Origin of the sequence: Ensifer sp. Root954, from assembly GCF_001429005.1 — a bacterium.
Lineage (GTDB): Bacteria > Pseudomonadota > Alphaproteobacteria > Rhizobiales > Rhizobiaceae > Ensifer > Ensifer adhaerens.
Map to the genome: position 1 here is coordinate 414,060 of NZ_LMJM01000023.1, position 53,677 is coordinate 467,736.

Consider the following 53,677-nt stretch of genomic DNA (forward strand, 5'->3'; position numbering starts at 1 on the left):
TCATCGACTACTTCATCGGATCGACGGCAAGCCGGGTCGTCAGCCATTGCCCCTGCGCCGTTCTCGTCGACCGGTAAGCCACGAACAACAAGAGCGCATGCGGCGCGAGACCTTCGCGCCGCCACCGCCAAGGAGTCTTCAGATGGACAAACATGGGCTTGACGACTTTCACGACCGCCTGACACGCCGCAAGGCGGAGCTGCAGGGGCGTCTGGTCAGGATCGAGCACGATCTCGATGAGCCGATGAACGCTGATGTCCCGGACCGGGTGACCGAGCGGGAAGGGGACGAGGTTCTCGAAGGCCTTGGCCTTGCGGGCCAGGAGGAGATCCGCGCGATCGATGCCGCGCTCGATCGGATCGCCGCCGGCACCTTCGGAACCTGCGTGCGCTGCGGCCTGCCGATTTCGGCGGCGCGCCTGCAGGCTGTGCCTCATGCGCCACTCTGTCAGGAGTGCGCGGCCGAGGTCGCCAGCGGCGGGCGTTGACGTCAGGCGGTCGGACCGCTCGCCAAATCCACTTTCAGTCGGGGAAGGAACCGCCCGGGGATCACGCTCGACGCGACGACCCCGTCATCGACCGCGCCCATGCGGCGGTAAAAGTCGGCAGCGCCGGGATCCGCATCGATCGTCATGACCGTTGCGCCGCGCTTGCGGGCGGCTGCGACGCACCAGTCGAAAAGCTGCCGGCCAATGCCTGCCGCCCGTGCTTCCGGCTCGATGAACAGCTTGTCCAGTTCAACCACCTGTCCGCTCCCGCGGACCTGCGCCAGGCCGAGGATGCGCTCGCCTTCCATGGCGACCTGAAGCTCCGAATCCATCCAGTCGTCGGCTGTGAGCGTCAAAGCCGCCCGGCATGCCTCAAGGAAGGCGGCGTCATAACCCCAAACGGCCTTTGATCGCACGCAGAGGTCGCTGAGCGCGGCCGCCTGATCCGGCTGAGGGCTACGCAAGACTGACATGATGATCCTCCCGATCGCATCCTTCGGCCGTTCATGTGGTCATCGCCGTGGCCTTCGGCAAGTCTCCCGTCAAACTTCTCAGACCGGTCATGCGATTGTTGTAATGCGTTGCAAAAGTTGATGCTTTTGCCACGTCCCTGCTTCTTTGCCGCGGCGCGGCCTTGTGGCAGGATGGTGGAAACGTTGCGGTGCGATGGGGCATGCGCGCCGCCGGAGAAGAAAAGGCTCGGGGAGAGGGAAGACGTGGAATTCGCAGGCGTCAAATGGAACTATGACCGTTCGGAACTGATTGCCGACGGCATCGTTCACGGCATCGGCCTGGCGGCTGCCTTGGTTGGCGTGACCGCGCTGATCTTCTACGCAACGCTGTGGAGCACGACCGGCCAGCTTGCCGCCGCCGCCGTCTATGGCGCGGGGCTGCTCGCGACCCTCTCGATCTCCTTTCTTTACAATCTTTACCCGGTTTCGCGCACCAAGTGGTTCCTGCGCCGCTTCGACCACTCCTCGATCTTCGTGCTGATCGCCGCGACCTATACGCCCTTCCTGCAGCGCGGCCTCGATGATCCCTTCCTGTTCGTGATGCTGATCGGCATCTGGGCGATCGCCGGCCTTGGCGTTGCCATCAAGTGCTTCTTCCCCGGCCGCTTCGACCGGCTGGCGATCCTGCTCTATCTCGCCATGGGCTGGAGCGGCGTGCTCGCGGTTGGCCCGCTGCTGTCGGCGCTGACGGCAACGACGCTCGTGCTGATCCTGATCGGCGGTATCATCTATTCTGCCGGCGTGATCTTCCATGTGTGGGAAAAGCTGCGCTTCCAGAACGCCATCTGGCATGGCTTCGTCGTAACCGGAGCGGCGGTACACTATTCGGCCGTGCTGACCTGTTTCAGCGCCGCGTCCTGAGCGGGGATCAGTTTGGCGCTTCGCCGGCGGCCGCGGCGACCGGTGGATGCTGGCAACCTTCTGAAGGTCTCAACGCCTCCGCCATGCGCGAAATCACGCCATCGAAGCTGGTGAGCCGGGTCTTGCGGTACTGCAGGCGGAAATAGGCGGCACTGCCGTCACAGAGCGCGATCGCGCGGGTGTAGAACACTTCGTTACCGCGCGCGCCCGAAAAACTCGCCCAGGCGGCCGTCACACGCGAATAGGAAATCCGCCAGTCACCCTCCCGCTCGTAGCCCATGCGGTCGTTGACGTCGGTCTCGAAGTCACCGTCCATGAGTGTGCTGCCGAAGACCGAAAGGGTCGCGCCGTTGTCGTTGGCGTGAAAACTCGCGCCATCGCCATTGTCGCCCTGGCTCTGCAGTTCGAACCCGGGGGGAATGTCGAGCACGTAGCCAAAGCGTGCGTTGGCGTAGGGAACCCAGTCTTCGGCCGCCGCCGCTGTGAGGGCGGAGGGAAGCAGCAAGGCGAGGGCAGTCAGGATGCGTAGCATGCGGACCTCCTCTCGCTTGCTCGATCTATTGCTTCTAGCGCCGTTTGCGCCATGGTGCCGTTCCCGGCGGAACAGCACCCATGCCACTCCTTCCGCGCCCCGGTGTCAATCCTCGGTAAACGTCATGGCATGGCCGTTCAGGCAATAGCGGAGCCCCGTCGGCGGCGGGCCGTCGGGAAAGACGTGGCCGAGATGCGCATCGCAATCGGCGCAGCGGATTTCCGTGCGCACCATGAAATGGGAGCGGTCCTCGATCTCGCGGATCGCCTGATCGTCGACCGCGGCGAAGTAGCTCGGCCAGCCGCAACCGGAATCGAACTTGGTGTCGGAGCGAAACAGCGCCCGGCCGCAACAGACGCATTCGTAGGTGCCCGTCTGTTTGTTGTTGAGGAACGGACCAGTGAACGGACGCTCGGTGCCGTGCTGTCGCGTGACGCGATACTGCTCCGGCGAGAGCTGTGCCCGCCACTCCGCATCGGTTTTCACCACCTTCGGCGTCTTTACGGTCGTCATGAAAGTCTCCTGTCGTTGCGGCGACTATATAGGAATGCAGGACCGCGCGCGCAAACATCACCAGGCCGCGTCCGCGTGAAGGGCCTCAAGCGATTTCGCGGCGGATCACCGCCGGCCCGGCCCCGAGCCTGCGTTTGCTGTCATTGTAGAAGGCAATGAACTCGGCCGCCGGTAGCGCCTTGGAGAACAGCCAGCCCTGGCCGTATTGCACGCCGCGCCCAATGAGATAGTCGGCCTGTTCCTGCCGCTCGATCCCCTCGGCGACGATGTAGAGATCGAGCGAATTGGCGATGTCGATGATATGCGGCGTGATCGAGCTGGTGGCCGAATCGGTGCCGACCGTATCGATGAACGACTTGTCGATCTTCAGCGCATCGAGCGGTAGCTCCTGCAGGTATTGCAGGCTCGAATAGCCGGTGCCGAAGTCGTCGATGGCCACGGAGTGGCCACGCCGGCGCGCCTCCTCTATCGTCGCCCGGGCGGATTTGACGTCCATGAAGCCGCGTTCGGTTGCCTCCAGCCAGATCTGTTCTGTGAGCACGCCGGTGTTTCGAAGCGCCGCCTCCATTACCGGCAGGATGCGTCCGGATTTCAGGTCGTCGGCGGCGAGGTTGATCGCGATGTGCAGCGAGCGGTCGGCGACGAGCACGCTCTTCAATTCGGCGATCGTCGCATAGAGGACCTGATCGGTGATTTCCTCGATCAGTCCGTTTTCTTCCGCAAGAGGGATGAAGAGATCTGGCCGGACCATCTGCCCATCGGGGCGCCGCCATCGCACCAACGCCTCCGCGCCGACGCAGATGCCGCTCTTGAGCTCGATCAGCGGCTGGTAGTGCACAATGAACTCGCGCCGCTGCACGGCAATCGAAAGCTCGCCAAGCGGCGACAGACGACGCCGGGATAGCCAGACGACAAGCCCGACCATCAGCGCCGCGACCAGCGCCCCGACTGGCAGGAGCAGCAGGCGTTCCCGATCCATGTCGCTGAGAATGGCGATGCTGGGCGCAGTGGCAACGGCGATCCAGTTTGCGTCCCGTGATGTTGCAAAAAGGTCGTCGGCGTTGCTGCCGGTCTTCGGAAGATCGGCGAGCTGTTCCGTCAGCGACGGGTCAGGATCGTTGAGGGTGCTGACCAGCACGCCGTTTTTGGTGGCGACTGCAAGCCGGGTGCCGGGCTCGGCGATCACGTCGACGAACCGGACCGGGTTGGTCAGCACCGTGTAGGAGCGATACCGGAACGCCGTCATGGGCGCGCCGGTGCTGATCGTCGGATACATCCGCGGGATGACTTCGACGCCGTTGCTCGCAAAGAAATCGGCAGGCGGCGAGCGGGTGAGCCGACGCGGCGGGTAACCCCACGAGGTGCATCTGAGCAACCCGTTCTCGAAGTAGCCGATATCCTCGATGGCGGTCGTGTTGACGACGAGGGAGCGCAAGGCTGCGATATGCGTGGCCATACATGGCGGCATGTCGAACCGGTCGGCCGTCTTCAGCGCCCGGGACGCTTCTCCGAGCGCGGCGTCTGCGCGCATGATGGCATAGTCGGCCAGGCGGGCGAGCCGGGCCTGTTCGCCGCGCACGGCGATTGACCAAGAAAGATAGTGGGCCGCAAGCATCGGCAGGATCGCGCCGAGGGCGGCCAGGATACTGGCGATGACGACTATGCGAGATCGTTCCAAGCGGGTCCCGCCCTATTCGAGATAGTGATGTTCTGTTCCGTGCCTGTCGTTATCGATACTGAAGCGGACAACCGCTTCTGAGCCGTTGCAAGGTCTGCCGGCGGAGGCTTCTGGTTGGTTCGCTCTGAATTGAGAAAGTCTGCAAATACAACTATCACGTCTTGCAGTTCCGTTTCCAGAATGTTCGATCTATCCCCCGCCGCCCGATGAATATTTTGCTAACAGCATTTTAATTGTTGTTGGCGGACACCGCGTAAATCGCGCGAATCTGGTAATGCAAGGCTTCCGCTTCGGTTCGTCCGGCCGAACTGACGGATATATAACGCCGATTTTATCCGGATAAGGCTTGAGACCCCAACACCCTTCTTTTATGTCGGGAGTCCGATCGATCATACGATGAAATAAAAGGAGCAGGCCAGGACGATGGATGTTGCGGCCCTGACATTTCTGGCCCTCGCACTGCCTTTCGTCGCGGCATTGCTCGCGCCGCTTCTGACACGTCTTCTCGGGCACAACGCCGCCTGGGTGCTTGCGCTGTTTCCCTTGGCGATCGTGCTGCACTTTATCCGTTTCTGGCCGGAAGTCGCCAAAGGCGAGGTGGTTACGGGCGGCTATGCCTGGATACCCTCGTTCAACGTCAGCTTTTCCTGGCTGATCGACGGCCTGTCGCTCACATTCGTCCTGCTGATCGCCGGCATCGGCGCGCTGATCGTGCTCTATTCCGGCGGCTATCTGAAGGGCCACCCGCAGCAGGGGCGGTTCTTTTCCTTCATCCTGATGTTCATGGGCTCGATGCTCGGGGTCGTCGTCTCCGACAGCTTCCTGATGCTCTTTGTGTTCTGGGAACTGACCTCGATCACCTCGTTCCTGCTGATCGGCTTCGATCATTCGCGCGAGGCGGCAAGGCGCGCAGCCCTGCAGGCGCTGGTCGTAACCGGAGGCGGGGGCCTGTTCCTGCTTGCCGGACTGCTGATCATCTGGAATGTCAGCGGCGTCACCCAGCTCTCGCTGCTGTCTGCCTTCGGGCCGGAGATGCGCGAAAGCCCGTTCTATCTGGCGGCGCTGCTCCTGGTACTTGGCGGCGCCTTTACCAAGTCGGCCCAGTTCCCCTTCCATTTCTGGCTGCCGAACGCGATGGAAGCCCCGACGCCCGTCTCGGCCTATCTGCATTCGGCGACCATGGTGAAGGCCGGTGTCTATCTCCTGATGCGGCTGAACCCGGTGCTCGGCGGCACACCCGAATGGCAGATCCTTTTGCCGCTCTTCGGCGGCGCCACACTCGTCATCGGCGCGGCGCTCGCCTGCCGCCAGACTGACCTGAAGTTGATGCTCGCCTACACGACGATGGCGTCCCTCGGCCTGCTGGTCATGCTGACAGGGCTTGGCGCACCCCACGCGATCGAAGCGGCCGTGCTCTATCTTGTCGCCCATTCGCTTTTCAAAGGCGCCCTGTTCATGGTCGCCGGCATCATCGACCACGAGACCGGCACGCGCGACGTGACGCGGCTCGGGGGGCTTCGCTCCGCCATGCCGCTCACCTTCGTCATAGCGCTTGCCGCGGCATTCTCGATGGGCGGGCTGTTTCCCTTCTTCGGCTTCATCGCCAAGGAGGAGATCTACTACGCACTCTCAGGCTTCGATCGCCGTTCCCTGGTCTTTGCCGCGATTGCGATCCTCGGCAATGCACTGATGTTCGCGGTGGCCTTTGCCGTCGCGCTCAAGCCGTTCGTCGGTGCAAAGGTCGAGACGCCGAAGGCGCCCCATGAGGCTCCGATCTTGCTCTGGCTCGGGCCGGCGCTGCTTGCCGCCAAGGGGCTTTCCGCGGCGCTGCTTTCCGGACTGACGCATGAACTGGTATCGACGCCGATGGCGTCGGCGATCGCGGGCGAACCCCGTGCGGTCACGATTTCGGTCGTTCCTCACGTCGGCTTGCCCTTGATCATGTCGATCGTGACCGCAGTCATCGGCATCGGCTTTTATCTGAAGCTAGACCGTGTGCGTGCCTTCATGGTGACGATCCTTGCCGATATCGGCTGGGGTCCGGATCGTGGCTTCGACCAGTTCATCCGCGGGCTCGTTCGTTTCTCCGTCACACTGACCCGCCGGCTGCAATCCGGGCGCCTCGAAGTCTACATGACCGCGACCTTCATCCTCATTGCCTTCGTGCTTTTGGTCGTGCCGATCGCCTATGGCGAGTTCCCGCGCGCGCCGTTCTTTGCCGCCGACGTGCCGCTGCATGAATTGGCGATCATGGCGATCGCGGTCATCGGCCTCATCGCGGTGGTGCTTGCTGCCGACCGGTTGACCGCCATCGTTTCGCTCGGCATCCAGGGCTTTGCCGTCGCGGTCATCTTCCTGCTCTATGGCGCGCCGGATCTGGCCTTCACCCAGTTCATGATCGAGACGCTTTCGGTCGTCGTCCTTGCTCTTGTGATGACGCGGCTCCGGTTGTCGCCATCGGACCATCGTCCGCTTGCGCAAAAAATCCCGGATGTCGCGATCGCCCTTGCCTGCGGTCTCGGCTTCGGGCTGATGCTGTTGAAGGTGACGGGTGTACCCTTCGATGCGACGCTCACCGACTTCTTCAATCTCTACTCGAAGTCGATCGCCCACGGCGCCAATGTGGTGAACGTCATCATCGTCGATTTCCGCGGCACGGACACGCTGGGCGAGATCGCAGTGGTGATGGTCACGGGTCTTGCGATCCTGTCCTTGGTTCGCTTGAGGGCGGGTTCGCTGCGGCGCGTCGCCGATAACGATCCGGATGCGGAGGAACGCGCATGAAGTCGGTGATTTTCCGCGCCGTCGCGCCGTTCCTGACGAGCCTCATGGTGCTGTTTTCGATCTTCGTCCTGTTGCGCGGCCACAACGAGCCGGGCGGCGGTTTCATCGGCGGCTTGATCGCGGTGTCGGCGCTGGCGATCTACGGCATCGCCTGCGGTGTCGAGACGGTGCGCCGTGCGATCTATTTCCACCCGATGGCGATTGCCGGGGCAGGCCTCCTGGCCGCGACGGTCGCCGGCCTGATCTCGATCGCCGCCCGCGTTCCCTTCATGACCGGCCTGTGGGTCTATCCCTCGGTGCTCGGCCTGGAAGTACCGCTCTCGACGGTGATGCTGTTTGATTGCGGCGTTTATCTCGTGGTCGTCGGCGCGATCAGTTCGATTGCGCTTTCGCTCGAAGAGCGGGGAGGCGAATGATGGAAGCCTGGTTCGCTCTGCTCGTCGGCATCTTCTTCACGGTCGCCGTCTATCTGCTCCTGTCGAAGTATGTCATCCGGGTGCTGCTTGGCGTTGCCATCCTCGGAAATGCCGTCAACCTCCTGATCTTTACCGGTGGCAGGCTCACGCGTGGCATCCCGCCGGTCGTTCCCAGCCAAAAGGATGCGCTCGTCGGCCCCGCCGCCAACGCCCTGCCGCAGGCGCTGATCCTGACGGCGATCGTCATCTCCTTCTCCTTTTTCGCGTTCCTGCTGGTTCTTGCGTGGCGGGCATACGAGCAGCTGCAAACCGACAATACCGACGAGATGCGCGTTGCCGAGCCGAAGGACGAGCCGGCCGCGCCGCTTGGATACTGACCGACCCATGGCCGCTACAACCTCTCCCCCCGCAGATCTCTCCGCCGCGCTCGTGCTCGAGCCCGTCGCGTCTGCCGACTGGCTGGTCATCTTGCCAGTTGCCTGGTGCCTCGCAATCGGCGCGCTGCTCGTGATGCTGCGCCGGAAAATTGATTGGCATCCCTACATCGCGGTCGCCGGCCTGGCCGGGCTCGTCATCATCGACGCGCTCCTTCTTCGCCATGTCCTTGCAAGCGGACCGGTAACGATGGTCATGGGGCGCTGGCTGCCGCCTTTCGGCATCGCCTTCACCGTCGACCTGACCGGCGCGCTCTTTGCTTTGACGGCCTCCGTCGTGGCGCTTGCCGGCGGCATCTATTCGCTCGCCGACATCAACGACAGCGGCCGGCGCTACGGCTTCTATCCGTTCCTGATGCTGCTGATGGCCGGCGTCTCCGGCGCCTTTCTGACCGGCGATATCTTCAATCTCTATGTCTGGTTCGAGGTGTTGCTGATCTCGTCCTTCGGCCTGATCGTGCTCGGCTCCGAACGCGAACAGATCGACGGAGCGGTGAAATACGGCTTCCTCAACCTGGTCGCGACGACCCTGTTCCTGATCACGACCGGCTATCTCTATGCGAGCTTCGGCACGCTCAACATGGCCGACATTGCCCGCAAGGCCGAGGGGCTCGCGGGTACGGCGCCGCTGATGACGCTGACGGCGCTGTTCGTGCTTGCCTTCGGCATGAAGGCTGCTGCCTTTCCGGTGAACTTCTGGCTGCCGGCGTCCTATCATACGCCGCGCGTGGTCGTGTCGGCGCTCTTTGCCGGTCTGCTTACCAAGGTCGGGATCTACGCCTTGATCCGCGTTACCGTCATGCTGCTGCCGGTCGAGCGCGAAGAACTGAGCTTCGTCATCGCCATTGCCGGCGCGCTGACGATGCTCGTCGGCGTTCTGGGCGCGTTGGCGCAGACGGATTTCCGCCGCATGCTCGGCTATCTCGTCGTCTCCGGCATCGGCTCGATCCTTGCGGGTGTCGCCGTCGGCGGCCCGGGCGGCATCGGCGGCGCGATCTTCTACGCGCTGCATTCGATGCTCGTCATGACCGCGCTTTATCTCGCGTCCGGTGTCGCGGCGAGGCTCGGCGGCAGCTTCTCGCTTGTCTCTCTGGCGGGCCTCTATCGCCGCCATGCCGGTTTCGCGGCGCTGACGCTCATGCTTGCCTTCGCCGTCTCCGGCCTGCCGCCGTTCTCCGGCTTCTGGCCCAAGGTGATGCTGGTCAAGGCGGCGCTCGATATCGGCGCCTGGTGGCTGGCGGCCGTCCTGCTTCTGACCGGCTTCCTGACGACCATCGTCACCGGCCGCTTCTTCCTGCTCGCCTATTGGCGTGATGCGGCCTCTGGTGAGGGCGGCGCTGCGTCTGCGACGATCGCGCCGGCGGCACTTCTGCCGCTTGCAGCCTTGACTGTGCTGGCGCTCGCGATCGGTCTTTATCCGGAGCCGTTGCTTGCCATGGTTCAGAGTGCAGCGGCGGGCCTTTCCGAGCCGTCGGCCTACCTGGACTCGGTCTTCCCGGGAGGTGCCCCGTGACCAAGTTCCTGACCATCAATCTCGTGTTCACGGCGATCTGGGGCGCCATCAGCGCCAGCTTCTCGCCGGCCAACCTGATCCTCGGTTTTGCCGTCGGAGCACTGTCGCTCTTTCTCATCCGGCGCGAGCTTCAGCCGGTTGCCTACCCTGTGCGCCCGATCAAGCTTTTCCTGCTGACGGCGCTGTTCTTCAAGGAACTGGCAATCTCGGCGACCAAGGTCGCCTTGCTGGTCATTCAGCCGAAGATGGTGTTGAAGCCCGGCATCTTCGCCTATCCGCTGACGGTCAAGAGCGACTTCGAAATCGCGCTGCTGGCCAATCTCATCACGCTGACGCCGGGAACGCTGTCGGTCGACGTCTCCGACGACCGCCGCACGCTCTATGTTCATGCGCTCGACTGCGCCGATCCGGGCGGTCTCAGGCGCGATATCGCCAATGGCTTCGAGCGCCGGATCAAGGAGGCCTTCGAATGACCCTGTCGGCGCAGATCCTCGCCCTTGCCACCGGCTTTGCCTTTGTCGTCCTGTCCGCAGCGCTTCTGATAACGGTCTGGCGCATCATCCGCGGCCCGACATTGCCGGATCGGGTGCTCGGCCTCGATATGCTGGTGGCGATCGCCATCGGCCTCATCGCCGTCGTCGCCATCCGCACCGGCTTCAACCTTTACATCGACATTGCCATCGCGCTCGGCCTTGTCGGTTTCCTGGCAACGGTCGCCTTCGCCCGCTTCGTCCTCGCGCGCGGCCTCTCGCCAGAGAGGGCGGCTGTCGAAGGGGGCGCGGTGCAGGTCAAACGCGCGTCGGCGACGAGAGGCAAATCGACGCAGCGCATGCGCAAGGGGGGACGCCGATGAACCCGGTCCTCGATATTGCCGTCACCCTGCTGGTCGCCGTTCTGTTGGTCGTCGGCGCGATCTTTTCGCTGCTGGCGGCGATCGGCATCATCCGTTTCCCCGATCTCTATACGCGCATGCATGCGGCCTCCAAGGCCGGCACGATCGGATCGGGCCTGTTGCTTCTGGCCGCAGGCGTGCATTCTCTCGATCCGGCCATCTTGATTCGCGCGCTCGCAGGCTTCTTTTTCTTCGTTCTGACTGCGCCGATCTCGGCTCATCTCCTGGCAAAAGCCGCACATCAGGTAGGTTACAGGCTGACAAAGCTGTCTGTCATAGATCAGCTTCCGCAAAAGGAAGAGCCGCGTCGCGACTGATCGACGACAGTTCTGAAACTGTATTTCAGAACATTACGATCGAGTGTGGCCATTTTAGCAATTTGGAGATAAACTTGCTAAGTGTCGCTAAATTTATGTTTGGATTTTTCGCGCATCGATGTTAATCGAGTAAATGTAAAGTGTCGTCGTGGAAAATACTTTGATCTGAAATTCCAGCTTGAGTTGTGAATGCTGATTGTTGCTTTGAGAGTTCGGTCGTCACCGGTGACTCGGCAGCAGGTTTTATAATCAAATTCCAGCTCTTGATATCGCGGCCGGTGTTTCTCCTTGCCGCGTTGATGGTCCATCCCAAGGCAGCCAAGGCTTCCTGACGGCTCTTGCAAGCGTTCCTCCCCCGAAACGCCGTTTCGGGTTGTGCTTAAGTCCGATAGGAGAAAGAAATGACTGAAACAGCGCTTGGCGCGAGCCATGAACTTCTGGTTGAGCTGACGGCGGAAATCGTTGCCGCTTACGTCAGCAATCATGTGGTTCCGGTCGCCGAGCTTTCCACGCTGATCGCAGATGTGCATTCGGCGCTGAACAACACGGCGGCTCCCGCGCCGGTCGTCATCCCCGTCGAAAAGCCGAAGCCGGCCGTATCGGTCCGCAAGTCCGTTCAGGACGACCAGATCACCTGCCTCGAATGCGGCGGCACCTTCAAGTCGCTGAAGCGCCACCTGATGACCCACCACAATCTGTCGCCGGAAGAATACCGCGAGAAGTGGGACCTGCCGACCGATTACCCGATGGTTGCGCCCGCCTATGCGGAAGCACGTTCGCGCCTCGCCAAGGAAATGGGTCTCGGCCAGCGCCGCAAGCGTCGCGGCAAGTAAGACTGGTCGTCCCGCGGGCCCAATTGCTCCGCGCATGGCGGATATAGGCATGTTCACAAAGGCCGGGCCAGAGTGTCCGGCCTTTGTGTTTCGATGGCAATGGAGAAGGTCGTGCGTCCGGCCCCGCGCTGTTCAAGCCGCCAGGCGAAGCTCCGCCTCGTTCTTGATGCGGCGGATCATCGAGCGCAGACCGTTGGCGCGCTGGGTCGACAGATGCTCGATGAGGCCGATCTTGCCGAAGGTGTCGATCGCATCGATCCGGGCGATGTCGGAGGCATGTTTGCCGGAGTAGATGGCAAGCACGATGGCGACGAGCCCGCGCACGATATGGGCGTCGGACTCGCCCTCGAAATTAAGGACGGGATCCTCGGGATTGCCGGCCGCATTGGTGACGAGCCAGACTTGGCTGGCACAACCCTGAACCTTGTTTTCCTGCGTGCGCTTGGCCTCGGGCATTTCCGGCAGCGCTTTGCCGAGCTCGATCACATAGCGATAGCGATCCTCCCATTCTTCAAGAAAGGCGAAATCGTCGATGATCTGGTCGAGCGTCGTCATGGTCCGGTCCATTCGTCGGGAGATTATAGGCTCGCCGGTCCTTGCCGCGAACACTTTCATTCCTGTTCTTGCCCGCCGCTTTCACGCGCTCGGGCTTTCAGCCTTCATATAGGCGATGGCAGAGCCATTGAGAACCGGCAAATATACGACGGATGCGGAGCACCTATCTCTTGGTCAGACCGAGATGCTTGTCGGGATACTGATTGAAAAGGTCACGTTGCCGCCAGCGCCCTCGATATTGCCGGTGGCGGCCGAAAGCGACTGGCCGGCGGTCCGGGCCTCATCCGCATCGCGGCCGGATCCCTTGGCGCGTAATTCCTGCTCCGCCTTGCGCAGCAGTTGCTTCACTTGTTCGGCAACGGATTTGAGTTCGGCTGCCACCTTCGCCACGGGATCGGAGCCGCCGTCATCCCCGCCGAATTCGCGATAGGCACGCTCGGCAAAGCTTGTCCGTTCCGAAGGGGGCTCAGCCTCACCGCCGGCCACGGGGGCATCGGTTTGCGCGCTGGACGCATCTGCCTGCACGGTGCCGGCATCGGCAAGCACGGCTGCGGCCGAGGCGGATGCAACGCCGCTTGCAGCTCCCCCGCCGCCGGCGCCGGCCAGCTGCTGGGCGGCCGTGCCGAGCTGTTGTGCAAGCTGCTTGGCGAGCCTTGCAAGCGTTTCCGGGTCCGATGCGAAGAACCGGATCATGCGGAGCTGCTCCTTGACTTCGTCGAGCTTCTTTTTAGCGGCAGCGGCGCGGTTCGCAGCACTTTCGTCATCGCGGCCAAGAAGCAGGGCGGTCGAGGCAGGGCTCTTGCTTTCGCCAACTGCGCCGGGGGCGGCGCCGGACGCCGCCGGGCGTGTCACGCTGGAGTTCGAGAAAAGCCCATAAATCTGCATTGTCTGCCTCCAGCCGTCGGTGCGGCGGACCTAAGCAGGCAGGGCTTGCGTGTGGCTGTGCGGCGAGAAAATCAGCGGTTGCGGGTGCAAAAAAGAAAACGCCGCGAGGGGATGGGATCCTCGCGGCGGCCGCAACGGGACGGCAAGTCAGGCAGTAAGTCAGGAATGTGCAGGATGCGGCGCGGTCACTGGATAACGGCAGCCTTGGGGTCGAGGCGCTTTTCCGGAACCGGGGTGCGCTTGAAGACGGGTTCGGCGTCGAGGGTGCTGACCTCGGTCGCCGGAGCTGCCACGTCGGCAGCCGGCGTGACCGTACCGGTCGTCACCTTGGCATCCGGCGTCGTGGCATCGGTTTCGGCAAACTGTGTGTCGAGGAATTCGTACGCGATGCGGGCGCCTTCGCGGGCTCGGTGGCCGAGGGCAACGAAGGTTTCGGCACCCTTCTCGCAGACATCCGGCTTCTGGATGCAGATGGCGCTGATGTATTGGAACGCCTCATTGGCAGCAGAGAAGGTGTCGCCGAGTTCCACTTTCGGGGCGTGTTCGAGTTTCTGCGCGCTCGAAGGGTCGAGGAACGGCAGCAACACCAGTACCAGCGAAAACCAGAATGTCGCCTTGATGAGAAACCACATGTTCTGCCCATCCTTCGTTCGGCTGCCGCGGCCCGCCAGTCTTGTAGCCGGCTTTTGCACCTTCGACATCCCGCAGCGCCGTGGTATCCCCTGATACCCGTTCACGCCACCTTCTAATCCTTGGAGCCTGCCGGCGTTCTCTTGGTGCCCGGCCCCTTGTTGAGATCGACATTACGGCGGGAATCACAAGACGGCTTTTCGAAATCGAGCGGCATTTGCTTCAAATTTTAATGAAATGCCGGTGTCCGGCGATTTGCAGGGCATTTGTGTCGCATTTTAGCGTTCGCCGTTAAGGTTCGTGGCAGAGCCGGGCGCGGCAACCCCGAACGCAGCGGCAATCGCACGCCAAAAGCCGCGCCACAATCGTTAACACAGTGCAGAAAATGCACAGAAATCCGTTGCTTACGCCCCATTAACCACAAGAAATGAAGGTCGCCCGATTTGGCTCAAAACGGGATTTTTCGACCGTTTCGCACGGTTCCGGCACGGCCGCGTTTATTCTTTCATTAAGCCGGGGATGCGAGATTCCGACATGTCACGAGGCGGCTTGAGTCTCGATCCAAAGGGTCGTGAAAACAGAGAGCGTCGGCCTCGCAAGAACAACAAATGTAGCAGGGTAAAGCGTGAGCGTATTGCGTAACATGGCTGGCAGATGGACGTCCCGTGTGGACGAGGTCGCGGCCCTGTGGCTTCCCCGTCGTGAGGCGTCTTCGCCGGCCGATCTCCGCCATGCGAAGCGTTTGCGCACGCTGGCAGCGGTTTCCCTGACGGCCCTGCCGGTGGTGCCGCTTGCCCTGTCGCTCGCCATGCCCGTGTCTTCGGCTCTTCCTTTGGGCACCGCTCTTTGGGCCTCGGCCTCGCTGCTTGCGGCTGCCGGCGCGATTGTTCGCGGCCGCGCGCCGGAAGAGGTGGCACCGCCATTGGAGCCGGTCGTTCCGGATCTGTCTGCCGCCTATGACCTCTTTGCGGGCCTTGTGACTGTGCATGATCTGCGCGGCAACGTGCTTTCCGTCCACGGCCGCGACGCGGCCGAGCATCTGACCCTGATGCGCGATCCAGCGGGCCGCGGTTTCATCGAGCAGATCCACATATCCGATCGCATCACCTTCCTGAGCGCGATCGACATTCTTCGCCAGGGCGGCGACCGGGCGACGGTCGACATCCGCATCGAGCGGCGCACGCTGCCGATCGAAGGCGAACAGTTTGTCTATATGTCCTGTGAGCTGGCGCCGCTGCGCGACGACAATGGCCGGCTGGTCGCCATCCTCGCTCAGTCGCGTGATGTCTCGCAAGAAGCGGGCCTGCGTGCCGAAGCTGCGGCCAGAACAGCCGAGGCGGTATCGGCAAACGATGCCAAGACGCGCTTCCTTGCCGCCGTCAGCCACGAACTGCGCACGCCGCTCAATGCCATTCTCGGCTTTTCCGACGTGCTTGCCGGCGAGTATTTCGGCAAGCTCGAGAACGATCGCCAGCGCGAATATGTGGGCCTGATCCATAAGTCCGGCGAGCACCTGCTTTCCGTCGTCAACACCATGCTCGACATGAGCAAGATCGAAGCCGGTCGCTACGAGCTGATGCCCGAGCCCTTCGGTGTGGCCGAAGCCGTTTCCGCCTGCGAGGCGATGTTGTCGCACCAGGCCACGGAAAAGGGCGTGAAGCTTGCAAGCCGCATCACCCGCGGCATCGGCGAGATCAACGCAGACCAGCGCGCCTTCCAGCAGATCCTCATCAATCTGGTCGGCAATGCCATCAAGTTCACCGATCAGGGCGGCGTCGTCACGATCGATGCGGAGGCCGACGGCGCGATGCTGAAGCTTTCCGTCAGCGATACCGGCATCGGGATTGCGGCCGACAAGCTGGCGCTGCTTGGTCAACCTTTTGTCCAGATCCAGAACGATTATACTCGCCGCTACGAAGGCACCGGCCTTGGCCTCTCGCTGGTCAAGGGTCTGGTTGCGTTGCACGGCGGAGAGCTTTCCATCCGTAGCCGCGAAGGCGAGGGTACCGTCATCGTCGTCACGCTGCCGCGTGATGGCTCCGGTATCGCCTGCGCGGAGCAGGAAGAAGCGCGTACGCCGGTGACGGTGGAATTTCCACCGCGCCTGAAGGATTGTGATGTCGCCCCGGCCGCCGAAGGGGGGCGGTTCGAGGGGAAAAGCTTGAACGAGGAACGGGGATATGGCACCGCGCAAGCGAAAACAGCCTGACCGGAAAAAGGCTGCGCGGCAAACGCCCGGCCTGGCCGTGCGCGGGCTGGTCCTTGCCGGACGGGGTGCTGGGCTTGCCGGTCGTCTGATGGCGCGCCATCCGTTGGTGTCCGGTGGCTCGGCCGCCTTCCTCGTCGTGTTCTCCTTCGTTGCGGCCAATGCCATGTGGTATCAGCACGGCACGCACCCGTCGCCGCTGTTGCGCACCCGCGTCCCGCTAGTCAGCGCCGAAACGGCGCAGCGAATCGCCATCGCCAAGGGCGAGGAGATCGAGCCGCGAAAGGTGACCACCTTCGTTATCGAGCGCGAGGGTGAGGCAAAGGCTGAAAACGTCGAGGATGTGATCGCGTCTGCCTCTGCGGACGCGGCGTCGGAAAAGCCGTCGCCCGAACGGGTCGCGAGCGTGCCGGATCCGGCGCAGTCGAAGCTTGTCTCCGAGATCCAGAAGGAATTGGGCCGGATCGGCCTTTATGACGGCGCGCCGGACGGACGGAGCGGTCCGCGCACGGCAGCCGCGATCCTGAGGTTCGAGGAGCGGGCGGGTCGCACGGGAACCGGCGCGGCGAGCGTCGAGCTGCTGCAGGCCTTGAAGTCTGCACCGGCTGAAAAGGCCGCCGCGGTTCCGGCTGGGCGGCCGCTTTTCGAAACGAAGGGCGGGGGCGTGGAAATCGATCCGGTCGCTGCGGCCATCCGCTCGGCCGAGAAGGAAAGCACCTTCGTTCCGCGCGCGGAAATTCCGGTATCGAGCGAACTGGTGCTGAACATCCAGAAGGGTCTCAGCAACCTCGCCTATGCGGACGTGGCGGTCGACGGTGTTGCCGGAGAACAGACGCGGGCAGCCATTCGCCACTTCGAAAAGCACTACCGCCTGCCACAGACCGGCGAACCCAATCCCCAGGTGCTGAAGAAGCTCAAGGAAATCGGCGCGCTCTGACGCATTTAATGCACGCCCCGCGCCTGTCGTCGCTCAGCTGCGGTTTGCCTCCTTCGCTCCGCGCGTGTATCAGCCTCCCATGCGCCTGAAGTCCCACATCTTCGTCTCGTCCCTGCTGCGTCGTGCGTTTTCGCTTGGCGGCTATGCCGCGGTGCTGCGCAAGGGAGCAGAGGACGCCGGCGCGATCTTCATTCGCCAGCGGACGCGTTTGGGCACCGAGACGCTCTTTGCCCCGGCGCCGCAGAATTTCTTCGCCGACGAGATTGATCTCGGCCGCAAGTTCGAAGTGCGGCTCAGCGACAGCGACGCCGAGCAGGTCGACGCGGCGCTTGCAAGCGAGATCCGCTTCGATCCGGATTGCTGGATCGTGGAGATCGAGCTGGACGACCGCGGCGATCTGTTCGAGGTCGTTGCCGAAGATGGAAAAGGCCAGCCCTGACGCCGTCTTGCCGAATGCGCCGACCTGCTTGACTCTCCACTTGGTGGAGGCCGTAGGACGCGTTTATGGGCGATCAAATCTTTTCGATAGGCGAAGTTTCGAAGCTGAGCGGCGTACCGGTCCGGCGGCTTCGGTTTTACTCGGACAAGGGGTTGCTGCCACCGTCCACACGGACGGAGAGCGGTTACCGTATGTATTCCGGGGCCGACCTGGCGCGGCTGGACCTTGTTCTTGCCCTGCGTGAAGCGGGCGTGAGCCTCGCGGACATCAGCAAGATCCTGGCCAACCGAACCTCGTTTACCGACGTTCTGGCTTTGCGGCTTCGAACGCTCGAAACGGAAATCCGGTCAAAGCGCCGGATCGCCACGGCCTTGAGAATGGCTTTGAGGATCCATGAACCCTCCCCAACGGATCTCAGGAGATTGTGGACCGTGACCAGGATTTCAAAGACGGAATTTCGTGCCGCGCTCGAGCGTTTCTATGATGACGTCGCCGGCGGCGCGCCGATGGATGCGGCGTGGAAGACGAAAATAATGGATGCCGGTACGCCGGACCTGCCGGACGACCCGACAGCCGAACAGGTCGACGCCTGGGCGGAACTGATGGAGATGCTGTCGGACAAGGCCTATGCCGCCGAGATGCGCGCCCACATGTCGGACCTGTGGACGCAGGAGTTCGATCCCGCCGCCTACGCTCAAGCCGCCGATGCCACCTTTGCGCGGGTGAGAGCGGCGATCGACCATGGCCTGGGGCCCCAGTCGGCCCTCGGCAGAGAGATCGCTGCCGATTGGCTGGCGCAGTCGGCAAGGGCGATGAAGCGGGCTCCGGATCAGGTTTTCCTGGATTGGCAGCTCGAACAGTACCGCAAGCACCACGCCCGTTCGGCGCGTTACCAGGAATTGATGGCGGTGTTGCAGGGGCAGGCGCCGCAGGCTCCGACCGGTCGTGAGTGGAGCTGGATCATCGACGCGATGAAGCAGCTTTTCTAGGGCGGGGAGGTCGGCTCGATCGCCGAAGTTGCGAGACATGCCCGCATGAACGGCAGCATGTGTCAGCCGCGGCGGCGGCCAAATAGTCGCTGCGGCTGGCCGTTGACGGACGTTGCTGCAACTTTGCGCGGGCCGACGTGGCGCGTGTCGTTTGCAGTATTTTCGGCAAAATAGGCTTCGTGCCTTGCCGCGGGCGCCGCGTCTTCGGCTTCCGCCTCGAGCCAGGCATCGAGCTGCGCGCGACAGGCGGTGCGGTCCATGGCGCCAATCAAGGCGGCGGCATGGCTGGTTTCGCCAAAGGGCTCGCGAAGATGTGGATAGAGGGCCTGAAGCACGAAGCCGGCATCGGCCACATCGACGTCGAGTGCGACCAGGCTCGTTGCCAGCAGTTGTCCGGAAATATCGAGCAGGATACGCTCGACCTGCGCATCCCTGGTGCCGAGCGCCTGACCGAGGACACGCGAGAACAGGATGATTTCGCCGCTCCTCGCAAAACGCACGAGCAGAGCGGCATGTACGTCTGTCATCGTGGCGGACGACGGCGTCTGTGGAATATTTTGCGGACGGGCGCCAGCGAGCGCCTTGATCTCGCGGCGAAGCGCCTCTTCGCGCGCTGTACGCAATGAAGCGGCTTCCTCTTCCTGGCTCGCTTGCTCTGCTGCTGCCGCTTTCACGGCGCTGCTGCGCGCTGCCAGTCCCGGCGGGTTGTGATGTTCGACGAGCGCATCGACGACGAGCGGAGAGAGGTTCGGGCGGCGGCCAATGGCGGCGGCATGTTCCGGCCCGCGCTCACGGATGATCGTTATCAGCGTCCGGTCCGCGATCGCCTTCGAACGGGTCAGGAAAATTGCCGCGATGGCGATCGGCATACCGCCGATCAGCGCTGCGACTGTCTCTGGAATCTGCTGGCATTGCGAAAGGGCGGCTGCAGCCTGCCGGCGGGCTTCGTTGCTGGAACCAAGGAAGAGCGGCTCGAACAGCTCGGCAAATTGCTTCATGTCGGACTTGCGGGGAAAACGCAGGCTTTCGAAACCGGTGACGGTCGCCATCAGGACGACGTCCTTCAAGCGGCCAGTCTGTGGCCTTTCCAACTCACGAAAGCGATCCGTCACGATAATTCCCTGCACGCAAAACATGATCGCCATTGCCGGCGATCCGGAACGGCACACGTCGCAAAAATTAGAAGAAAAGCGTTAGCGTACTGTTAACTATGGATGTTGGAGCTTTATTCAGGCTTGCGGCACACCGAGGGCGGGCGGAGCGCCTACGGATCGCCGCGCCGGCACCGCAAATCTCGGGGACATCCGCGGCCGTAGCCATAAAAAATCCACATGCTGTCATGAGTTATCGCGGCGACGGTGAAGGGCCCGGACGCCCGCCGACGTTTGGGGCCGTGTGAAGAGGGGCCTCTCCATGGGAGATATGGAACTGTGAAGAAATTTATTCTGCGCGCAGCGGCGGTCTGCGCGCTCCTTGTGGCTCCGGCGATTGCGCAGGCTGCCGAGGGTTTTGCTACCGCCAACGTCAACATGCGCTCCGGTCCGAGCACGCGCTACCCGGCGGTGTCGATGATCCCGGTGGGCGAATCAGTCGAAATCCATGGCTGCCTTGCGGATCTGCCGTGGTGCGACGTGTCGTTCTACGGCGGCCGTGGCTGGGTTGCCGGCCGTTATGTCCAGGCCGACTATCGACGCAACCGCGTCTATGTCGAACCACGTTATTATCGCCCGCTCGGCATTCCGACGGTTGTCTTCCAGTTCGACAACTATTGGGACCGCAACTACCGCGGCCGCGATTTCTATCGTGAACGCGATCGCTGGCGCCGCGGACCGGATTGGGTCGATGACCGGCGTGATCGCCGCGATTGGGAGCGGCAGCGCGAGCGCGAGCGCCGTGACTGGGAGCGTGAGCGGCGCAGTAATCAGCGCGACTGGGAGCGCCGGCAGCGCGACGAGGACAAGTGGCGCGACGACGAATGGCGCCGTCAGCGGACAGAACGCGAGGATCGGCGTGATTGGGAACGCCGCGACGACGGCGTGCGCGTGCGGCAGGACGACGGCACCGTCTATGAGCGCGCCCGTCCGGCTCCGATGGTTCGCTGCCAGATCGACGATCCCTACTGCGAGAACTGATCCGCACACGGCGCGTCGGCGCGCCTTGTCTGATGGGAAAAAACGGGCGGCCCTGGTCGCCCGTTTTGCGTTTCACGAACCTGCTTGCAACGGTTTTTGGCGGAACCAAACGCCAGCCGGCGCGTTGAGCCCGCGCAGACAAGGGAGCGTTGTAATGGTCGAAAAGAAACTGCAAGCGGTGGAAAAAGTTGCCGTGAGTGAAGCCGAATCGGACGCCCGCGCCGAGGTTGACGCACAGATCGCCGAGCTGCGCGCGGAAATCGCCCGCCTGACGGAAGCGGTCACGGCGATCGGAACGAGCACGAAAGCGGTTGTGCAGGGCGAGGCGGATCTTCTGGCTGAGCGCGTGCGCGAGCGTGTGCGCGAAGAGCCTCTGTCGACCCTGGTTGCCGTTGCGGGCGTGTCCTTCCTGTTCGGTTTGATGTCCCGGCGCTAGCGGGTGAGGCGGGTCTTCGCACGGATTGCCGTTGTTACCTTGGATACATCGCCGGCACCATTCGACAGACATACTGAACGCAGGTTGGGGTTGCAGATCGTTTATTAGTAATCTGTTAACCAACCTGTGGCTCAATCGAAGTGGACCCGGTATCATCGGGTCGCGTCGTGAACCAGAACAGCAACATCCGGGCGACCGGAAGAAGGAGCAAACGAGAAAGGCGCGCCTGTCCAGGAAAGATCTGGGAAAATGCGCTGGCCCGAGAAGGGCAGGGTGAAATCTGTACGGTAGTTCATCCGTCTCAAGATTTGTGGAGACGAGCATGGCAGACGTTATCAGAATTCAGGACCGCAAGGTTCGTATACCGCCGCACCGGCCTCCGGCCATTTCGGGTGGAGCGAAAGTGCTGCTGTTCACCGGCATCCGCTACGAGCGCCTCGATCGCGACCCGCAGCCGACAGCGCCGGACGGACGCCGCATCAAGAAGCAGTGAGCCGCGGCACTCCTGCGTATTAGGCGACACAAACGGTCGCGTTCAAGACACTGTCCTTGCCCGGTTCTGCGGGCTCATCCCCCATGCACTGCTGCGCCCGACGCGGCATCGAATCATCGCCGCGCATCTCGGCGTGGATTTTCTTAGCTTGCCCCTGTTGCTCGACGACCACAGCGGATGCTCTAGCGACGGAACGGTTCGCAGGTCGATTCCGCAAGGAAGTTCCGGACCTGCTCTTCGAAGCTGTCGACCGGCGCCATCGCTCTCAGCACGGCAAAGCCATCCTGTTCCTTCATCTCGACCATGATCGATTGTGCAAGCGCCTGTGGCGGAGATTTTCGCAACTCGACCAACTGGATTGGCGTTGCGACGACAAGGTCCAGCTTGCCGTTGACCGCCGTGTGGTCGTTCATGCTGAAGACCTCGTTCGAATTGCCGTCGAAGACGGCGAGCGACCAGAAAGGCACGTTGCCGCTGGCGAGGAAACGCGCCGGCCCATCCGAGATCGAGAAGCTGCAGACCGCGGTTCTCAGATAAGGATCGTCATTGGCAAGGCCGGTCGGCCCTGGTGTGCTGGTCAGCGCAAAGAAACTGTCCATCTCCAAAAGCCCGAGGATGCGGGTATAGGCATCGCGGCCGGTGAACTGCGGCAGCGCCAGCACGATGATGATGTGCAGCAGGGCGGCGCCGACCAGGCCGAGAACTGTGGCAAAGAGCACGCTACGCATCGCCGCAACCCGTCTTGGTGATAACCGGCATGGCGAGATCGATCAGGCCGGACGAGCCGGCCGTCGGCGTATCGAGCAGCGTCAGCACCAGCCGGAACGTGCCCGAGTGGCGCACGGCAAGCCAGTTGTCGGGCCTCGCATTCGGCGACACATGGATGACAAAGTTGCTGTTTTCGCCGCGCAGAACGCTCCAGGAATTGAGCGCCGAGGGGAGGTCGGAACCGGGCCTCAGTGGCAGGCCTTCGGCATTTGCGGCGTAAAGCGTCCAGAAGCGGGCCTGCGGCGTCAGCCCCGCAACATCATAGGAGCAGGCCGCCTGAAGCTTCTCGCCCTTGCTATCGACCTGGGCACTGAACATCAGCCCTTCGGCGCCGCCATAGAGCAATTCGCCGGCGCGCGCCCGATGTGCCTTGGCATAGGGGTCGGCATTGGCCGTCTGCGCCTCGGGAAAGGCGACCCAGGGGCCGATCGCGATCGAGCCGAAGCCGACGGTCGCTTTCAACGCCCATACCGCCGAGGCGATGCCGCCGCCGAAGGCGATGGCAAGGGTAAGCGCGACGAGGAAGGGGATTCGAAACAAGGGCGACTCTACCGGATATGGTCCTGCAGCGTAGCACCGCCGCGTTGACACCCTATGTCGCCGAAATCCGCGCCCGGCGCAACGGCGACCGCATCGCCGGTCCCGAACCCGACACCGCAACCGCGAAGCGGAAGAAGAGTGGACATGCCCGAAACGTCAGTTGCTGGCGGCATCGGGCTTCGCCTGTGCGGACCGTGGTTCTTCATCCGCGCCGAGAGAGGCAAGCTTGCCGCCGGCCTTCTCGGGCGCCTTCAGTGCGGGGGCCTTTTCGAAGGTCTCGCCGATGCTGCGCAGCAGCCGGGTGACATCGGTCGAAAGCGAGCGCGGCCGCACCAGCGGCGGCAACGCGTTTTCATCCGGCTTCGCGGTTGCCACCTGCGGCGGCTGCTTTGCCGGCGCCGTCGGCGCGGTGATCCCCGGGATCGTCCGGTGTTCGATGCCCTGTTCGGCGTAGTCCATCAGCCGCTTGAAGGTCATCGCCGGCAACGAGCCGCCGGTCATGTTGTTGGTCGAGGTGTAGTCGTCGTTGCCGAACCAGACCGCGGTCGTATAGTCGCCGGTGAAGCCCACGAACCAGGCGTCGCGATAGGCCTGTGTTGTGCCGGTTTTGCCGCCGACGACGATGCCGTTGTCGAGCGCGGCCTTGCGCGCCGTACCGATGACCGGGATCTGCGTCAGCATGGAGTTCATCGACGTATTGGCGGTTTCGGAGAGGATGCGCCGGGCCGGCGGCTCGTCACGTCCGAAATCGTAGAGAATGTCGCCGTCATAGTTGAGGACCTGGCTGATCCCGTGCCGGCGTGACTGCATGCCACCGGCTGGGAAGACCGCGTAAGCCGTCGCCTGGTCGAGCACGGTTACTTCCGAGGTGCCGAGCGGCATGGTCTTGTCCGTGCGGATCGGCGTCTCGATGCCCATGTCCTTGGCCGTCTGGGCGATCAGGTCAGTGCCGAGCTTGTCCTTGGCGAGGCGCACGGGAATGGTGTTGATCGACTTGGCGATGGCCGTCAGGATGGTGATGCGGCCGGCATAGCTGCGGCCATAATTCTGTGGCGACCATCCGCGCCAGGTGATCGGCGCGTCGACGACAACCGTTTCCGGCGTCATGCCCTTTTCCATCGCTGCCGCGTAGGTATAGACCTTGAAGGAAGAGCCCGGCTGACGCAGGGCCCGTGTCGCACGGTTGAACTGGCTCTCGCCATAATCGCGGCCGCCGACCATGGCCCGCACGGCGCCGCCGTTTTCGACCATCACCAGCGCACCCTGTTTCACGCGGAAGCTCTCGCCATATTGGCGCAGGCTCGATTCCACCGAGTCTTCAGCGGCATTCTGCAGGCCCATGTCGATCGTGGTGCGCACGATCAGCGAATGCTGTGCGAAGGGGCGGGCGATGCGCTGGACTTCGTCGAAAGCCCAGTCGAGGAAGAAGTCGGGCGCCTTCACCTGGGCGCGGTCGATGACCGTCGCCGGGTTGAGGCGTGCGGCGATCACCTGGCCTTCGGTCATCAGGCCGCCCTGGACGAGGTTGGTCAGAACCTCGTTGGCGCGTCCGCGTGCGGCCGGCAGGTTGACGTGCGGGGCGTAGCGGGCTGGCGCCTTGAAGAGGCCGGCAAGCATCGCCGACTCGGCAAGGCTCACGTCGGTGATCGACTTGCCGAAATAGAACTGCGCCGCGGCTGCCGCACCGAAGGTGCCGCCGCCCATATAGGCGCGGTCGAGATAGAGCCGGAGGATTTCCTTCTTCGACAGGTTGCATTCGAGCCAGACGGCGAGGAAAGCTTCCTTGATCTTGCGTTCGATCGTCCGCTCGTTCGACAGAAAGAGGTTCTTGGCGAGCTGCTGCGTCAGTGTCGAACCGCCCTGGACGACTCCACCGGCGCGCGCATTTTCGGTCATGGCGCGGGCAAGGCCGAGGAAGTCGATGCCCCAGTGGTCAAAGAAGCGCCGGTCTTCGGTCGCCAGCACCGCCTTGATCAGATGATCGGGCAGCTCGTCGATCGGTACGGAATCTTCGTGGATGATGCCACGATGGCCGATCTCGTTGCCGTAACGATCGAGGAAGGTGACGGCGAAATCGCTCTGGGCACGCCAGTTGCCCTTGGTTTCCTCGAAGGCAGGAAGGGCGAGCGCCAGCATCAGCACCGAACCGACAGTGCCCCAGTTCATGCCTTCGCCGAGCACCTCGAAGACGGCTTTTTTCCAGCCCGTGACGCGGAAGCGGCGGAAGAAGATGGTGGTGTCTTCCCACCATTGCCCCAGCTTGAAACCGGCATTCCAGACTGAGGAATCGATCCAGGAGTCGATCCTGAGAAAGATGTGCCGTTTCTTCGGCCGATTATCGTCTTTCCTCGGTTCCCGCACGGTCTCAACCACCTGAAGGCTCTACGGCATCATGCCGGCGCCATGTAATATTTGCACGGCGTCAAATTCCAATCTACTTGCATATCGCGCCGCCGGCCTTAAAAAACCGGCAATTTTCTGCGAAATTTCTGTATCGCGAGCGATTTGACGAAAGTGTGATGACGATGGGCGAAATGCCTTTCTGGAAGGCGAAAAGCCTTGAAGACATGACCGATACCGAGTGGGAAAGCCTCTGTGACGGCTGCGGCCTCTGTTGTCTCAACAAGCTCGAGGATTGGGACACCGGCGAGATCGCCTGGACCTCGATCCGCTGCACGCTTCTCGATGGCGAGAGCTGTCGCTGCAAGGACTATCCCAACCGCCAGGCGACGGTGCCCGACTGCATCCAGTTGACGCCGAAGGCCGTGCGCGAGATCACCTGGCTGCCGCCGACCTGCGGCTACCGGCTGGTGGCTGAAGGGCGCGATCTCTACTGGTGGCATCCGTTGATTTCGGCCGATCCGGAAACGGTTCACGCCGCGGGCATTTCCGTCCGTGGCCGCACCGTTGCGGAAGACGGCATCGACGTCGACGACTATGAGGATTATCTCGTCACCTGGCCGCTGGAAGTGGGGCAGGAAAACGTGGAGTGACAAGGGGTTAGTCGAGGGGGCGGAATCGCTTTGGCAGTGCGGCGCCCGCGAGGTCGTTCGGCCGCAACGCGGCTCTAATGACTGCCGCCGTTCTTCTTGACGAGGCTCTTCGGCGCAACGTTGCGCCACGCCGTCTCCATCGACTGCCGCACGAGATCCTCGTCGGCCTGGACGAAATAGAGCGAGGTCCAGCCACGGTCGCCCCAGCCGCCAGGCACCGCGGCGCAGACGCCGGGTTCCATCTCCAGAAGCATGCGCTGCTGATCCGGTGTGAACTTGAAAACTGCGCGCCCGGCTTCCGGCAGGCTCATGAAAATACGCTTCCCAACGCGGAAATCTCGCGTTCCGAAATGCGCATTCTCCTCCGTTCCAGGCAGGCTCAGCGCGAGTCTTTCGATCTCTTCCGTCAGCATGAAGAAAGATTAACATGCTTTTGCCGAATGGCAAAAAGGCTGAAAATCACTACAAAAATTGCAAGGGGTGTCCTTGAAGCGCGGGCTCGAGAAGGGCGCTGGCGGAGCCTGATCGGGCTGCCTTTATGGCCTTTGCGGTCAGTGGTCGATCACCCGCGGCATAGGGCCGGAAACGCCGCGACCGGCGGTGGTAGGCTCACCGCCGGTTCGCTACGGAATGTCGAAAAACGCCTTAAACAGGCGCTGTCCGACGACAATCTATGGATATGGAGGTGAAGGGCCGGTGACGCCTAGGCGCGCCACTCAGGCGGGCCTCATTCGGCCGGTGCGACCGGCTTCGGCGTTGCCTCGCTCGCGGCGCGCATCTCACGCCATTCGCTCTCGAAACGGTCGAGCAACGATTGCGGTACTTTGGACTGCTGAGATGCGGGCTGGTTGTTTGCGAGCGTCTGCATGCGATCCTCCCGGGTTCTGTGACGGTTTCATGATGTAAGGTGTGGCGGACAATTTCACATCGCAAAGGCTTTGTAAATCAGTGGCTTAAATCATTTAAACGATTGAAAAATCTTTAAATCGATTAATTTTTCGTTTATACACAGCACGCATCGCGCCCGGACGTCAACAGGTTTAAGTTGCAGGTATTTTTGAAGTAATTTGCGCGCATAGATTGCGGCAAAGGGCCGGCCGTTTCGCGGCTCTCTATTAAGAGAGAAACGGTGCTGCGGCGTGATCGGTGCCGTCATGACGGATTGCGTCGACTGGTTCGAAGGACACGATGGCTGAGCCTTGTTCGGTAGCGGCGCCGACGGACCTGAATCAGTTTCTGAGATGTTTGATTCACGCTGCGAGCGACAGCCGCCAAAGGATTCAAAAGAATCGAGAAAATGCGTGCGCAGCCATGCCGCGCTTGATCGGGAACGGGCTCTTTCGCGTTAGCGCATGCCGGCGAAGAGATGCTAGCGAAACATGCTTAACGAAAGCTGACCGTTGGCTGGCGTCGTCGGGCGGCCTTGGGTTCCGGGCCGTGTTCCTCGCGTGATTGCGTCGCTAAAACTGTCGCAGGAAGCGGCTATGGCTTGGCAAGGGAATGAGCAATGCGGGTTTCCACCAGGGAAGAATCGCCGCAATCTAAGGTCGGATTTCGGGGAAGGTGATGCGTTTCCCGGTAGTGCCTGCCGGTCCGAATGGCCGACATTCATTTGCCATTCAGCCTCGTTCGGTTATTGCTTCTGCCATGATGCTTCCCAAGTCGAAAGTGCGTTCATGTCTTCACCAGTGATCATAGCCGCGCTTGCTGCAGGCCTCGCCGGCTTCAGCCCGCCTGCGATCAGCGTGCCGTCGGATATTGTCGTTCGTGTGTCCGGCGATTGCAGCGCGGCTGCAGCGCAGGTCGTTGCCGACACTGGTGGCGAGTTGCTGTCGGCACAGCCGACGTCCGATGGCCAGTGCGTGATCACCGTGCTTGTTCCTGGCAATGGCGGTAGGCCGAAGAAGGTCACCGTCAAGGTGCCGATGTAGGCTATCCCTGCAGCGCCGCGTGCCGTATCAGGCGTACGAAGGTCGCTGTAGCACTTTGAATGGCTGCGTGTTCTTATCCTTAAATCAGCCAGATTTGGCGACGCATGCAGCAGGATGGCCGCGAGAGGAAGTAAAGACGGATGCGCATTCTGATTGTCGAGGACGACGCCAACCTGAACCGGCAGCTCGCCGAGGTGCTGAAGGAGGCCGGCTACGTCGTTGACCAGGCCTATGATGGCGAGGAGGGGCACTATCTCGGCGACGCCGAGCCCTATGATGCCGTGATCCTCGACATCGGCCTGCCGGAAATGGACGGCATCACCGTGCTTGAGAAATGGCGCGGCGATGGCAAGACCATGCCGGTTCTGATCCTGACGGCGCGTGATCGCTGGAGCGACAAGGTGGCCGGCATCGATGCCGGCGCCGACGACTATGTTGCCAAGCCCTTCCACGTCGAAGAAGTTCTTGCCCGCATTCGCGCCCTGATCCGGCGCGCCGCCGGCCATGCGAGCTCGGAGATCGTCTGCGGCCCAGTGCGCCTCGACACCAAGGGTTCCAAGGCAACGGTCGATGGCGTCGCATTGAAGCTGACGTCGCACGAGTTCCGGCTGCTCTCCTATCTCATGCACCACATGGGCCAGGTCGTTTCGCGCACAGAATTGGTCGAGCATATGTACGATCAGGATTTCGATCGCGATTCCAATACGATCGAAGTGTTCATCGGCCGGCTGCGCAAGAAGATCGGCAACGATCTGATCGAAACGGTGCGCGGTCTCGGATACCGAATGCAAGCGCCGGGCAATGGCAATTAGATCGCTCACCGCACGCGTTCTGGTGGTTTCCACCGTCTGGGCGGTGGTGGCTCTCGTCGTGATCGGCGTGGTGATTTCCGAGCTTTATCGCCAGGGCTCCGAGCGCGGTTTCAAAGACCTGCTGCGCGCCCAGCTCTTCAACGTCGTCAACTCGATCTCCGTCAACGAGAGGACGGTGCTGTCGGGCAGTCCGCAGCTTGGCGACCTCCGGTTTTCGCAACCGCAGACCGGCTGGTACTGGATCGTCGATCCGATCGGTGAGTTCGATACGCCGCCCCTGATCTCGACTTCGCTCGGCAACGGCAAGCTACCGATCGCCAGCGTCGACGAGGTGCCGTTCGATACCGGCTATGTCCGCTTCTACACCACCAAGGATCCCTTCGGGAACGAAGTCGAGGTCTCCGAGACCGAGGTCGTTCTCGACATCCAGGGCCATACGGCGCGCTTTCGCGTGGCGGGCAACCGCGACGTGCTCGAGGCCGATATCAACCGCTTCACCCGCAACCTGACGATCGCGCTCTCCATCTTCGGTCTGGGCGGGCTCGGGGTCAACGCGCTCACCATTCTCTTCGGCCTGAGGCCGCTCGATGAGGTCCGGCGCTCGATGGAAAAGATCCGTGCCGGCGAAAGCGAACGGTTGGACGGCGCTTTCCCGCGTGAGATCCAGCCGCTCGCCAACGAGGTCAATGCCCTGATAGACAGCAACCGCCGCATCGTCGAGCGCGCCCGCATGCAGGTCGGCAATCTTGCCCATTCGCTGAAGACACCGATCGCGGTGCTGCTCAACGAGGCCCGGGTGCTCGAGGCATCGCATGGCGAGCTGGTGCGCACTCAGGTCGATGCAATGCAGACCCAGGTTCAATCCTATCTGAGCCGCGCCCGGATTGCGGCGCAGCGCGAGTCCGTGCTGGCGCGGACCGAAGCGCAGCCGGCGCTCGAACGCCTCGTGCGTGTCATGCGCAAGCTCAATCCGGAAAAGCAGGTCCATCTGTCGATCAACCCTCCGGGACTGGTTCTTGCCATGGAGCTGCAGGACGTCGAGGAGACCGTTGGCAACCTGCTCGAAAATGCCGCCCGCCACGCCCGTGGCGAGGTGTGGCTGAATGTCAGGCCTGCACCGAGCGAGGTTCATGCCAAGGAGCCCGGCCGGCAGTGGATCGTTCTCGACATCGACGACGACGGGCCGGGGCTCAATCCCGACCAGATCGCCGTGGCGATGAAGCGCGGCAAGCGGCTCGACGAAAGCAAGCCCGGGACCGGGCTCGGTCTTTCGATCGTCAGCGAGATCGTCCGGGAGTATCAGGGCACCATCACCCTGTCGCGACGGGACGAGGGAGGGTTGCGTGCGGAACTGGTTTTGCCGGCGGCCGTTTAGAGGGTGATGAGGAAATGCGTGGTTCCGGCGTCGCTCGCTTGCGAATCCATCGTGATTTAGGGGTCACACCCGTGCTTGAAAATGTCACACCCGCAGGGCTCGCCGTTGCCTCGGCACGCGGGGAATGCCAAAAGAAAATCAAGGACTAGTCGTCATCGTGCTCGAATGGAACGAGCTTAAGAATGCGGCTTCGGATAGGATGATTGAGTGTCGCGGATCATGAGGAACCAGGCAGAAATGACACGGGCTATTGTCGTCGGCGGCAGGATCGTTGTGATCGCCTCGGCCGTCGCGCTTGCCGGATGCGGCACGACGGGCAGCAAGGGCGCGGCCGCCGGCCTCGGCTCGACGGCAACGCGTGGTGCTACCTCGACCAATTACATCGCGGCACTCCAGGGTGGGGTGATCGCGCGTCTCACCGATCTCGACATCGGGACATCCGACCGTCAGCGCGCTCTGGAAGCGGAGTACCGCGCACTTGAAGCGGCCCCCGGTGGGCAGCCGGTGACCTGGGACGGGCGCGGCGTCAACGGTTCGGTCGTTGCGGCCGCTCCCTATCAGGTCGGGTCGCAGAACTGCCGCCAGTATAGCCACACGGTTACCGTCAAGGGACAGCCGAAGACGGCGCGGGGTGCTGCCTGCCGCAACCCGGACGGCAGCTGGACACCGCTGACCTAAGGCGTAGCCGGCCGGGCTCTCCCGGATGTGCTCAGGCGGATCGGGCCGCCGTTGCGGCGAAACGCCTCAAATCTCCGTCATAAGGGGTTTTCGAGTTGGAATGGCATGGGGGCCATAGTATTGAGCTTCCATGTTGTTCTGGATCCTCGTCGCCACTCTGACGGCGGCTGTCGCTGTCGTGCTCATCCTTCCGCTGCTGCGGGCGGGGGAAGCCCCGTCGTCTCCCCACAGCCATGATGTCGAGGTCTATCGCGACCAGCTCGAAGAGTTGAAGCGGGACCAGGATAGCGGCCTGATCGGCGGCGACGACGCCGAGCTTGCGCGCGCCGAAGTTGCGCGCCGGCTGCTGGCTGCTGGCGAGAGCGACAGTGAGGCGACTGCGGCTGCCGCGCCGCGCCGCGGTGTCAGCCGCCTGGCCCAGGCCTTCGTGCTTCTCTGTCTTCCGGCCGTCGGCCTCTGTCTTTACTTGCTGACGGGCAGCCCGGGCATGCCGGCGCAGCCGCTGGCCGCACGCCTGGCCGATCCCAATGGCGACATCAACATCCTGATTGCCAAGGCTGAGAATCATCTGGCGGTAAACCCGAATGATGGCGCCGGCTGGGACCTGCTTGCGCCGATCTACATGCGCAACGGCCGTGTCGAAGATGCGGTCGATGCCTATGACCGGGCGATCCGCCTGCTTGGCCCGACGCCGGCACGTCTCGGCGGCTATGCCGAGGCGATGGTCGTGCAGTCCGACGGCGTCGTGACGAGCAAGGCGCAGGACGCGCTGAAGCAGGCGCTGACGCTCGATCCCAATGACCCGCGCTCGGAATTCTATCTTGCCCTCGGCCTCAAGCAGGAAGGCAAGAGCGCGGAAGCGCTGACTGCCTTCAACCGACTGGTCGCGACATCACCCGCCGACGCGCCCTGGCTGCCGCTCGTCAAGCAGCACGTGGCAGAACTGGGGGGCGCCGGCGCCACCAGCGCTGCAGCGCCCGGCAATCCAAGTGCCGATGACGTGGCCGCCGCCGAAAGCATGAGCGCCGGCGATCGCCAGGAAATGATCCGGGGCATGGTCGGCAGCCTCGAAAGCCGGCTGAAGGAAAATCCCGATAATCTCGAAGGCTGGGCGCGTCTGATCCGCTCCCATGTTGTCCTTGATCAACGAGACAAGGCACTGGCCGCGCTAAGGGAAGGCCTGAAAACCTTCCCGGCCGATGGCGACGGCGGCAAGCAGCTGCTGGCGCTGGCGCGTGAGCTCGGGATTGCCACCGACGGAGTAACGCAATGACGCGCAAACAAAAAAGACTGGCGATCATCGGCGGCGGTGTCGGCTTCCTGGTGCTTGCAGCCTTCCTCGTAATGTTCGCCTTCAGTCAGGCGATCGCCTATTTCTATGTGCCGAGCGACCTCGAAAAGGCCAACGTACCGCCGGGAACCCGCATCCGCCTCGGCGGTGTCGTCGAAACCGGCTCCGTCAAGCGCGGCGACGGCAAGACGGTGACCTTCACCGTCACCGATACGCTGAGCGGCGTGCCGGTCACCTATACCGGCATCCTGCCTGACCTGTTCCGCGAAGGGCAGGGCGTGGTGACGGAGGGAACCTTCGTTGCCGGAAGCTCGGTCTTCGTGGCCGATTCCGTTCTTGCCAAGCATGACGAGACCTATATGCCCAAGGATGTCGCCGACCGTTTGAAGGCGCAGGGCGTCGAGCTCAGCGGGAAGGAAACCATCAAGTGATCATCGAGCTCGGACACTACGCTCTGGTTCTGGCGTTGGCGACGGCGGTCATTCAGGCCGCCTTACCGATCCTTGGCGCACGATTGAACGATCGCGGCCTGATGGAACTCGCATCCAGCGCCGCCGTCGCCTGCTTTCTGCTCGTCGCTTTCGCTTTTGCCGTCCTCACCTTCGCCTATGTGACCTCGGATTTCTCGGTCCGCAACGTCTGGGAAAACTCCCATTCGCTGAAGCCGCTGATCTACAAGATCTCGGGCGTCTGGGGGAACCATGAAGGCTCGATGCTGCTGTGGCTGTTGATCCTGACGTTTTTCTCGGCGCTGGTTGCCGCTTTCGGGCGCAACCTGCCGGAAACCCTGAAAGCCAACGTGCTCGCCGTGCAGGCCTGGATCGCGATGGCCTTCGCGCTCTTCATCCTGCTGACGTCCAATCCGTTCGCTCGGCTGATGCCCGCGCCGGGCGAGGGCAAGGACCTGAACCCGATCCTGCAGGACGTCGGCCTCGCCATTCATCCGCCGTTGCTCTATCTCGGCTATGTCGGTTTTTCGGTCTGCTTCTCCTTTGCCATCGCGGCCTTGATCGAGGGCCGCATCGACGCCGCCTGGGCTCGCTGGGTCCGTCCCTGGACGCTTGCCGCCTGGACCTTCCTCACCGCCGGGATCTCCATGGGTTCGTACTGGGCCTATTACGAGCTCGGCTGGGGTGGCTGGTGGTTCTGGGACCCGGTCGAAAACGCCTCCTTCATGCCGTGGCTCGCGGGGACGGCGCTTTTGCACTCGGCGCTCGTCATGGAAAAGCGCGAGGCGCTGAAGATCTGGACCGTGCTGCTTGCGATCATGACCTTCTCGCTGTCGCTGCTCGGCACCTTCCTCGTGCGTTCGGGTGTCCTGACTTCGGTCCACGCCTTCGCTACCGACCCGACGCGCGGCATCTTCATCCTCGCCATTCTCGTCTTCTTCATCGGCGGTGCGTTCACGCTCTTCGCCCTGCGCGCCTCGCACCTGAAAGCCGGCGGCATCTTCGCGCCGATCTCGCGTGAGGGTGCGCTGGTCTTCAACAATCTCATCCTGACGACGGCGACCGCGACGGTCCTGACCGGCACGCTCTATCCGCTGGTGCTCGAAGCGCTGACCGGCGACAAGATCTCCGTCGGGCCGCCCTTCTTCAACATGACCTTCGGCCTGTTGATGCTGCCGCTGCTCTTTGCGGTGCCTTTCGGCCCGCTGCTTGCCTGGAAGCGCGGCGACCTTGCTGGCGTTTCGCAGCGGCTCTTCGCCGCGGTTGCCATCGGCCTGCTCTTCGGCGTCACCTATTATTACTTCATGAATGGCGGCCCGGTTCTGGCGCTTTTCGGCATTGCCCTTGGCGTCTACGTGATTGTCGGTTCGTTGACGGACCTGGCGCTGCGCTCCGGCCTCGGCAAGGTCGCAGGCAACGTGGCCTGGCGGCGCTTCTCCGGCCTGCCGCGTTCGGCTTTCGGTACGGCGCTTGCGCATATCGGCCTCGGCGTCACCCTGATCGGCATCGTCGCGGTCACGGCCTTCGAGACCGAAACCGTGGTCGAGATGAAGCCCGGCATGACGGTGGATGCCGGTGGCTACACCCTGCGCTTCGACGGCATGCGCAATGGCAGCGGCCCGAACTATTCCGAGGAGTCCGGCCACTTCACCATCAGCCGCGGTGGCGTTGCGATTGACGACGTCTGGTCTTCGAAGCGTCTCTACCAGGCGCGCCGCATGCCGACGACCGAGGCGGGCATTCGCACCTTCGGCTTGAGCCAACTCTACGTCTCGCTCGGCGATCAGATCAGCGAAGGCGGCATCGTCGTGCGCATCTGGTGGAAGCCGATGATCCTGTGCATCTGGGGCGGTACCCTGTTCATGATGGCGGGTGGTTTCGTCTCCTTGAGCGACCGCCGCCTGCGCGTCGGCGCGCCGGCCAGGGCCAAGCGACCGAAGGCGGTGCCAGTGGGAGCTGCGGAATGAACCGTCTGCTCCTGGCACTCCTGCTGTTGCTCGCGCCTGTCAGCTCGGCCTTTGCCGTCAACCCGGATGAAGTGCTTGCCGATCCCGCGCTTGAAGCGCGGGCGCGGGCGATCTCGGCGGAACTGCGCTGCATGGTCTGCCAGAACCAGTCGATCGACGATTCCAACGCCGAGCTTGCCAAGGACCTGCGCGTGCTTGTACGCGAGCGGCTGGCGAACGGCGACAGCGACAAGGCCGTCATCGATTACGTCGTGTCCCGCTATGGCGAATTCGTACTGCTGAAGCCGCGCTTCGAGACGAAGACCCTGATCCTCTGGGGCATGCCGGCGACCCTGCTTCTCGTCGGGGCGATTACCCTCGTCATCGCCTCTCGCCGTCGCGGCGCCCAGCCAAAAGGGACGCCGCTTTCCGAGGACGAGAAGGAAAAGCTGAAGAAGCTGCTTCAGCCTTAATGCAGCGCTCGCCGAACGCGCATTCGTTGGACCGGCTTCAGCACTAATCTCTTGATATCGCTTGAGATCCCTGCCGGTGGCGGGCAATGCCGTTCGCGCCAACACGCAGTCCCCGGCAGGCCTTTGGCCGAGCCCGGGCCAGCTCTTCACAACATTACCAAAAATTCATTTTCCGGACAGAACTCAGTAAGGTCCCATCCGTTACATCTTTCGTCATAGGCTGTTCCTCCAGTCAGCCAAAACGAATTCCGCCTTCCCTGAGGCGGCTTCGCAACCAGGTTTCGGTGCCGTCTCCGATGGCATCTAGGAAGAGAAAAGGCAAAACGGATGTTTACGACCAAATCCCTGCGTCCCTCCCTCAAGACCGTTCTGAAGACCTCGACCATCGCCGGCCTTGCCGCCGTCATGCTGACCTCGGGTCTGCCGGCAAGCATCTCGCAATCCTTTGCCGATCCGGTGAAGGTGGAAGCGCCGTCGGTGCCGAGCTTTGCCAATGTCGTTGATGCCGTTTCGCCGGCCGTCGTTTCGGTGCGCGTCCAGTCGCGCGTCAACCCGGTGGCCGAAGATGGCGGCGACTTCAGCTTCGATTTCAACGGTCGCGGTTTCGACGATCTGCCCGACGATCACCCGCTGAAGCGCTTCTTCAAGGAATTCGGTCCGCGCGGCGATGACCGTGCCGACCGCGGCCCCAACCGCCGTGGTCCGCATGGCGAAGGCCGCCTGCGTCCGACCGCTCAGGGCTCCGGCTTCTTCATCTCCGAAGACGGCTACCTCGTCACCAACAACCACGTTGTTTCCGACGGTTCGGCCTTCACGGTCATCCTCAACGACGGCACCGAACTCGATGCCAAGCTGGTCGGCAAGGATAGCCGCACGGATCTCGCTGTGCTCAAGGTCGATGACAAGCGCAAGTTCACCTATGTCGGCTGGGCCGATGACAGCAAGGTCCGCGTCGGTGACTGGGTCGTTGCCGTCGGCAACCCGTTCGGTCTCGGCGGCACGGTGACCTCCGGCATCGTTTCGGCGCGTGGCCGCGATATCGGCTCCGGCCCCTATGACGATTACCTGCAGGTTGATGCGGCGGTGAACCGCGGCAACTCGGGCGGTCCGACCTTCAACCTCTCCGGTGAAGTCGTCGGCATCAATACCGCGATCTTCTCGCCGAGGGGCGGCGGCAACGTCGGTATCGCCTTTGCCATCCCGTCGACCGTTGCCAAGGATGTCGTCACCGACCTGATCAAGGACGGCTCGGTTTCCCGCGGCTGGCTCGGCGTGCAGATCCAGCCCGTTACCAAGGACATCGCCGAATCGCTCGGCCTTTCGGAAGCAAGCGGCGCGCTCGTCGTCGAACCGCAGACCGGCTCGCCGGGTGAAAAGGCAGGCATCAAGAAGGGTGACGTCGTAACCGCGCTGAACGGCGACACGGTCAAGGATCCGCGTGACCTTGCCCGCAAGGTTGCGGCAATCCGCCCGGGCACCACGGTCGATCTGGCCCTGTGGCGCGACGGCAAGGCGGAAACCGTCAAACTCGAAATCGGCACGCTGCCCAAGGACGACAAGGACGCTGCCAAGAGCCAGGACGACCAGTCCGAAGAAGCCCAGCCGTCGAGCGAGCAGGCACTGGCCGACCTTGGCGTCTCTGTCGTGCCGTCTGATGATGGCAAGGGCGTCACCATCGCCTCGGTCGACGAAGACTCTGATGCCAGCGATCGCGGCCTGAAGCAGGGCGAAAAGATCGTCTCGGTGAACAATCAGGAGGTGAAGTCCGCCGACGACATCCTGAAGGTCATCAACACTGCCAAGAAGGACGGCCGTAGCAAGGCGCTCTTCCAGATCGAGGCCGACAACGGCAGCCGCTTCGTGGCCCTTCCGATCGACAAGGGCTGATCGCGGCAGTCAAATGATTGACCGGAGCGCCGCGATTTCCAAGTGATGTCGCGGCGCTCGCCGTTTGGAGCGGGATTTGAAAAGGTGTGTGCGGTTCTCCGCCCATCCCGCTTTCCCTCACGAGAGCACTCGCCAACCCGGTTGTCGAAAGTCGAAACCGGTTGAGACAGACAGGGGTCCGGGACTATGGTCGCGCGTATGAAGATTCTCATCATTGAAGACGATCTCGAGGCGGCAGCCTATCTGGCGAAAGCCTTCCGTGAGGCGGGCATCGTGTCCGATCACGCCAGCGATGGCGAGAGCGGCCTGTTCATGGCCAGCGAGAACAATTACGACGTTCTCGTGGTGGACCGCATGCTGCCGCGTCGAGACGGTCTCTCTGTCATCACCGAGCTTCGTCGCAAGGACATCCACACGCCGGTGCTGATCCTGTCGGCGCTCGGCCAGGTGGATGACCGGGTCACGGGTTTACGCGCCGGCGGCGACGATTATCTGCCGAAACCCTACGCCTTCAATGAATTGCTCGCCCGTGTCGAGGTGCTTGGGCGCCGCAAGGGCACGCCCGATCAGGACATGGTTTACCGCGTTGGCGATCTGGAACTCGACCGCCTTTCGCATTCCGTGCGCCGGCAGGGAAAGGAAATTCCCCTGCAGCCGCGCGAATTCCGCCTGCTCGAATATCTCATGAAGAACGCCGGCCAGGTCGTCACCCGCACCATGCTGCTGGAAAACGTCTGGGACTACCACTTCGACCCGCAGACCAACGTCATCGACGTGCATGTCTCGCGGTTGCGCTCGAAGATCGAGAAGGATTTCGATGTGCCGCTGCTGCGCACGGTGCGCGGTGCCGGCTACATGATCAAGGATGACCGGGCGTCCGCATGAGCAAGCTTCGCGTTCTCTTCAGAACGACCGCAGTCCGGCTTTCCGCCCTCTACCTCATTCTTTTTTCTCTCTGTGCTGCCTTTCTCGTCTTCTACGTCACCGGCATGTCGGAGCGGCTGCTGCAGCAGCAGACCCGTGACGCGGTCACCGCCGAGGTGGCGCAGATCGAGCAGGTCTATAGCCGCGCCGGCATGAACGGCCTGTTGCGCTCGCTCGAGCGGCGGGCACGCCAGCCGGGAGCCAATCTCTACGTGATTGCGGGACCGAGCGGCGAAATCCTCGCCGGCAACGTTGCCAGCCTGGAGCCGGGCCTGCTCGACAGCGAAGGCTGGACCGAACGTCCCTTCGCCTATCAGCGCTATACGGACGAGAGCAAGAAGGACACCCACGTAGCGCTTGCCCATGTGCTGGTGCTCGACAATGGTCTGCGCATTCTTGTTGGCCGCGACCTGCAGGAGCCGCAGAAGTTCCGCGCCCTTGTGCGCCAGGCTCTGATGGTGGCGCTCGGCGTCATGGGGCTTGGCGCCCTCGTCATCTGGTTCGGCATCGGCCGCAACGCCTTGAAGCGCATCGACCGCATGTCGGAGGCGAGCACCAAGATCATGGCCGGCGATCTGTCGCAGCGTCTGCCGATGAGCGGCTCCGGCGACGAGTTCGACCGGCTGTCGGAATCACTGAACGCAATGCTCAGCCGCATCGAGAAGCTGAACGAAGGGCTGCGGCAGGTCTCCGACAACATCGCTCACGATCTGAAGACGCCACTGACGCGGCTGCGCAACAAGGCGGAAGCCGCACTTTCCCGCAAGGGCACGAGCCAGCGCGGTGCGCTCGAGGAGATCATCGGCGAATCCGATCAGTTGATCCGCACCTTCAACGCGCTTCTGATGATTTCGCGCGTCGAGGCCGGCTCGTCCGTCGCCGAGATGAGCGACATCGACCTTTCGCAGATCGTCGCCGATTGCGTCGAGCTCTACGAACCGGTGGCCGAAGATGGCGGTCTGAAACTTGAAGCCGAAATCGCCCAGGATCTCGTGATTTCAGGCAACCGCGAACTGGTCGGCCAGGCCCTCGGCAACCTCATCGACAACGCGGTCAAGTATGCCGATGGCGCCGGGAACCCTCTGATCAAAGTCTCGCTCGAAAAGCGCGAGGGGAATGTGTTGCTGTCGGTTGCCGATCATGGATCGGGCATCCCCGCAGCGATGCGCGACGAGGTGATCAAGCGTTTCGTTCGCCTGGATGAGAGCCGGTCCAAGCCTGGCACCGGCCTTGGCCTGTCGCTGGTCGAGGCCGTCATGGAGATGCATCACGGCGCGCTGCATCTCGCCGACACGGTTCCTTCCGCCGAAGATGGCGCCAAGGGGCTGACGGTTCAGATGGTTTTCCCGATGACTGCAACCTGATAGACCGGTTTTGGGAGAACGAAGTGGAGTGAAGCAGCGCGCAGTTGTTCCGCGCCGTCCGCTCCGGCCAGAGGGAGACGGCATGCAGGAACAGGTGCAGCAGTGCTGGGCGATCGAGACGACGCCGATCCGTCCGGCGACACAAGCCGATGCCAAGACAGCGCTTTCGGTCTTGAAGGATATGGCCAAGGGTCATGAAAAGGTCGCAAGCCTGCTTGCGTCCGAAACGCAGTTCAAGACCTTCATCGTCTCGGCCTTTGCCCTTTCGCCTTTTCTTCGCGACACCGGCGACAGTCGCCCCGCCATTCTCGAAGAGCTTCTCTCGACCGATCTCACGACTTTCCTGAGCGAGCGCGTGCGCGGAGCCCGCGATGCCTGGAAGCCGAATGAAGGCGGCGCGGCATTGGCGGATACCGAGATCATGGCGCGGCTCAGAAGGGCCAAGCGCGAACTTGCCTTCGCCGTCGCTCTCGCCGATCTCTCCCGCCATTTCGACGGGCGCGAGACCACCCGTTGGCTCAGCGAATTCGCCGGTGCGGCCGTGTCGGCGACGATCGATCACCTGCTCCTGAGCGCGCATGAGAGCGGCAAGTTGAAGGTCAACGATGCCGCAAACCCGAGCGCCGGTTCCGGCGTCGTCGTGCTCGGCATGGGCAAGCTCGGCGCCTTCGAGCTCAACTATTCCTCCGATATCGACCTCGTTGTCTTCTACGATCCGCAATCCGGCATAATCGTCGATCGCGACGATGCCTCGGAAACCTTCGGCCGGCTGTTGCGCCGCCTGATCCGCATCCTGCAGGAGCGCAGCGGCGACGGATACGTCTTCCGAACCGACCTGCGCCTGCGCCCGGATCCGGGCTCGACGCCGCTGGCGATCCCGGTCGAAGCGGCGATGCTCTACTACGAGGGCAGGGGGCAGAACTGGGAGCGCGCCGCCTTCATCAAGGCGCGGCCGGTCGCCGGCGACATCGAGGCTGGCGAGCACTTCCTCAAGGACCTGGTCCCCTTCGTCTTCCGCAAGTATCTCGACTATGCGGCGATCGCCGACATTCATTCGATCAAGCGCCAGATCCATGCCCACAAGGGGCACGGCGAGATCGCGGTCAAGGGCCACAACATCAAGCTCGGCCGCGGCGGCATCCGCGAGATCGAGTTCTTCGTCCAGACCCAGCAGCTGATTGCTGGTGGCCGCATGCCGGACCTGCGCCAGCGCGCGACGGAGCCTATGCTGCGGGCGCTCGTCAAGGCCGGTTGGATCGACGAAGAGACGGCTGACGAACTCGTCGAAGCCTATTGGTTCCTGCGCGATGTCGAGCACCGGATCCAGATGGTGCGCGACGAGCAGACGCACGTCCTGCCCGAGACCGAAGCGGAACTGAAGCGCATCGCCTATATGCTCGGCTTCGAGGATACAGCCGCCTTTTCCAGGGCCCTCTCGCGCGTGCTGAAGACCGTCGAGCGTCGCTACGCTCAGCTTTTCGAACAGGAAGCTAAGCTCTCGACCGAGACCGGCAACCTCGTCTTCACTGGCCAGCGCGACGACCCGGACACGCTGGAGACGCTGAAGAAACTCGGCTTCCAGCGGCCGTCGGACATCTCCCACACGATCCGCACCTGGCACTATGGCCGCTACCGCGCGACACAGTCGGTGGAGGCGCGCGAGCGGCTGACAGAGCTGACGCCGGAGCTGCTGCGGGTTTTTGGCGAAAGCCGCCGCGCCGACGAAGCGCTGCTGCGTTTCGACAATTTCATCTCCGGCCTGCCTGCCGGCATTCAGCTGTTTTCTCTGCTCGGCAACAATCCGGGCCTCCTGTCGCTGATCGTCAATGTCATGTCGTCGGCCCCAAGGCTTGCCGAAATCATTGCCGCGCGCCCGCATGTCTTCGACGGCATGCTCGATCCCGGCCTGCTCGCCGAACTGCCGACGCGGGAGTATCTGGCGCCACGCATCGCCAACTTCGTCGGCGGTGCTCGCCATTATGAGGAGGTGCTCGATCGCCTGAGGATCATAGCCGCCGAGCAGCGTTTCCTGATCGGCATTCGGCTCCTGACCGGCGCGATCTCGGGCGCACAAGCCGGCCGCGCCTTTACCGATCTTGCCGACCTCATCATCGCCGCGGCGGTAAAGGCGGTTGAGGATGAAGTTCGCTCCGTTCACGGCGATTTCCCTGGAGGCCGTATCGCCGTTGTCGGCATGGGCAAGCTCGGCAGCCACGAGCTGACCGCGGGATCCGACGTCGATCTGATCCTGCTCTACGATTACGACGAGACGGCAACCGAGTCCGACGGCGCCAAGCCGCTTGATCCGACGCGATACTTTACGCGGGTGACGCAGCGCCTGATCGCCGCACTTTCCGCGCCGACGGCGGAAGGCATTCTCTACGAGGTCGATATGCGGCTTCGTCCCTCCGGCAACAAGGGGCCGGTCGCAACCAGGATCAACGCCTTTGCTAAGTATCAGCGCGAAGAGGCCTGGACGTGGGAGCATCTGGCTCTGACCCGGGCGCGCTGCATCTGCGGCGATGACCGGCTGATGGCCGAGGCCAACGGGATCTTCGCCGAGATCCTCGAGCGCAAGCGCGATGTTTCCAAAGTCAGCGCCGACGTGATCTCCATGCGCGAGATGATCGATAGCGAGAAACCGCCGAGCGACATCTGGGACTTCAAGCTGATCCCGGGCGGTCTCGTCGATATCGAGTTCATCACCCAGTATCTGGCGCTCGTAGCGCCGGCCAAGGGCGTTCAGCCGCTGACATCAGGCACCAACACCGCCGACGCGTTGAAGCTGCTTGGTGATGCGCTGATGAACCCGAACGATCTCGATGTTGCGCTGGAAGCGCTGCATCTTTTCACTGAATTGTCCCAGATCGTGCGGCTCTGCATCGAGGGCGAGTTCGAGCCGAAGGAAGCGCCGGCGGGCCTGATCGATCTCGTCTGCCGGGCAGGGGATTATCCGGACCTGAAAACCTTGGAGGGGGACGTTCGCAGGCTCTCCAAGGCCGTGCGCCGTGTCTTCCAATCGGTCGTTTCAGGGTAGCGGGGAAAGCCGGAGGCGCGCGCACGTCCGCGCGCTGCTTGGGTCGCTGCTTTAGGTGCGGTCCGGAATCCTGACCGAGATGATGGTCCCGACATTCTCGGTCGAGTGTATTCTCATGCTGCCGCCGTGCAGGCGGGTGAGTGAGCGCGAGATCGCGAGCCCGAGGCCGGATCCGCCCTTGCTCTTGGCGTACTGGCTCTGCACCTGTTCGAAGGGCTGACCGATCTTCTGCAATGCGTCGCGCGGAATGCCGATGCCGGAATCGGCGATCGTGAGCGTCACCGCGCCCGTCACCTTGCGTGCCCGAAGCGAAATCCGCCCGCCCTCATTGGTGAACTTGACCGCGTTCGAAAGCAGGTTGAGCAGCACCTGCTTCATGGCGCGGCGATCGGCGACCATGGTGAGGCCCGACGAGATCTGCTGCACGACGTGAATGTTCTTCTGCTCCGCCGGTATGGTGGTGAAGCGCAGCGTCTCCTCGATCAATGGCGCAAGGTCGATCGTCTCGCGGCTGATGCGCATGTGCCCGGCCTCGATCTTCGACATGTCCAGGATGTCGTTGATGACGTTCAAGAGATGCTTGCCGCTCTCATGGATGTCGCGTGAATACTCGTTGTACTTCTCGGAGCCGAGGGGCCCGAACATCTGGTTCTGCAGGATTTCCGAGAAGCCGAGGATGGCGTTGAGCGGCGTGCGCAGCTCATGTGACATGTTTGCCAGGAACTCGGACTTGGCGCGGTTGGCCGCCTCCGCACGGTCCTTCTCCGCCTGATAGTTCGAATTGGCGACCGAGAGCTCGGTCTTCTGCCGCTCCAGCGTCATGCGCGAGGCCGAGAGGTCGCCGATCGTCGCCATCAGCCGCCGTTCGGATTCGCGCAGGCGCACCTGGTGCCGCTTCAGAAGCGTGATGTCGGTGCCGACGGAGACAAGGCCGCCGTCGCGTGTGCGCCGCTCGTTGATCTGCAGCCAGCGCTCGTCCGCAAGCTGGACTTCGCTCGTCTGCGATTGGTTGCTGTGATCCGGGTCGGCGATCCGCCGCTCGACCACCGGCCGTGCTGCCGCCGTATGCACGGCTATGCGTTCGGTGCCGGGCACCAGGACGTGATCCGGAAGCTTGTAGGCCTCCTGGAAGTGGGTGTTGCACATGACGAGGCGGTCGTGCTTGTCCCAGAGTACGAAGGCTTCGGAGGTACATTCGATGGCGTCGGCGAGCCGCTGGTCGGCCTCTGCATAGCGCTGCGCAAGACGATGCTGTTCGGTCACATCCATGGCGATGCCGATCAGATGCGCCCGGCCCGAGGCCGTGCGGATGATCTCGGCGCGGGCCCGTAGCCACACATAGTGACCGTCCGCATGCCGCATGCGGAACACCTGGTCGATCTGGCGCGCGTCGCCGCGCGCGATCGTGCGGGCCACGCTGTAGATGCCGTGATCATCCGGATGCATCAGTCTTGCGGCGTCGCCGAAGGAGAGCACGCTGCTTTCACCGGGCATGCCGAGCATCTCGTACATCGAGCGCGACCAGAACAGCCGACGGTTGGCAAGGTCGAAATCCCAGAGGCCGCAACGCCCGCGCGAGAGCGCCGTCTCGACCCGCAGGTTCGATTCCGCAAAGACCGAATCGGCATCGCGGGCGCGCTTGGCCTGGATGTAGTAGGCGTAAAGCACCATCAGCAGGATCGCCGAGATGCCGGCAAACAGCGTGACGTTCAGCGAAACCTCGTCTCGCCAGGTCGTTTCGAGCTGGGTGACCGGCGTTGCCGCCAGCACGACGCCAGCCGCATCGGGCAGCTGCGCCAGCGCCACGATGTGGTCGGCGCCTGCGATCGCCGTCTTCATGACGCTCGAATGTTCGCCGAAATATTGCAGCGTCGCGATGTCGGGCGCGGCCGCAGCGAGCGTGCGGCCGATGAGCGGTCCACCGCCTTCCGTGCTTGCAAAGATCCGCCCGTCCTTGCGCACCGCGAGGATGAATGTGCCTGGATCGAGCATGCCGGTCGGCAGAAACTGGCTGAAGCGTTGCTCCGCCTCGGCACGACGGCCCTCATCGAACAGCGCGCCGCCGTCCGTCTGGAAGGCGGCGACGGCGATCGCCGCCGCAAGGCCAACGGTCTGGCGCGAACTTTCCTCCATGCGGGCATGCTCGCCCATGATGCTGGACATGCGCGAAACCGCAACGATGATCAGGAATGCAATGATCAGGATCGGGATGGAGCGCTTGAGAACAGGCTCCGCGTTTGCCAGGCGGCGTGAAGCCGGCCCGGCAAAGATCTTCGCCTGCGAGATAAACTCCTGCTCCAGGCCGGTAACGCCTGGAAGCTTGAGTCGCAACCGCCCGTCGGCTGCGCTCGCTGGTCGCGCGTCCGCCATCTTTCCCAATTGTCTAAACCCTCTGATGATTCGGCGCGCCGCTCGCCCGAATCTGACTCAATGAATCACAGGGCGATTCGCCTTGTCCAGAGGCACTGGTAAAGATTTGTTAACCATTTCTTATCGTTGGAAAATAATAGGCCGGGCCACCTTGGTGGCCCGGCCCCAGGAAAATCAGGCGTTGGCGATGCTCAGGCCTTGAGCATGCGCTCGACGATGTCGCCGACATCGGCCGAAAGTTTCGACGCGCCGGCGATCTCTTTCAGCGCCTTGCGGGCATGCCCGGCACGTTTGTCCTCCAGCGAACGCCAGGAGCGCATGGAGGTCAGGATGCGGGCCGCAAGCTGCGGATTGCGCGGGTCGATGTCGAGGATCTGGCGCGCGAGGAACCGGTAGCCTTCGCCGTCGGCGCGGTTGAACCCGGTCGGGTTGGCGAAGGCATAGGTGCCTACCAGCGAGCGTACGCGGTTCGGATTGTTGCCGTTGAACAGTGGCTCGTTCATCAGCGCCTTGATGCGATCGAGCGTTCCAGCGCCCGGGATCGTCGCCTGCACGGCGAACCACTTGTCGATGACGAGCGCGTTGTCGGCGAAACGCTTGCGGAATGTTGCAAGCGCGTCTGTCGCCTCGGCCGAATCCGGGAAGCGGTGCGCCAGCAGCGCCAACGCATGGCTGAGATCGGTCATGTTGTTGGCGGCCGCAAAGGCCTTCGCGGCACGCTCGGGCCCTTCATCGGCCTGAACGAGGTAGGTGAGCGCGCTGTTGCGCAGTGCCCGCCTGCCGGCGCTTGCCGCATCCGGGCTGAACCCTCCGCTGGAGACGAGTTCGTCGGAGAGTTTGAGGAAGGTGTCGCGCCCGGCGGCCGCAACCGCTGTCAGGATCTGCTGGCGGGCCGCGTGGATCGCGTCCGGATCGTTGTTGGTGCCGATCTCGCGGGCGATATCGGATTCGCTCGGCAAGGCCAGCGCCTGCGAACGGAAGGCCGGCTCCAGGCTGTTGTCGGCGGCGGCCCGGATCAGGCCGTCGATCAGGGCCTTGTCCGAGGTGACCGGCTTGCCGGCGCGGACATTCGCCGTCGCCTCGACCAGATTGCCAAGCGCAATGGCATTGAGCGCCTGCCAGCGGGCGAAGAGGTCGCTTTCGTGATGCGCGATCAGCGCCAGATCGTCGGCATTCTGCTCGATATGCAGGTTGATCGGCGCGGAGAAGCTGCGGTTGAACGACGGAACCGGGCGCGAGGGGATGCCCGAGAAGACCACCGTCTGATTGCGCTCTGTCAGATGCAGGACATCGTCGGTCATGTCGGCGCCGGAAACGGCGGCAAGCGCGGCTTCGCTGCCGTCTTCGAGCAGCAGACCCATCTTCAGCGGAATGTGCATCGCTTCCTTGGCGCTCTGTCCGGGCGTCGGCGGCACGGTCTGTTCGAGCGACAGGGTGAAGGTCTGCTTGGTCGCGTCATAGGCGCCCGAAGCGGTGACCAGCGGCGTTCCGGCCTGGTGATACCAGAGCGCGAACTGGCGCAGATCCCGACCGCTTGCCGCCTCGAAGCAGGCGACGAAATCCTCGATCGTCACCGCCTGGCCGTCGTGCCGGTCGAAATAGAGATCCATACCCTTCTTGAACAGATCGCGGCCGAGGATGGTCGCGATCATGCGGGTGACTTCCGATCCCTTTTCGTAGACGGTCGTCGTGTAGAAGTTGTTGATTTCGCGGTATTTCGTCGGGCGCACCGGATGGGCGAGGGGACCTGCATCCTCCGGGAACTGTTCCGACTTCAGATGCCGTACTTCGGCGATGCGCTTGACCGCGCGCGAGCGCATGTCGGCGGAGAACTCGTGGTCGCGGTAGACCGTCAGGCCTTCCTTCAGGCAGAGCTGGAACCAGTCGCGGCAGGTGATGCGGTTGCCGGTCCAGTTGTGGAAGTATTCGTGCGCGATGATCGCCTCGATGTTGGCGTAGTCCGCATCGGTCGCCGTTTCCGGGTCCGCAAGCACGTATTTGTCGTTGAAGATGTTGAGGCCCTTGTTCTCCATGGCGCCCATGTTGAAGTCGGAGACGGCGACGATCATGAAGATGTCGAGGTCGTATTCGCGACCAAAGGCCTCTTCGTCCCACTTCATCGAGCGCTTGAGCGCATCCATGGCATAGGAGGCGCGAGGCTCCTTGCCGTGTTCGACATAGATCTTCAAGGCAACGTCGCGGCCGGACATCGTTGTGAACGTATCCTCGACCACGCCGAGGTCGCCGGCGACCAGCGCAAAGAGATAGCTCGGCTTCGGATGCGGATCGAACCAGGCGGCGAAGTGACGGCCGTCGCCCATGTCGGCGCCGCCGAGATAGTTGCCGTTCGAAAGCAGGAGGGGAGAGGACGCCTTGTCGGCGATGATGTTGACCGTGTAGACGGCAAGTACATCGGGACGATCGGGGAAATAGGTGATGCGGCGGAAGCCTTCGGCCTCGCACTGGGTGCTGTAGACGCCGTTGGTGCGGTAGAGCCCCATCAGCTGCGTATTGGTCTCGGGCGAAAGCAGGGTGGTGATGGTGATTTCGAACGGGGCGGTTTCGGGCAGGCCGCGGATCGTCAGCGTATCGTCGGCGACATCGTAGAGCGTTGCGGCGAGTTCTTCCTGGTCCAGCAAAAGGCCGGTCATGGTCAACTCGTCGCCATCAAGCACGAGCGGCGCGGCACTGTCGACACCTTCGCGGCGATGGAAGATCAGCCGGGCCTCGACCTTGGTCTCCTTCGGATCGAGCTCGAAGGTCAGATCCACTCTCTCCAGAACGAAGTCGGTCGGCCGGTAGTCTTCCAGATGAATGATCTGGCCAGTATTTGTCCGCATGGTCAGTCCCGCTTGCACCGTTCTACTGGAGAATTTGTAGAGGGTGCCTGTGATGGTGAAAAGGCCAAGGGGCGAAAAGCTGGGCTGTGCCACACGATTGTGATGCCGGCGACCGCACTTCCGACAGAAAAGACATGGCGCCCGTTATTCTTCCCGCTCCCTTATCGGACCGATGTGTATCGAAGTGGGACTAACAAGACATGAATTGGAAAGGTTTTTTTCGGCGCAGCTAAAGAAAAGCCGGCCGCCCTACTGTCGAAGGTTAATCGATCAAGAAAAAACGTCATTCATCACGAAGTTTGATCCGACTTTCGAGAAAAGCGTCGCTAAGGTGGCCCGGTCCTGCAGCGGTGCTCTCCGCTGAAAAATCTCCAAACCAGCCCGCGTGCCAGCTGATCGCCGGTCAAGGCTGTTCGAAAAGTGCCCTCAATGGATGCGGAAGTCGAAAGCCCGATGAAGGGGATCCTGCTCAAGGTCCTTTCCGTCGTCATTTTCGTTTGCATGTCGACGCTGATCAAGGCGGCCGGAAACGAGATCGCCACCGGCCAGATCACCTTCTACCGCTCGGCCTTCGCCATGGTGCCGATCCTCGGCTATCTCGCCTTCCGCGGACAGCTGCGCGACGCCTTCAAGACCGAAGATTTTACCGGCCATATCGCTCGCGGCTTCGTCGGCATTCTCGCAATGAGCTTCGGTTTTTACGGCCTCGTGCACCTGCCGCTGCCTGAAGCCATCGCCATCGGCTATGCCATGCCGCTGATCGCCGTCGCCTTCGCCGCGATTTTTCTAGGCGAGTCGGTGCGGCTCTACCGTTGGTCGGCCGTTGTCGTCGGGCTGGTCGGCGTGATGATCATCACCTGGCCACGGCTGACCCTTTTTCGCGAAGGCGGCTTCGGTTCGCTGGAGGCGCTGGGCGCTGCTGCTGTGCTGGTTTCGGCGGCCCTGGGCGCAGTTGCCATGGTGCTGGTACGAAAACTCGTCAAGAATGAGCGCACCCACACGATCGTGCTCTATTTCTCGCTGTCAGCCTCGGTCTTCTCTCTCGCGACCTTGCCCTTCGGCTGGCCGTCGATCTCGCGCGAGGCCTTCCTGTTGCTGATGGTCGCCGGTTTCTGTGGCGGTGTCGCCCAGATCCTTTTGACCGAGAGCTATCGCCACGCCGACATGTCGACGATCGCACCATTTGAGTATACCTCGATCGTGCTCGGCCTGATCATCGGCTACTTCCTGTTCGACGATATCCCGACGGCCGCCATGCTCGTCGGCACGGCCATCGTCGTCGGTGCAGGCATCTTCATCATTTTCCGTGAGCATCGGCTTGGCCTCGAGCGCCGGGGCGCTCGCAAGCACGTGACGCCGCAGGGCTGAGCCACGGCCTACGGCCGCGGGTTTTCCCAGGCCGGAACCGTATCGTCGTCGATCAGCGGTTCCTGCGCCGCCTGCTGGGCAGCCGGGCTCGTCACATCAGGGCCGGGCGTCGGCATGACGCTCGTTGCCTGGAAGTCGGTCTTGACGACGAGCCCCTTGTGCTGCTCGCGCCGCAGAATGCGCCAGGCTGCATAGCCGCCATAGAGCGCGAAGTAGACGGCAAGGACGAGAAACAGCGCCGCCGGGCCGAAACGATCCATGACCGGACCGACCATCAGCGGGCCGGAAATCGTGCCGAGCCCGTAGGTGATCATCAGGCCCGAGGATGTTTCGACATACTCGTTGGGTTTGGCGAGATCATTGGCATGGGCGACGTTCAGTGCGTAGATCGGGAAGAGCACCGATCCGACGAAAGCGGCGATGATGTAGAGAACGGCGGGCTGGCTGCCGATCGATGCCGACATCACCAGGCAGGAGATGACGCCGACGATGCCGCAGCCAACCATGACGATGCGCCGGTCGATCTTGTCGGAGAGACGTCCGATCGGGATTTGCGAGAGGGCGCTGCCGGTCAATAGCGAGGCGAGCAGTGTAGCGCCTTCCGCCGTCGAAAGTCCGATCTTCTGGGTGAAGACACCGCCGAGATTCAGCCAGGCGCCGGAGAGCGCGCCGGCGAGAAAACCGCCGACGACGGCGACCGGCGAGCGGCGGAAGAGGGCGGGGATATCGAACTTCGCCTGTGCCGGTGGCGCCGGCATGGGAGAGGAGGAGAGCGCCGTCGGCAATAGCGCCAGCGAGAACAGCACGCTGCAGAGCATGAACAGCGACGTGTTTGTCGGGTCGCCGAGCGGCACCATGTACTGCCCGCCGATCGTGCCGACCATCGTCGTGATCAGGTAGAGCGAAAAGAGCAGGCCGCGGTTCTCGTTGGTAACGCGCTCGTTGAGCCAGCTCTCGATGACGAGATAGCTGCCGGAGATGGCAAAGCCGGCAATGGCACGGAACACAATCCAGAGGCGCCAGTCGACGATGAGGCCGCAGAGCAGGATAGCGATGGAGAGCAGCGTGATCAGCGCGGTGAAGACGCGCACATGGCCGACACGCAGCACGAATTTCGGCGTGACGACGCAGGAAAGGGTGAAGCCGACCGTATAGCCGGTGGCGATCACCGAGACCGTCAGCGTCGACCAGTTCTCGGCGACGGAACGCACGGGGATCACATAGCTCTGCAGGCCGAAGCCGACCATCATGAGCAGGGTCGACACCATCAGGCTGAAGACGGAAGCGAGGCTGGCCAGCATCGGCGCTCCTGGAAACGTGGCGCTTCGTCATTTGTCCGATGACAAGCAAACGCAGATGGAGCGAGGAACGGTCTGGCAGGGCCGGATGAGCCTGACACTCCTTAGTCGGGACGAGTGTGGCTCTATCCAGTTTTTTACGCCCTGTCGATTGCGACAGGCGATGGCAAAAAGGCGGTGCTTATACCTGCGGGCAGCAGTCAGTTCGGCAGCAACGGGCTCACGGCCGTGCGATGGGCGCGGCGTGCATCCTTCTTGGTGCTGAGAACGGTATATTCGCGCGAGGCGCGCACGGCCGTACCGATGTCGGAGATCGAATCGAGCAGGACCTTGAGGCTGGCAATCGGCTTGGTCATGGGTTCGTTCCTTTCTTCGTGTCGGGTCAAACGATGCGTCACGCGATACGCAAAAGCCGCGTATCGCGTGGGGATCAGCGCTGGATGAAGTCGGCGAAAATCTGCGCCGGACGGGTGGTCCGGGCGAGGCCGATCGCGGTCATCTGCTCGTTGGCTGCCGTGCCAAAGCGGTTGAACGGCGTCCGGTAAGCAGCGCCAGTGTGGCGGAGCGTCTCAAAGCTGCTGTGGATCGGACGAAAGCGGGCAGTCATGGTTCAATTCCTTAAATTCCATTCCTCCCGTACCAATATATTGCGCTGCAACATGACGTTTTGCAATGCGTCAAAATGCGCCGCTGATATGCGCAAACCGCATGGCTTTCTTCATTCTTTGTTCATGAAACGGGCAAGCGGCCGGGAGCACGATCCGGGCAGGGCGCTTTAGGATCAGCCGTGAATGCGGGCCTTGAAGGCAAGCAGGTCCTGCCAGGCGAAGCGCTTGTTGATCGGCGCCGTCACCAGGTCCTGCGGATGCAGGGTGGCGAGGGTCGGCACGTTAATGCCGCCGATCGCAAGCTCGCGCCATTCGCCGCGAAGCTGGTGGATCGTGTCGTTGCCGCCGAAGAAGAAACGGGCGGTGAAATTGCCGAGCAGCAGCAGATGCTTAGGCTCTGCCAGCGCGATCTGGCGTTCGATGAAGGGTCGGCAGATATCGGCCTCGCGCGCCGTCGGCACGCGGTTACCCGGCGGGCGCCAAGGCACGACATTGCTCAAGAGCACGCTCTCGCGCGTAAGGCCGATGCCCGCCATCATCCGGGTCAGCATCTCGCCGAGGCGGCCCGCAAAAGGCTGGCCGTCGCGATCGTCGTCGGCATAGGGCATCGGGCCGACGATCATGATGCCGCTTGCCGGATCACCCTCGGCAAAGACCAGATTGCGGGCGCTGTTCCTGAGATTGCAGCCGGCAAAACCTTCCATCGCAACGCGGAGCTCGGCGAGCGACCGGGCCGATTCGGCGGCAAAGCGCGCCTCTTCGATCGCCTGCGCATCGGGGATGGCGACCGCAGGGGCGTTCGCGACTGGGGCAGGTGCGCGGGAAGGGGTGGGAGCAGCGGCCGCCGCTGTCTGGCGCGCCGTCGGTTGCGAAGCGGGTGCCTCCGCCCGGTTGCTGGTTGCCGCCACGCGGGTGTTGCCGCGTGCTGCCTTCATCGCCTCGAACTCGGCGAAACGGTCGACCGGTTCCTCTTCCAGCAGCCATTCGACGCCCGCATCGCCGTGGAAGGCGAGAAGGGCGGCAAGCTGCGCCGGAGAAAGGTCGTTGGCGGAAATCATGGCCGCCAACCTAACCCATAAGCAGCCGGACCGGAACTGCTTTTCCGGTGCTCGGCCCTCCTATCCAAGGTCATGCACATCGGGTTCGCACGTCGGCTCAGGCCGCGTTCGCGGTCCAGTGGGCGATGTCCTCGTGCTCGCCGATCAGCGCCAGGCCATGGGCGATCGACAGCAGTTCGCCGCCGCTCTCGATCCGGTCGGCATCGAAACGCCGCTCGAAGATGCCGCGTACGGCCGGAACGAAGGAGGTGCCGCCGGTCAAGAACACCTTGTCGATCGTCTCGGGTGCCGTTGCCGTCGACTGCAGCACATCATCCAGCGCGCCCTCGATGCGGGCGAGCTCCGGCGCGATCCAGCCTTCGAAATCGCTGCGGCGAACGGTGCGGCGCGACATTTCGCCGAGCGGCGCGAAATAGAACTCGGTCTCGTCTTCCTGCGACAGCCGCATCTTCGTCGCCGAGATCGCGTTGTAGAGCGGGTAGCCCTCGTCGTGTTCGATGAGGTCAACGAAGGCTTCGAGCTTTTCCGGCTCAAGGCTCTGGCGCACCAGCTGCTTCAGATCCGCGAAGTCTTTCAAGGTCTTGAAGATCGAAAGCTGATTCCAGCGGCCGAAATTCGCATAGTAGTTCGACGGCACTTCAAGCAGCTTGTCGAAGCTCTTGAACAGACTCCCCTTTCCGATCAGCGGCGAGACGACGTTGTCGATGATGCGGAAGTCGAAGTGATCGCCGGCGATACCGACGCCCGAATGGCCGATCGGGGTTGCCGTCAGGCGCCCGGCCTTGGTCTCGAAGCGGATCAGCGAATAGTCGGTGGTGCCGCCGCCGAAGTCGGCGACGAGCACAGTTGCGTCCTGCTTCAGGTTCTGGGCGAAGTAGAAGGCCGCTGCCACCGGTTCGTAGACGTAGTGCACCTCCGGAAAGCCGAATTCGGAGAGGGCTGCGCCATAGCGCTCGAGCGCCAGCGCAGGGTCGGGGCTGGAGCCGGCAAAGTGCACCGGACGGCCGACGACGATGCGGCTGTACTGGTCCGCCCAGCCGTCACCGGCATAGTCGCGCAGCTTGGTCAGGAACACGCGCATCAGGTCTTCGAAGCTGTGGCGCTTGGCAAAGACCTGCGTGCCCTGGAAGAGGGGGCTTGCGGCAAAGGTCTTGATCGACTGCAGGAAACGACAGTCACCGGGATTGTCGATGAAGGCGCGGATTGCGGCCTGGCCCGCCTCGACCTTCAGCGCCTGGGCGCCAAGCTTGGCATCCTTCATGAAGGAGAGGGCAGTACGCATGGCATCGGTCGAGCCGGCGAGGCTGTCGAAGCGCATCGAGTGGGTCGTTTCGCCCGCGGCAACCGCCAGAACGGAATTGGTGGTGCCGAAATCAAAGCCGAGTGCCTTGACCATGAGTGTCTCCTTGCATCTGGCGTCGCTTCGCCGCCCGGAGTGGGGCCGGTGGCGCGCGACGCAACATGAATTCCGTGGGCCGCTTTCGGGGATCGATGGGCGGCCGGCTTCAAAGCCGAAAGACACGCCGTCCGGACGCCGAGAGGCGCCTTGCCGCGTGCCGATTGCGAATGGGGTGTGCCAGCGCGTACCGCTGGAAGGGTGCGGCGGCCTCGTCGCACGGCTCTTCGGCAAAAGCAAGGCCGCATGGGTCATAGCTTCGCTGCGCGACAAATTGATGTATTTACGTTTACGTACACGTCATATAGATATTTGCCTATACTCATGACCTCATGCGCAAAAGCGGGCATCGTCTGTCGCATCCCGGCTCGACAAGCCAAACTGCATTTGCCATGACGGAATGATATGCCCTGGGAACGGAGCCGGCAGAAGACCGGTGAGACTGGAGAGACGGTATGACCGAACAAGACCTGCCCGAACGCGAGAGCATGGAGTTCGACGTTGTGATCGTGGGTGCGGGGCCTGCCGGTCTTGCGGCGGCGATCCGGCTGAAGCAGGTCAATCCGGAGCTTTCGGTTGTCGTGCTCGAAAAGGGCGCCGAAGTCGGTGCGCATATCCTGTCGGGCGCCGTCGTCGATCCCATCGGCATCGACCGGTTGCTGCCGGGCTGGCGCGACGAGGCCGACCATCCGTTCAAGACCGAAGTGACGGACGACCACTTCCTGTTCTTAGGGCCCGCCGGCTCGATCCGCCTGCCGAACTTCCTGATGCCGCCGCTGATGAACAATCACGGCAAC

Annotated in this window: 53 protein-coding genes and 1 pseudogene (1 of these 54 running past the window's edge); 34 read left to right on the forward strand and 20 right to left on the reverse strand. The window is 62.8% G+C overall.

Translation table 11 applies throughout. The features are described from left to right. Window positions 1-77 carry the end of a universal stress protein gene (locus tag ASE71_RS16075; protein ID WP_029742913.1) on the forward strand. Its footprint begins 346 nt before the window's first position, so the window shows 77 of its 423 coding nt (coding positions 347-423); its start codon lies beyond the left edge, outside the window; its stop codon occupies window positions 75-77. 65 nt (window positions 78-142) lie between these two features. Next, complete coding sequence (locus tag ASE71_RS16080) at window positions 143-487, forward strand: TraR/DksA family transcriptional regulator (protein ID WP_060516223.1); 345 nt, start codon at window positions 143-145, stop codon at window positions 485-487. Between the two features lie 2 nt (window positions 488-489). Here the strand turns inward: ASE71_RS16080 and ASE71_RS16085 are convergent, their stop codons facing one another. Further along, on the reverse strand, window positions 490-960 hold the full coding sequence (locus tag ASE71_RS16085) for a GNAT family N-acetyltransferase (RefSeq protein ID WP_029742915.1): 471 nt from the start codon (window positions 958-960) through the stop codon (window positions 490-492). A gap of 243 nt (window positions 961-1,203) precedes the next feature. On the opposite strand from ASE71_RS16085, the gene trhA reads away from it, so the two are divergent. Continuing rightward, on the forward strand, window positions 1,204-1,860 hold the full coding sequence (gene trhA, locus ASE71_RS16090) for a PAQR family membrane homeostasis protein TrhA (RefSeq protein ID WP_029742916.1): 657 nt from the start codon (window positions 1,204-1,206) through the stop codon (window positions 1,858-1,860). A 7-nt stretch (window positions 1,861-1,867) separates the two neighbouring features. Here the strand turns inward: trhA and ASE71_RS16095 are convergent, their stop codons facing one another. From ASE71_RS16095 to ASE71_RS16105, 3 genes are all read right to left on the reverse strand, one after another. Beyond that, window positions 1,868-2,392 carry a hypothetical protein gene (locus ASE71_RS16095; protein ID WP_049811034.1) on the reverse strand — a complete coding sequence of 175 codons (525 nt, stop codon included), beginning with the start codon at window positions 2,390-2,392 and terminating at the stop codon, window positions 1,868-1,870. A gap of 105 nt (window positions 2,393-2,497) precedes the next feature. Beyond that, a complete protein-coding gene (gene msrB / locus ASE71_RS16100) occupies window positions 2,498-2,905 on the reverse strand; it encodes a peptide-methionine (R)-S-oxide reductase MsrB (protein ID WP_060516222.1) in 408 nt (135 codons plus the stop codon). Window positions 2,906-2,990: 85 nt separating this feature from the next. Beyond that, a complete protein-coding gene (locus ASE71_RS16105) occupies window positions 2,991-4,583 on the reverse strand; it encodes an EAL domain-containing protein (protein WP_060516221.1) in 1,593 nt (530 codons plus the stop codon). 423 nt (window positions 4,584-5,006) lie between these two features. On the opposite strand from ASE71_RS16105, the gene ASE71_RS16110 reads away from it, so the two are divergent. The 8 genes from ASE71_RS16110 (at window position 5,007) to mucR (ending at window position 11,772) form a co-directional block, all read left to right on the forward strand. Continuing rightward, window positions 5,007-7,367: a putative monovalent cation/H+ antiporter subunit A gene (locus ASE71_RS16110; protein ID WP_060516220.1), complete on the forward strand. Its 2,361-nt coding sequence runs from the start codon at window positions 5,007-5,009 to the stop codon at window positions 7,365-7,367. Then, a complete protein-coding gene (locus ASE71_RS16115) occupies window positions 7,364-7,783 on the forward strand; it encodes a Na(+)/H(+) antiporter subunit B (protein ID WP_034789325.1) in 420 nt (139 codons plus the stop codon). The genes ASE71_RS16110 and ASE71_RS16115 overlap by 4 nt, the downstream gene beginning before the upstream one ends. Further along, entirely contained in the window at window positions 7,783-8,160 is a 378-nt protein-coding gene (locus ASE71_RS16120) for a Na+/H+ antiporter subunit C (RefSeq protein ID WP_034789327.1), read from the forward strand. The genes ASE71_RS16115 and ASE71_RS16120 overlap by 1 nt, the downstream gene beginning before the upstream one ends. A 7-nt stretch (window positions 8,161-8,167) precedes the next feature. Then, complete coding sequence (locus tag ASE71_RS16125; RefSeq protein ID WP_060516219.1) at window positions 8,168-9,730, forward strand: Na+/H+ antiporter subunit D; 1,563 nt, start codon at window positions 8,168-8,170, stop codon at window positions 9,728-9,730. Continuing rightward, on the forward strand, window positions 9,727-10,203 hold the full coding sequence (locus ASE71_RS16130; protein ID WP_034789330.1) for a Na+/H+ antiporter subunit E: 477 nt from the start codon (window positions 9,727-9,729) through the stop codon (window positions 10,201-10,203). The genes ASE71_RS16125 and ASE71_RS16130 overlap by 4 nt, the downstream gene beginning before the upstream one ends. After that, window positions 10,200-10,583, forward strand: a complete 384-nt coding sequence (locus ASE71_RS16135) for a cation:proton antiporter (protein WP_060516218.1) — start codon at window positions 10,200-10,202, stop codon at window positions 10,581-10,583. The genes ASE71_RS16130 and ASE71_RS16135 overlap by 4 nt, the downstream gene beginning before the upstream one ends. Further along, window positions 10,580-10,939, forward strand: a complete 360-nt coding sequence (gene mnhG / locus ASE71_RS16140; RefSeq protein WP_060516217.1) for a monovalent cation/H(+) antiporter subunit G — start codon at window positions 10,580-10,582, stop codon at window positions 10,937-10,939. The genes ASE71_RS16135 and mnhG overlap by 4 nt, the downstream gene beginning before the upstream one ends. 401 nt (window positions 10,940-11,340) lie before the next feature. Then, window positions 11,341-11,772, forward strand: a complete 432-nt coding sequence (gene mucR / locus ASE71_RS16145; protein WP_034789336.1) for an exopolysaccharide biosynthesis transcriptional regulator MucR — start codon at window positions 11,341-11,343, stop codon at window positions 11,770-11,772. A 132-nt stretch (window positions 11,773-11,904) separates the two neighbouring features. Here mucR and ASE71_RS16150 read toward each other — a convergent pair whose 3' ends face one another. From ASE71_RS16150 to ASE71_RS16160, 3 genes are all read right to left on the reverse strand, one after another. Then, window positions 11,905-12,327 (reverse strand): SufE family protein, encoded by a 423-nt coding sequence (locus ASE71_RS16150; protein WP_034789482.1) that lies wholly within the window; start codon window positions 12,325-12,327, stop codon window positions 11,905-11,907. 174 nt (window positions 12,328-12,501) lie between these two features. After that, on the reverse strand, window positions 12,502-13,212 hold the full coding sequence (locus ASE71_RS16155) for a hypothetical protein (protein WP_060516216.1): 711 nt from the start codon (window positions 13,210-13,212) through the stop codon (window positions 12,502-12,504). 185 nt (window positions 13,213-13,397) lie between these two features. After that, window positions 13,398-13,844: a DUF5330 domain-containing protein gene (locus ASE71_RS16160; RefSeq protein WP_060516215.1), complete on the reverse strand. Its 447-nt coding sequence runs from the start codon at window positions 13,842-13,844 to the stop codon at window positions 13,398-13,400. A 641-nt stretch (window positions 13,845-14,485) separates the two neighbouring features. Here ASE71_RS16160 and ASE71_RS16165 point away from each other — a divergent pair. The 5 genes and pseudogenes from ASE71_RS16165 to ASE71_RS36930 all read left to right on the forward strand — a co-directional run bounded on the left by ASE71_RS16165 (window position 14,486) and on the right by ASE71_RS36930 (window position 18,413). Further along, entirely contained in the window at window positions 14,486-16,051 is a 1,566-nt protein-coding gene (locus tag ASE71_RS16165; protein ID WP_082566257.1) for a sensor histidine kinase, read from the forward strand. Then, window positions 16,023-16,985 carry a peptidoglycan-binding protein gene (locus tag ASE71_RS16170; RefSeq protein WP_060516213.1) on the forward strand — a complete coding sequence of 321 codons (963 nt, stop codon included), beginning with the start codon at window positions 16,023-16,025 and terminating at the stop codon, window positions 16,983-16,985. The genes ASE71_RS16165 and ASE71_RS16170 overlap by 29 nt, the downstream gene beginning before the upstream one ends. A gap of 79 nt (window positions 16,986-17,064) precedes the next feature. Then, on the forward strand, window positions 17,065-17,424 hold the full coding sequence (locus ASE71_RS16175; RefSeq protein WP_060516212.1) for a DUF1491 family protein: 360 nt from the start codon (window positions 17,065-17,067) through the stop codon (window positions 17,422-17,424). A gap of 65 nt (window positions 17,425-17,489) precedes the next feature. Next, window positions 17,490-17,696: pseudogene (locus ASE71_RS36925) on the forward strand (MerR family transcriptional regulator); the annotation flags it as partial. Between the two features lie 159 nt (window positions 17,697-17,855). After that, entirely contained in the window at window positions 17,856-18,413 is a 558-nt protein-coding gene (locus ASE71_RS36930) for a hypothetical protein (protein ID WP_244496835.1), read from the forward strand. A gap of 62 nt (window positions 18,414-18,475) precedes the next feature. On the opposite strand, the gene ASE71_RS16185 is transcribed toward ASE71_RS36930, so the two are convergent. Further along, window positions 18,476-19,549: a DUF2336 domain-containing protein gene (locus ASE71_RS16185; protein ID WP_060516535.1), complete on the reverse strand. Its 1,074-nt coding sequence runs from the start codon at window positions 19,547-19,549 to the stop codon at window positions 18,476-18,478. 294 nt (window positions 19,550-19,843) lie between these two features. Between ASE71_RS16185 and ASE71_RS16190 the strand changes: the two genes are divergently transcribed. The 3 genes from ASE71_RS16190 (at window position 19,844) to ASE71_RS36440 (ending at window position 21,474) form a co-directional block, all read left to right on the forward strand. Beyond that, window positions 19,844-20,545: an SH3 domain-containing protein gene (locus ASE71_RS16190; protein WP_082566256.1), complete on the forward strand. Its 702-nt coding sequence runs from the start codon at window positions 19,844-19,846 to the stop codon at window positions 20,543-20,545. Between the two features lie 154 nt (window positions 20,546-20,699). After that, window positions 20,700-20,981, forward strand: a complete 282-nt coding sequence (locus tag ASE71_RS16195; protein WP_060516210.1) for a hypothetical protein — start codon at window positions 20,700-20,702, stop codon at window positions 20,979-20,981. 322 nt (window positions 20,982-21,303) lie between these two features. Next, the gene (locus ASE71_RS36440) at window positions 21,304-21,474 is read left to right on the forward strand and encodes a hypothetical protein (protein ID WP_164475067.1); all 171 of its coding nucleotides are present in this window, start codon (window positions 21,304-21,306) and stop codon (window positions 21,472-21,474) included. Window positions 21,475-21,656: 182 nt separating this feature from the next. Here ASE71_RS36440 and ASE71_RS16200 read toward each other — a convergent pair whose 3' ends face one another. The 3 genes from ASE71_RS16200 to ASE71_RS16210 all read right to left on the reverse strand — a co-directional run bounded on the left by ASE71_RS16200 (window position 21,657) and on the right by ASE71_RS16210 (window position 25,155). Beyond that, window positions 21,657-22,202 (reverse strand): hypothetical protein, encoded by a 546-nt coding sequence (locus tag ASE71_RS16200; RefSeq protein ID WP_060516209.1) that lies wholly within the window; start codon window positions 22,200-22,202, stop codon window positions 21,657-21,659. After that, entirely contained in the window at window positions 22,195-22,782 is a 588-nt protein-coding gene (locus tag ASE71_RS16205; RefSeq protein ID WP_060516208.1) for a DUF1214 domain-containing protein, read from the reverse strand. The genes ASE71_RS16200 and ASE71_RS16205 overlap by 8 nt, the downstream gene beginning before the upstream one ends. Before the next feature lie 156 nt (window positions 22,783-22,938). Further along, window positions 22,939-25,155, reverse strand: a complete 2,217-nt coding sequence (locus tag ASE71_RS16210) for a transglycosylase domain-containing protein (RefSeq protein ID WP_060516207.1) — start codon at window positions 25,153-25,155, stop codon at window positions 22,939-22,941. A gap of 152 nt (window positions 25,156-25,307) precedes the next feature. On the opposite strand from ASE71_RS16210, the gene ASE71_RS16215 reads away from it, so the two are divergent. Then, window positions 25,308-25,775, forward strand: coding sequence for a YcgN family cysteine cluster protein (locus ASE71_RS16215; RefSeq protein ID WP_034789489.1), 468 nt, complete (start codon window positions 25,308-25,310; stop codon window positions 25,773-25,775). 74 nt (window positions 25,776-25,849) lie between these two features. On the opposite strand, the gene ASE71_RS16220 is transcribed toward ASE71_RS16215, so the two are convergent. Next, on the reverse strand, window positions 25,850-26,188 hold the full coding sequence (locus ASE71_RS16220; RefSeq protein ID WP_034789357.1) for an MmcQ/YjbR family DNA-binding protein: 339 nt from the start codon (window positions 26,186-26,188) through the stop codon (window positions 25,850-25,852). A gap of 314 nt (window positions 26,189-26,502) precedes the next feature. Beyond that, window positions 26,503-26,643 carry a hypothetical protein gene (locus ASE71_RS36445; RefSeq protein ID WP_164475066.1) on the reverse strand — a complete coding sequence of 47 codons (141 nt, stop codon included), beginning with the start codon at window positions 26,641-26,643 and terminating at the stop codon, window positions 26,503-26,505. 808 nt (window positions 26,644-27,451) lie between these two features. Here ASE71_RS36445 and ASE71_RS16225 point away from each other — a divergent pair. The 12 genes from ASE71_RS16225 (at window position 27,452) to ASE71_RS16280 (ending at window position 41,942) form a co-directional block, all read left to right on the forward strand. Continuing rightward, window positions 27,452-27,706 carry a hypothetical protein gene (locus ASE71_RS16225; protein ID WP_034789359.1) on the forward strand — a complete coding sequence of 85 codons (255 nt, stop codon included), beginning with the start codon at window positions 27,452-27,454 and terminating at the stop codon, window positions 27,704-27,706. A 140-nt stretch (window positions 27,707-27,846) separates the two neighbouring features. Then, window positions 27,847-28,518: a two-component system response regulator FeuP gene (gene feuP / locus ASE71_RS16230; RefSeq protein ID WP_034789361.1), complete on the forward strand. Its 672-nt coding sequence runs from the start codon at window positions 27,847-27,849 to the stop codon at window positions 28,516-28,518. Next, window positions 28,508-29,893: a sensor histidine kinase gene (locus ASE71_RS16235; protein ID WP_034789363.1), complete on the forward strand. Its 1,386-nt coding sequence runs from the start codon at window positions 28,508-28,510 to the stop codon at window positions 29,891-29,893. The genes feuP and ASE71_RS16235 overlap by 11 nt, the downstream gene beginning before the upstream one ends. 237 nt (window positions 29,894-30,130) lie before the next feature. Continuing rightward, window positions 30,131-30,571 carry a membrane protein gene (locus tag ASE71_RS16240; RefSeq protein WP_034789364.1) on the forward strand — a complete coding sequence of 147 codons (441 nt, stop codon included), beginning with the start codon at window positions 30,131-30,133 and terminating at the stop codon, window positions 30,569-30,571. 130 nt (window positions 30,572-30,701) lie between these two features. Continuing rightward, on the forward strand, window positions 30,702-31,844 hold the full coding sequence (gene ccmI / locus ASE71_RS16245; RefSeq protein WP_060516206.1) for a c-type cytochrome biogenesis protein CcmI: 1,143 nt from the start codon (window positions 30,702-30,704) through the stop codon (window positions 31,842-31,844). Next, window positions 31,841-32,293: a cytochrome c maturation protein CcmE gene (gene ccmE, locus ASE71_RS16250; RefSeq protein ID WP_034789366.1), complete on the forward strand. Its 453-nt coding sequence runs from the start codon at window positions 31,841-31,843 to the stop codon at window positions 32,291-32,293. The genes ccmI and ccmE overlap by 4 nt, the downstream gene beginning before the upstream one ends. Continuing rightward, window positions 32,290-34,278, forward strand: a complete 1,989-nt coding sequence (locus tag ASE71_RS16255; RefSeq protein ID WP_060516205.1) for a heme lyase CcmF/NrfE family subunit — start codon at window positions 32,290-32,292, stop codon at window positions 34,276-34,278. Before ccmE ends, ASE71_RS16255 begins: the two co-directional genes overlap by 4 nt. After that, window positions 34,275-34,730 (forward strand): cytochrome c-type biogenesis protein CcmH, encoded by a 456-nt coding sequence (locus ASE71_RS16260; RefSeq protein ID WP_060516204.1) that lies wholly within the window; start codon window positions 34,275-34,277, stop codon window positions 34,728-34,730. Before ASE71_RS16255 ends, ASE71_RS16260 begins: the two co-directional genes overlap by 4 nt. Before the next feature lie 327 nt (window positions 34,731-35,057). After that, window positions 35,058-36,617, forward strand: coding sequence for a Do family serine endopeptidase (locus ASE71_RS16265; protein ID WP_034789379.1), 1,560 nt, complete (start codon window positions 35,058-35,060; stop codon window positions 36,615-36,617). A gap of 186 nt (window positions 36,618-36,803) precedes the next feature. Beyond that, window positions 36,804-37,502: a response regulator transcription factor gene (locus ASE71_RS16270; RefSeq protein ID WP_034789385.1), complete on the forward strand. Its 699-nt coding sequence runs from the start codon at window positions 36,804-36,806 to the stop codon at window positions 37,500-37,502. After that, on the forward strand, window positions 37,499-38,905 hold the full coding sequence (locus ASE71_RS16275; RefSeq protein ID WP_034789387.1) for a sensor histidine kinase: 1,407 nt from the start codon (window positions 37,499-37,501) through the stop codon (window positions 38,903-38,905). The genes ASE71_RS16270 and ASE71_RS16275 overlap by 4 nt, the downstream gene beginning before the upstream one ends. An 82-nt stretch (window positions 38,906-38,987) precedes the next feature. Further along, window positions 38,988-41,942, forward strand: a complete 2,955-nt coding sequence (locus ASE71_RS16280; RefSeq protein ID WP_060516203.1) for a bifunctional [glutamine synthetase] adenylyltransferase/[glutamine synthetase]-adenylyl-L-tyrosine phosphorylase — start codon at window positions 38,988-38,990, stop codon at window positions 41,940-41,942. 51 nt (window positions 41,943-41,993) lie between these two features. On the opposite strand, the gene ASE71_RS16285 is transcribed toward ASE71_RS16280, so the two are convergent. After that, window positions 41,994-44,321 (reverse strand): PAS domain-containing sensor histidine kinase, encoded by a 2,328-nt coding sequence (locus tag ASE71_RS16285; RefSeq protein ID WP_060516202.1) that lies wholly within the window; start codon window positions 44,319-44,321, stop codon window positions 41,994-41,996. Window positions 44,322-44,503: 182 nt separating this feature from the next. Continuing rightward, complete coding sequence (gene pepN / locus ASE71_RS16290; RefSeq protein WP_060516201.1) at window positions 44,504-47,152, reverse strand: aminopeptidase N; 2,649 nt, start codon at window positions 47,150-47,152, stop codon at window positions 44,504-44,506. 429 nt (window positions 47,153-47,581) lie between these two features. On the opposite strand from pepN, the gene ASE71_RS16295 reads away from it, so the two are divergent. Then, window positions 47,582-48,520: a DMT family transporter gene (locus ASE71_RS16295; RefSeq protein ID WP_060516200.1), complete on the forward strand. Its 939-nt coding sequence runs from the start codon at window positions 47,582-47,584 to the stop codon at window positions 48,518-48,520. A gap of 8 nt (window positions 48,521-48,528) precedes the next feature. Here the strand turns inward: ASE71_RS16295 and ASE71_RS16300 are convergent, their stop codons facing one another. The 5 genes from ASE71_RS16300 to ASE71_RS16310 form a co-directional block, all read right to left on the reverse strand. Continuing rightward, on the reverse strand, window positions 48,529-49,821 hold the full coding sequence (locus ASE71_RS16300) for an MFS transporter (protein ID WP_060516199.1): 1,293 nt from the start codon (window positions 49,819-49,821) through the stop codon (window positions 48,529-48,531). Between the two features lie 197 nt (window positions 49,822-50,018). Beyond that, a complete protein-coding gene (locus tag ASE71_RS36450; protein ID WP_089043881.1) occupies window positions 50,019-50,174 on the reverse strand; it encodes a hypothetical protein in 156 nt (51 codons plus the stop codon). 74 nt (window positions 50,175-50,248) lie between these two features. Beyond that, window positions 50,249-50,425 carry a hypothetical protein gene (locus ASE71_RS36455; protein ID WP_089043882.1) on the reverse strand — a complete coding sequence of 59 codons (177 nt, stop codon included), beginning with the start codon at window positions 50,423-50,425 and terminating at the stop codon, window positions 50,249-50,251. A 174-nt stretch (window positions 50,426-50,599) separates the two neighbouring features. Further along, on the reverse strand, window positions 50,600-51,484 hold the full coding sequence (locus ASE71_RS16305; RefSeq protein ID WP_060516533.1) for a uracil-DNA glycosylase: 885 nt from the start codon (window positions 51,482-51,484) through the stop codon (window positions 50,600-50,602). A gap of 97 nt (window positions 51,485-51,581) precedes the next feature. Continuing rightward, window positions 51,582-52,880 carry an Hsp70 family protein gene (locus tag ASE71_RS16310; RefSeq protein WP_060516198.1) on the reverse strand — a complete coding sequence of 433 codons (1,299 nt, stop codon included), beginning with the start codon at window positions 52,878-52,880 and terminating at the stop codon, window positions 51,582-51,584. A gap of 455 nt (window positions 52,881-53,335) precedes the next feature. On the opposite strand from ASE71_RS16310, the gene ASE71_RS36935 reads away from it, so the two are divergent. Next, window positions 53,336-53,677 (forward strand): NAD(P)/FAD-dependent oxidoreductase (locus ASE71_RS36935; RefSeq protein ID WP_244497370.1); only part of this gene is annotated, 342 nt, incomplete at its 3' end.

Bases quoted from the DNA above. Each gene is read 5' to 3' on its own strand.
- ASE71_RS16080 (WP_060516223.1), top strand. From the start codon at position 143: ATGGACAAACATGGGCTTGACGACTTTCACGACCGCCTGACACGCCGC.
- ASE71_RS16085 (WP_029742915.1), bottom strand. From the start codon at position 960: ATGTCAGTCTTGCGTAGCCCTCAGCCGGATCAGGCGGCCGCGCTCAGC.
- ASE71_RS16095 (WP_049811034.1), bottom strand. From the start codon at position 2,392: ATGCTACGCATCCTGACTGCCCTCGCCTTGCTGCTTCCCTCCGCCCTC.
- msrB (WP_060516222.1), bottom strand. From the start codon at position 2,905: ATGACGACCGTAAAGACGCCGAAGGTGGTGAAAACCGATGCGGAGTGG.
- ASE71_RS16110 (WP_060516220.1), top strand. From the start codon at position 5,007: ATGGATGTTGCGGCCCTGACATTTCTGGCCCTCGCACTGCCTTTCGTC.
- ASE71_RS16115 (WP_034789325.1), top strand. From the start codon at position 7,364: ATGAAGTCGGTGATTTTCCGCGCCGTCGCGCCGTTCCTGACGAGCCTC.
- ASE71_RS16120 (WP_034789327.1), top strand. From the start codon at position 7,783: ATGGAAGCCTGGTTCGCTCTGCTCGTCGGCATCTTCTTCACGGTCGCC.
- ASE71_RS16125 (WP_060516219.1), top strand. From the start codon at position 8,168: ATGGCCGCTACAACCTCTCCCCCCGCAGATCTCTCCGCCGCGCTCGTG.
- ASE71_RS16135 (WP_060516218.1), top strand. From the start codon at position 10,200: ATGACCCTGTCGGCGCAGATCCTCGCCCTTGCCACCGGCTTTGCCTTT.
- mnhG (WP_060516217.1), top strand. From the start codon at position 10,580: ATGAACCCGGTCCTCGATATTGCCGTCACCCTGCTGGTCGCCGTTCTG.
- mucR (WP_034789336.1), top strand. From the start codon at position 11,341: ATGACTGAAACAGCGCTTGGCGCGAGCCATGAACTTCTGGTTGAGCTG.
- ASE71_RS16150 (WP_034789482.1), bottom strand. From the start codon at position 12,327: ATGACGACGCTCGACCAGATCATCGACGATTTCGCCTTTCTTGAAGAA.
- ASE71_RS16155 (WP_060516216.1), bottom strand. From the start codon at position 13,212: ATGCAGATTTATGGGCTTTTCTCGAACTCCAGCGTGACACGCCCGGCG.
- ASE71_RS16160 (WP_060516215.1), bottom strand. From the start codon at position 13,844: ATGTGGTTTCTCATCAAGGCGACATTCTGGTTTTCGCTGGTACTGGTG.
- ASE71_RS16165 (WP_082566257.1), top strand. From the start codon at position 14,486: ATGGCTGGCAGATGGACGTCCCGTGTGGACGAGGTCGCGGCCCTGTGG.
- ASE71_RS16170 (WP_060516213.1), top strand. From the start codon at position 16,023: ATGGCACCGCGCAAGCGAAAACAGCCTGACCGGAAAAAGGCTGCGCGG.
- ASE71_RS16175 (WP_060516212.1), top strand. From the start codon at position 17,065: ATGCGCCTGAAGTCCCACATCTTCGTCTCGTCCCTGCTGCGTCGTGCG.
- ASE71_RS16185 (WP_060516535.1), bottom strand. From the start codon at position 19,549: ATGTTTTGCGTGCAGGGAATTATCGTGACGGATCGCTTTCGTGAGTTG.
- ASE71_RS16195 (WP_060516210.1), top strand. From the start codon at position 20,700: ATGGTCGAAAAGAAACTGCAAGCGGTGGAAAAAGTTGCCGTGAGTGAA.
- ASE71_RS36440 (WP_164475067.1), top strand. From the start codon at position 21,304: ATGGCAGACGTTATCAGAATTCAGGACCGCAAGGTTCGTATACCGCCG.
- ASE71_RS16200 (WP_060516209.1), bottom strand. From the start codon at position 22,202: ATGCGTAGCGTGCTCTTTGCCACAGTTCTCGGCCTGGTCGGCGCCGCC.
- ASE71_RS16215 (WP_034789489.1), top strand. From the start codon at position 25,308: ATGGGCGAAATGCCTTTCTGGAAGGCGAAAAGCCTTGAAGACATGACC.
- ASE71_RS16220 (WP_034789357.1), bottom strand. From the start codon at position 26,188: ATGCTGACGGAAGAGATCGAAAGACTCGCGCTGAGCCTGCCTGGAACG.
- ASE71_RS36445 (WP_164475066.1), bottom strand. From the start codon at position 26,643: ATGCAGACGCTCGCAAACAACCAGCCCGCATCTCAGCAGTCCAAAGTA.
- ASE71_RS16225 (WP_034789359.1), top strand. From the start codon at position 27,452: ATGTCTTCACCAGTGATCATAGCCGCGCTTGCTGCAGGCCTCGCCGGC.
- feuP (WP_034789361.1), top strand. From the start codon at position 27,847: ATGCGCATTCTGATTGTCGAGGACGACGCCAACCTGAACCGGCAGCTC.
- ASE71_RS16235 (WP_034789363.1), top strand. From the start codon at position 28,508: ATGGCAATTAGATCGCTCACCGCACGCGTTCTGGTGGTTTCCACCGTC.
- ASE71_RS16240 (WP_034789364.1), top strand. From the start codon at position 30,131: ATGACACGGGCTATTGTCGTCGGCGGCAGGATCGTTGTGATCGCCTCG.
- ccmI (WP_060516206.1), top strand. From the start codon at position 30,702: ATGTTGTTCTGGATCCTCGTCGCCACTCTGACGGCGGCTGTCGCTGTC.
- ccmE (WP_034789366.1), top strand. From the start codon at position 31,841: ATGACGCGCAAACAAAAAAGACTGGCGATCATCGGCGGCGGTGTCGGC.
- ASE71_RS16260 (WP_060516204.1), top strand. From the start codon at position 34,275: ATGAACCGTCTGCTCCTGGCACTCCTGCTGTTGCTCGCGCCTGTCAGC.
- ASE71_RS16265 (WP_034789379.1), top strand. From the start codon at position 35,058: ATGTTTACGACCAAATCCCTGCGTCCCTCCCTCAAGACCGTTCTGAAG.
- ASE71_RS16270 (WP_034789385.1), top strand. From the start codon at position 36,804: ATGGTCGCGCGTATGAAGATTCTCATCATTGAAGACGATCTCGAGGCG.
- ASE71_RS16275 (WP_034789387.1), top strand. From the start codon at position 37,499: ATGAGCAAGCTTCGCGTTCTCTTCAGAACGACCGCAGTCCGGCTTTCC.
- ASE71_RS16280 (WP_060516203.1), top strand. From the start codon at position 38,988: ATGCAGGAACAGGTGCAGCAGTGCTGGGCGATCGAGACGACGCCGATC.
- pepN (WP_060516201.1), bottom strand. From the start codon at position 47,152: ATGCGGACAAATACTGGCCAGATCATTCATCTGGAAGACTACCGGCCG.
- ASE71_RS16295 (WP_060516200.1), top strand. From the start codon at position 47,582: ATGGATGCGGAAGTCGAAAGCCCGATGAAGGGGATCCTGCTCAAGGTC.
- ASE71_RS16300 (WP_060516199.1), bottom strand. From the start codon at position 49,821: ATGCTGGCCAGCCTCGCTTCCGTCTTCAGCCTGATGGTGTCGACCCTG.
- ASE71_RS36450 (WP_089043881.1), bottom strand. From the start codon at position 50,174: ATGACCAAGCCGATTGCCAGCCTCAAGGTCCTGCTCGATTCGATCTCC.
- ASE71_RS36455 (WP_089043882.1), bottom strand. From the start codon at position 50,425: ATGACTGCCCGCTTTCGTCCGATCCACAGCAGCTTTGAGACGCTCCGC.
- ASE71_RS16305 (WP_060516533.1), bottom strand. From the start codon at position 51,484: ATGATTTCCGCCAACGACCTTTCTCCGGCGCAGCTTGCCGCCCTTCTC.
- ASE71_RS16310 (WP_060516198.1), bottom strand. From the start codon at position 52,880: ATGGTCAAGGCACTCGGCTTTGATTTCGGCACCACCAATTCCGTTCTG.